The organism is Corynebacterium sp. HMSC056E09 (assembly GCF_001813425.1).
Taxonomy (GTDB): domain Bacteria; phylum Actinomycetota; class Actinomycetes; order Mycobacteriales; family Mycobacteriaceae; genus Corynebacterium; species Corynebacterium hesseae.
The window spans coordinates 676-57387 of sequence record NZ_KV812525.1 but is presented as its reverse complement, the minus strand read 5'-3'; the positions used below and the strand labels follow the sequence as shown (position 1 = coordinate 57387).

Genomic DNA, 56712 nt, shown 5'->3' with positions numbered 1-56712 from the left:
TGAAAAACTCATGGCAGTCCAACGGTGCGCGCGGCAATGAGAGGGTAGAGATACGCTCGCAGTCGCCTTCTTAAAATATCTCCCCGCGATTGACCCGCGGCCGCTTCCTTGAGTTCTTTTCGGAGTTCTGCAAGGAGTTCTTCACGTTCTGCTCCGCAGGGCCGGAGAGGGGGGAGAGCCAAAGAAAACCACCGCCCACGGGGATCGCGGTTGCGTGAACTCGCTGGTGGCGGCGGACCATCTCAATTACACACTGGCTTCCAACGCCCACGTGGAGCGGCACCACGCACAGTGCGGGTGCGGCTGAATAGACGGCGCGCGTTGGTGAAGCGACGAAAGGATATCCGTGAGCGATACGGACAAGACCGCAGCACAGGATCTCGCGTCCCTGAAGCTGCCGGAATTGCGCAAGCTGGCTGCGGAGCGCGGACTTCGCGGCGTCTCCGGACTGCGCAAGGGGGATCTCATCACCGCACTGACCACCGGCCAGGTGCCAGCACGCGGCGCGAAGGCCGCTGCCCAAGCGGAGCCCAAGAAGGACGAACAGCCGCGCCGCGCTACCCGCAAGGCTTCTCGCCCTGCCGGCGCCGCTGACCAGGAGTCCGAGCAGCCGGAGCAGGATAAGAAGCGCAAGCAGGACCAGCCGAAGCAGCAGAATGATGAAGCTGCCAAATCTGACAAGGCTGATAAGTCCGAGCACAACGACGGTAACGACGAGCACCGTTACGAGTCCCGCTCCCAGGCTCGCCGCGCCCGCCGCAACCGCGCCCGCCGCCAGGAGCGCGAGGCCCGCGAAGAGGCCAAGGGTAACGGCAATGGGAACAACAACGGTGCCGAGGACAATAACGGCAAATCCGAGGACAACCAGTCCCGCGGTGGAAACAACTCCGATAACGGCGATCGCGGCAATGGCGGCAACGGTGGCGGCCACAACAATAACCGCCGCGACAACCACCGCAACGACGATGACAACAATGGTGGCGGCCGCCGCAACCGCCGCAACCGCCGTAACCGCCGCGGGCGTGACCGTGATGGTGGCGGCAATGGCGGCAACGATCTGCAGATCCGCGAGGGCGATGAAGTACAGGTAGTCGGCGGCATCCTGGAGGTCGTGGACAACAACGTGGCCTTCCTGCGCACCACCGGCTACCGCGCGGCCAGCTCCGATGTCTTTGTTAACAACAACCTTGTGCGCCGCCTGGGGCTGCGCTCCGGCGACGCGCTGACCGGCAAGGTCAAGGTTTCTGGCCCGACCCACACCCACGGCAACGGCCGCAACCGCCGCAAGTACAACCAGCTGGTGGAGGTCGACACCGTCAACGGACTGGATCCGTCGACTGCGAAGGACCGCCCGGACTTCTCCAAGCTCACCCCGCTTTACCCGAACCAGCGCCTGCGCTTGGAGACGGACCCGAAGATCCTCACCACCCGCGTCATCGACCTCATCATGCCGATTGGTAAGGGCCAGCGCGCGCTGATCGTCTCCCCGCCGAAGGCCGGTAAGACGACGATCCTGCAAAACATCGCCAACGCCATCGCCACGAACAACCCGGAGTGCTACCTCATGGTGGTCCTCGTGGACGAGCGCCCCGAAGAGGTCACGGACATGCAGCGCAGCGTCAACGGTGAGGTCATCGCCTCCACCTTTGACCGCCCGCCGTCAGAGCACACCTCCGTGGCGGAGCTGGCCATCGAGCGCGCCAAGCGCTTGGTGGAGCAGGGCAAGGACGTCGTCGTCCTCCTTGATTCCATCACCCGCCTGGGCCGCGCCTACAACAACTCCTCCCCGGCTTCCGGTCGCATCCTGTCCGGTGGTGTCGACTCCAACGCCCTGTACCCGCCGAAGCGCTTCTTGGGTGCTGCCCGCAACATCGAAAACGGTGGCTCGCTGACCATCATCGCCACCGCGATGGTGGAAACCGGCTCCACCGGTGACACGGTCATCTTCGAGGAATTCAAGGGCACCGGCAACGCCGAGCTCAAGCTCGACCGCGCCATCTCCGAGCGCCGCATCTTCCCGGCCGTGGACGTCAACCCGTCCGGCACCCGCAAGGACGAACTCCTCCTGGTTCCGGAGGAGGCGCGCATCATGACCAAGCTGCGCCGCATCCTTTCCGGCCTGGATTCCTTTGCTGCCATCGATTTGCTGATCAAGCAGCTCAAGAAGACCCGCTCCAACGGCGAATTCCTCATGCAGGTGGCCTCGTCTGCGCCCATGGCGGCAGATATGGATGAGGAGGACTACAAATAATGTCGAACCAGGTTTCCCTCGTTGATGACATCGTCTCCGAGTACCAGGGCATCGAGATGCAGATGGCTGACCCGGACGTAGCCGGAGATCAGAAGCAGTTCCGCAAGCTGTCCAAGCGCTACGCTGAACTGCGCCCCATCGTTGCTGTCAACGATGAACTTGTCCAGGCCCGCCAAGACCTGGCCGACGCCAAAGAGATGGCCTATGAGGACCACGAGTTCCAGCCCGAGGTTGAGCGCCTCGAACCGCTCGTCGTGGAACTGGAGGAGAAGCTCGCGGATCTGCTTGCTCCGCGCGATGAGCAGGACTCTGAGGACATCATCATGGAGATCAAGGCCGGTGCCGGCGGCGAAGAGGCAGCACTTTTCGCTGGCGACCTAGCCCGCATGTACGAGCGCTTCGCCGACAAGGCCGGCTTCCAGTGGGAGGTCCTGGGCCTCAACGAGTCCGACCTCGGTGGCGTCAAAGACATGTCCATCTCCTTCAAATCCAAGACCCCGTCTCGTGATGGCGCGTGGAGCGTGTTCAAGTTTGAGGGCGGCGTCCACCGCGTGCAGCGCGTTCCGGTGACCGAGTCCCAGGGCCGCATCCAGACCTCCGCAGCCGGTGTGCTGGTCTACCCGGAGCCGGAAGAAGTCGAAGCAGTCAACATCGATGACAAGGACATCCGCGTTGACGTCTACCGTTCCTCCGGTAAGGGCGGCCAGGGCGTGAACACCACCGACTCCGCCGTGCGCATTACCCACCTGCCCACGGGCCTGGTGGTGACCTGTCAGAAGGAGCGCTCCCAGATCCAGAACAAGGCGCGCGCCCTGCAGGTGCTGCAAGCCCGCCTGGATCAAATGGAGCGCGAGGCACGCGAGGCCGAGGCCGGCGAGCAGCGTGCATCCCAGGTGCGCACCATGGACCGCTCTGAGCGCATCCGCACCTATAACTGGCCGGAGAACCGCATTACCGATCACCGCATCGGCTACAAGGCAAATAACCTCGACTCCGTTCTCAACGGCGACATGCACGACCTCATCGAGGCCCTGCAGGCCCAGGAGCGCGCCGAGCGCCTCGAGGCCGAGGGATAGAAGGCCAAGGCACGGTTATTAGCGGTGACTTTTCACACCTATAAGGAGGCGCTTCGTGATGCCACGGAGCGCCTTCGCGCTGCCGGGGTACCTTCACCCGAGTGGGATGCGCGGCTGTTGGCGGCCCACCTCATTCACTGCGGGCACATGGATATCCCGCTTAACGAGGCTCCGGTCCCCGGCTTTGACGTGGCATACGGGGCGTTGGTGGGGCGTCGTGAAGCGCGCGAGCCCCTTCAACACATCCTGGGAGTGGCGTGGTTTGGACCCCTCGAACTCGAGGTGGGCCCCGGCGTGTTCATCCCGCGCCCGGAGACGGAGGTGCTTGCCGACTGGGGAGTTAAGTTTCTTAGGAAACTTAACTCGTTGGAGTCGAAGGAATTTAACTCGCAGCCTCCCCGCGTCGTGGACTTGTGCGCTGGGTCCGGTGCGCTCGGGCTCTACGTCGCACACTACGTGCCACAGGCTGAGGTGTGGGCAGTAGAGCTTGCCGACGCCTCCCTGGCCTACACCCGCCGCAACGCCGCGACCGCAGTGCACGGCGGGGCGGGAACCGTACACGTGGTCCAAGGGGATGTCACCGAGGCGGACCTCTTGTCGGAGCTGCACGGCACCGTTGACCTCGTGCTGACGAATCCGCCATACGTACCGGAGACCCCGGACCTGGAACCGGAGGTCTACCAGGATCCTCACGAGGCAGTGTTCGGGGGAGTAGATGGCATGGAAACCATCACCGCGATGATCCCGACCATCGCTGCGCTGCTTCGCCCCGGTGGCCGCGTGGGCATCGAGCACGACGACGACACCTCCCAACAGGTGCAGGAAGCCCTGCGCGCGCATGGAGGGTTTAGCCGCATCGAGGTGCTCAAGGATCTCACTGGCACCGCCCGCTTTGTCACGGCACAGCGGGGAGTACAGTAGATTGGTCGAAGATTGGTCGACAAGCCGACAGGAACGGGATTAAAGGAGAGACCAATGCAGGGACAGATTTATAACTGTGCGGATGCCGCCGAGCGCGAAGAAGGAATGGCTTTTGCCGTCAAGGCAGCCAAGTCGGGGCGGCTTGTGGTGATGCCCACCGATACGCTCTACGGGCTGGGCTGCGATGCCTTTGATAACGATGCCGTGGCTAGCCTGCTGGCCACCAAGCACCGCGGCCCAGACATGCCGGTACCGGTGCTCGTGGGCTCCTGGGATACCGTCAAAGGTCTCGTAGCGTCGTTGGATGATACCGCGCAAACGCTGATCGAGGCCTTCTGGCCGGGCGGACTATCCATCGTCGTCCCGCAGGCGCCTTCGCTTCCCTGGAACTTGGGCGATACCCGCGGCACGGTGATGCTGCGCATGCCGCTGCATCCCATCGCCATCGAGCTTTTGCGTGAGGTCGGTCCCATGGCGGTGTCCTCCGCGAATATCTCGGGCCAAACCCCACCCACCACGGCGATTGCCGCCAAGCAGCAGCTGGGTAAGGCCGTCACCGTCTACCTCGACGGGGGAGAGGCCGAGGTAGGCAAGCCTTCCACCATTATCGATCTGTCTGGCTCCCGCCCTTATCTTTTGCGCGAAGGCGCATTGAGCGCTGAGCAGATCGGAGAGGTCATCGGAGTATCCGCAGAGTCCTTGCGCACCCGCCCGAGCGCCCAATCCTCTTAAGGAGACATCAGTGGCTGGAACCGGAGTGCCGCTGCGCGAGCTAGCGTTGGTGATCTTTGTCGCGGCGGCGTTTACCTACCTCACCACCGGACTGGTGCGTACCTTCTTAGTGCGCAGCGGACAGGTGGCGGAGATTCGCCTGCGCGATAGTCACTCCCAGCCAACACCGCAGCTCGGCGGGGTGGCGATGTTCACGGGTTTTGCGGCCGCCGTCTATCTCGCAGGCCAGCTTCCAGCCTTGACTCGCGGCTTTATGCCCGTCACGCCTGAGATGAATGCTGTGCTGTGGTCAGCCGCAGCCATCGTCCTCGTGGGTGTGGTGGATGACTTGGTGGAGCTGAGCGCTCTGGTCAAGCTCATCGGTCAGCTCGTGGCCGCGGCCATCATGAGCGGATTGGGGCTGACATGGACGCTTCTCTTCTTGCCTTTTGGTGATGGAACTACGGTCATCTTGGACCAGGTCCAGGGGACACTCTTGACTACGTTCTTTACGGTCCTGCTTATCAATGCCATCAACTTCGTCGACGGTCTCGACGGTTTGGCGGCCGGGCTGGGCATGATCGCCGGCGGCGCCATCTTGGTTTTCTCGCTGACAGTGCTGCACGACCAGGGCGGTGCGGTGTCCGCGTATCCGCCGGCGATTATCGCTGCCGCTCTTGTTGGCGTGTGTGCCGGGTTCCTCCCTCACAACTTTGAGCCCTCCCGCATCTTCATGGGGGATAGCGGTGCGATGCTGATTGGTTTGCTCCTTGCGGCTGCGTCGACTTCCGCCTCCGGCAAGATCAACATGTCTTTGTACGGCACCGTGGATATTGTGGCGTTGATGTCACCCGTCATCGTCGTGGTCGCCGCGGTCTTTATTCCAGTCCTGGACCTTGTCTGGGCTGTTATTCGCCGCGTATCGCAGGGGCGCTCACCTTTCGCTGCCGATAAGGCACACATTCACCACCGGCTGCTGTCGCTGGGGCATACACACCGCCGCACCGTGCTGGTGCTCTACCTGTGGGTCTCCGCGGTGGCGTTTGGGGCCGTCTCCTTTTCAATCGTTCCGGCCCCTGCGGCCGTGGCGTTGGCGGTTCTCGCGCTTGGCGTGGCCTTCGGCGTGACCCTGATTCCGCTGCGCCAGGGCAAGATTGGGCGTCGGCCGCGGGCTACCAGTGTGGTGCTGGAAACTGATCCTTCCTGAGGTAGGGTATGGGGCTGTGACTGATTCAACGACCTCCGAAGAGCTTTCGCCCTACGACGATCATCGTCGCCCCCTGAAGCGCGCCCTGCGCCTCGGGGTCATCGGCCTTATCGTCGTAACCATCGCGTCCCTGTCCATCTGGGGTGGCGTTCGCGGAGTGCCCGGAATTTGGGGAGTACTCGTCGGCGCGGCCATCGGCGGCGGCTTCGTGCTCTTTACCGCGGCCTCGGTGCTTATTACCGCACGCACGACACCCTCGACGACGATGGCTGTGGTCCTAGGTGGCTGGTTGCTTAAGGTCGTCATCCTCATCATGGTGTTGTTGCTGATCAAGGACCTAGAGTTCTACGACACGATGGCTCTCTTCGTCACCGTCCTCCTGGCGCTGGCGGTGACGTTGGGAACTGAGGTATGGGGTGTGGTCACCTCCAACGTGACCTACGTGTCTTAGCCTTTCTCGACCTTTTTCAGTGAGCCACTGCTCCCGGTGACCCCGGGAGGGTGGCTTTTTGTGTAGCGAAATGACGCCGCTTCGGGCGCTCATTACCCCCGTCAAGGTGGGAAAACGCGGGTGTGTGACCAAATACACTTAGTAGGGTTTTGGCAGAATGTGGGCGTTTTATGCGGCCGCACGGCGCTGGGCTGTGCCTTTAGGTTCACAACGCTGCCCCCACGTGCGAAAACTTGAGGGCGAACTGATAGCATTCTCTTCGGGTTACCGCGGGTTAGCGTCATGCTATCCCGAAAAAGTACGGTTTATCCTTGCCCTGTTTACGCTGATGTGCGACGGAGTCCGTGAGCAGGGCAAAGAGCTTGAGACGTCCATCGCACCACATAGCCTTCGACAAGCTGTGTGGCCCGAACACGGGAGAGAACGCTGAGCGTTACGACATTGGCCATGAAGGGTGAGTTTCACGCACCCGAACTGGATCCAGAATTTTTCCCGGGGCACGTAACCGAAGATGGTGGAGTTGTCGATCTTCTTTTCGCCGATTTCGCCAACGGTTGGTTCGCTTTGGATCGCATCATGCTGGTCCGCCTGTTTATGGCGGCTATCTTGGTGCTCCTTTTTGTTGTCGCCTTCAGGAACCCGAAGCTGGTTCCTAAAGGATTGCAGAACGTAGCGGAGCATGCGATTGACTTCGTACGAATTCACATCGCAGAAGACATTTTGGGCCGTAAGGAAGGACGTCGTTTCCTTCCGATCCTGGCCACGATCTTCTTCGGTGTTTTGTTCTGGAACGTAGCAACTATTGTTCCAGCCCTAAACATCTCTCCGAATGCTCGTATTGGTATGCCAATCGTGCTGGCAGTCGTTGCGTACATCGCCATGATTTACGCCGGCGCAAAGCGCTTTGGCTTCGGCAAGTTCGTCAAGTCCTCGGTGGTTATCCCTAACCTTCCGCCGTTGCTGCACGTGCTTGTTGTACCGATTGAGGCTTTCTCTACGTTTGTCATGCGTCCAGTCACGCTGGCTCTTCGTCTTATGGCGAACTTCCTGGCTGGCCACCTCATTTTGGTCCTGTTGTACTCGGCAACGAACTTCTTCTTCTTCCAGTTCAACGGTTGGACCGCACTGAGTGGCCTCACTCTGGTCGCAGCGGTTCTGTTCACGCTGTACGAAATTATCGTCATCTTCCTGCAGGCATACATTTTCGCCCTGCTGACGGCGGTATACATCGAACTGTCGCTGCATGCAGATTCGCACTAACAACAACGCGAACCTCGCGGTTAACTAAATACCCCAGAAATCACCACTTCCCCCGCGGAACAATTCGCGGGAAAACATTGAAAGGGAACGACTTTCATCATGAACGAAATCATTCTTGCTCAGGCTGCTGACGAGTCCACCCTCAAGGGCCTCGGCGCTATCGGCTACGGCATCGCAACCATCGGCCCGGGTCTGGGCATCGGTATCCTCGTCGGCAAGACCGTCGAGGGCATGGCTCGCCAGCCGGAGATGGCCGGCCAGCTGCGTACCACCATGTTCCTGGGTATCGCCTTCGTTGAGGCCCTGGCACTTATCGGCCTCGTTGCAGGCTTCCTGTTCTAAAGAGCGCTTTACACAAAGTAAATCGAACTTTAAGAACGGAGCCCCATGAACAACGTCATTTACTGCCTTGCAGCAGAGGGAAGTGAGCACCTGCCGCTGGAGAGCGGCAACTCCATCCTTCTGCCCAAGATGTACGACTTGGTCTGGTCGATCATTCCGTTCGCCATCATCCTGATTGTGTTCTGGAAGCTTGTTCTTCCGGCATACAACAAGATGCTGCAGGAGCGTGAAGACCGGATCGAAGGTGGCCTTAAGCGTGCGGAGGCTCAGCAGGCCGAAGCAAAGGCCGCTCTAGAAAAGTACAATGCTCAGCTCGCTGACGCTCGAGCAGAGGCTGCGGAGATCCGCGAGCAGGCGCGCGAGCGCGGCAAGCTGATCGAGGCAGAGGCTAAGGAAGCTGCAGAGGAAGAGTCTCGTCGCATCCTGACCGCCGGCGAGAAGCAGCTTGAAGCTTCTCGTGCACAGGTCGTGTCTGAGCTGCGTTCCGACATCGGACAGAACTCCATCAACCTGGCAGAGAAGCTGCTCGGCGGCGAACTTTCGGACGCCACCAAGCAGTCCTCCACGATTGATAACTTCCTGTCCGAGCTCGACACTGTGGCACCGGCCGGAAAGTAGGCAACGATGAAGGCAGCTAGCCGCGAAGCACTCGCTACCGTTGAGTCCAAGCTGGATGAGTTCCTCTCCGGCGACCGCTCGGTGGCGACTGCTACCCAGGCAGGCCAGGACCTCTTCGAGGTTGTCCGCGTCCTCGACGGTGACCGCGAACTGCGTGTCGCGCTGACCGACGACGCCGCTACCTCCGAGGAGCGCAAGTCCCTGGCCCAGACCCTTTTCGGCGGAAAGGTCACCCCGGTTGCACTCCAAGTGCTGCAGGAGGCCGCCGCCGCACAGTGGTCGACGCCGCGTGATATCGCCCGTGGCCTCATCATCCTCGGCCGCCGCGCACTGCTGCGTGGCGCTGAGTTTGAGGGCAAGCTGGGCCAGGTGGAAGACGAGCTCTTCTCCCTGTCGCGCGTGCTTGACCGCGAAGGCGAACTGACCCAGCTGCTTTCAGACCGTACTGCTACGTCCGATCGTAAGGTCGGGCTGCTGGCAAGCGTGCTCTACGGCAAGGTCACGATGGTTACTGAGGCGCTCGCGCTGCAGGCCATTGGCCGCCCGGAGCAGAACCCGATTGATGATCTCGCCGGTTTGGCGGACACCGCAGCCAAGCTGCAGGGCCGTACCATCGCGCGAGTGACCACCGCGGGTGAGCTGAACGATAGCCAGCGGGCAGCACTCGCTGAAAAGCTGGGCAAAATTTATGGTCGTGCGATGTCCATCCACTCTGAGGTTGACACCAGCCTCCTCGGTGGTATGACCATCCGCGTCGGCGACGAAGTCATCGATGGCTCGACGGCAGGCAAGATTGCTCGCCTTCGTGCGCAGATGGCATAAGCCGAAACGACAGAAACGATTAAGTAATTGCTGGAAGATACTACCGAGAGCAGGAAGAACATGGCGGAGCTGACGATCTCCTCCGACGAGATCCGTAGCGCGATTGCGAACTACACCTCGAGCTACTCCGCGGAGGCCTCCCGTGAGGAGGTCGGCGTGGTCATTTCGGCAGCTGACGGTATTGCGCAGGTTTCGGGCCTGCCGTCCGTCATGGCGAATGAGCTGCTCGAGTTCCCCGGCGGCGTGATTGGCGTCGCACAGAACCTTGACACCAACTCCATCGGTGTCGTGGTCTTGGGCAACTTCGAGTCGCTTAAAGAAGGCGACGAGGTCAAGAGGACCGGCGAGGTTCTCTCCATCCCTGTGGGCGAGGAATTCCTCGGCCGCGTAATTAACCCCCTGGGCCAGCCGATCGACGGCATGGGCCCGATCACCGCTGAAGAGGACCGCGTCCTCGAGCTGCAGGCACCGTCCGTGCTGCAGCGTCAGCCGGTGGAAGAGCCGATGCAGACCGGCATCAAGGCTATTGACGCGATGACCCCGATTGGTCGCGGTCAGCGTCAGTTGATCATTGGTGACCGTAAGACGGGTAAGACCGCTGTCTGTATCGACACCATCCTGAACCAGAAGGCTAACTGGGAATCTGGCGACAAGAACAAGCAGGTCCGCTGCATCTACGTCGCCATCGGCCAGAAGGGCTCCACCATCGCTGGTGTGCGCCACACCCTGGAGCAGCACGGCGCTCTGGAGTACACCACCATCGTGGCTGCTCCGGCATCCGACGCCGCCGGCTTCAAGTGGCTGGCACCGTTCTCCGGTGCAGCTCTGGGTCAGCACTGGATGTACCAGGGCAACCACGTCCTGATCATTTACGATGATCTGACCAAGCAGGCTGAGGCCTACCGTGCGATTTCCCTTCTTCTGCGCCGTCCGCCGGGCCGCGAGGCTTACCCGGGCGACGTCTTCTACCTCCACTCCCGTCTGCTGGAGCGCGCTGCGAAGCTCTCCGACGACATGGGTGCAGGTTCCATGACCGCACTGCCGATCATTGAGACCAAGGCGAACGACGTCTCCGCCTTCATTCCGACCAACGTTATTTCTATTACCGACGGCCAGGTCTTCCTGGAGTCCGACCTGTTCAACCAGGGCGTCCGTCCGGCAATTAACGTCGGTGTGTCCGTCTCCCGTGTTGGTGGTGCTGCACAGACCAAGGGTATGAAGAAGGTTGCCGGTAACCTGCGTCTTGAGCTGGCTGCCTACCGTGACCTGCAGGCCTTCGCGGCCTTCGCATCCGACCTGGATCCGGCCTCCAAGGCTCAGCTGGAGCGCGGTGAGCGCCTCGTCGAGCTGCTCAAGCAGGCCGAGTCCTCCCCGCAGCCTGTCGAGTACCAGATGGTATCCATCTTCCTCGCAGACCAGGGCATCTTCGACGTCGTTCCCGTCGAGGACGTACGCCGCTTCGAGAAGGAGCTGCACGATCACCTCAACTCTGCAACCCCGCAGGTGTTCGAGCAGATCCAGGGCGGCACCGCTCTGACCGACGAGTCCAAGGATGCACTTGTTGCAGCAGCTAAGGACTTCACTCCGTCCTTCCGCACGACCGAGGGCCACAACCTCGGCACCGAGGCGCCGGTTGACCCGCTCGCCGCGGATGACGTGAATAAGACCGAGCTCAACGTCTCCCGCAAGACGGCCAAATAGAGTTTCGCACGCTCTAAGAATTAACCGTCTAGAAAAAGAAGGGAGGAGCGAACACCATGGCTAATCTTCGTGAACTGCGTGACCGTATCCGGTCCGTCAATTCCACCAAGAAGATCACCAAGGCACAGGAGCTCATTGCTACCTCGCGCATTACCAAGGCTCAGGCCAGGGTAGAGGCGTCCCAGCCTTATGCACGTGAACTGTCCAACGTGCTCAACAAGCTGGCGGCGCACACGTCCCTGGATCACCCGATGCTCCGGGAACGCGAAGATGCAAAGGTGGCCGCCATTCTCGTGGTCTCTTCGGACCGCGGTATGTGCGGTGGCTACAACAACAACATCTTCAAGAAGGCGGCCGAGCTGGAAGCCCTGCTCAAGAGTGAGGGTTTCGAGACCGTCCGCTACGTGACCGGCAACAAGGGCGTTGGCTTCTACAAGTTCCGTGAGGCCGAGGTCGCAGGCAGCTGGACTGGATTCTCGCAGGATCCGACCTGGGAGAAGACGCACGACGTGCGTCGCCACATTATCGACGGCTTCGTTGCCGGTTCGAATGGCCAGGCCAAGACCCGCGAGGGTATTCACGTGGAGGGCGAGACCGTTCGCGGTTTCGACCAGGTCCACGTTGTGTACACCGAGTTCGAGTCCATGCTGACCCAGACCGCGCGTGTGCAGCAGCTGCTGCCGGTGGTACCGGTTATCGAGGAAGAGGACTACAACATGGGTGAGTCCGCGCTTTCCGACGCCGAGCCGAACAATCAGATCACTCCTGATTACGACTTCGAGCCGGATGCGGACACCCTCATGGACGCACTGCTTCCGCAGTACGTGTCCCGCCTCCTGTTTGCGATGTTCTTGGAGTCCTCGGCCTCCGAGTCCGCCGCACGCCGTACCGCAATGAAGTCTGCAACTGACAACGCAACCGAGCTGGTCAAGGACCTCTCGCGCGTGGCCAACCAGGCCCGTCAGGCGCAGATTACCCAAGAAATCACAGAGATCGTCGGTGGCGCTGGGGCGCTCGCCGAAAGCGCAGAAAGTGACTAGATTATGACTACAGCTCTGCAAGAGCAGAACACACAGTCGTCGGCTACCGCCGGCCGTGTGGTGCGTGTCATCGGTCCGGTCGTCGACGTGGAGTTTCCGCGTGGCGGGCTGCCGGCACTGTACAACGCACTGACCGTCGAGGTTTCCCTCGAGGCTGTTGCAAAGACCGTCACCCTTGAGGTCGCTCAGCACCTCGGTGACAACCTCGTCCGTGCCGTGTCCATGGCTCCGACCGACGGCCTCGTCCGCGGTGCAGCCGTGACCGACACCGGCAAGCCGATTTCCGTCCCGGTGGGCGATGTGGTCAAGGGCCACGTCTTCAACGCCCTCGGTGACTGCCTTGACCAGCCGGGTCTGGGCCGCGACGGCGAGCAGTGGGGCATCCACCGCGAGCCGCCGGCATTCGACCAGCTGGAGGGTAAGACCGAGATCCTGGAGACCGGTATTAAGGTCATCGACCTGCTGACCCCGTACGTGAAGGGCGGCAAGATCGGCCTCTTCGGTGGTGCAGGTGTGGGTAAGACCGTTCTTATCCAGGAGATGATTACTCGTATCGCACGCGAGTTCTCCGGTACCTCCGTCTTCGCCGGCGTCGGCGAGCGCACCCGTGAGGGCACCGACCTCTTCCTCGAGATGGAGGAGATGGGCGTTCTTCAAGACACCGCACTTGTCTTCGGCCAGATGGATGAGCCGCCAGGAGTCCGTATGCGCGTGGCTCTGTCCGGCCTGACCATGGCGGAGTACTTCCGCGATGTTCAGAACCAGGACGTGCTGCTGTTCATCGACAACATCTTCCGTTTCACCCAGGCCGGTTCTGAGGTTTCGACCCTGCTGGGCCGTATGCCTTCCGCCGTGGGTTACCAGCCGACTCTGGCTGATGAGATGGGTGTGCTGCAGGAGCGTATTACCTCCACCAAGGGTAAGTCCATTACCTCCCTGCAGGCCGTGTACGTGCCGGCCGATGACTACACCGACCCGGCTCCGGCGACCACCTTCGCCCACCTCGATGCCACCACCGAGTTGGACCGCGGTATTGCTTCGAAGGGTATTTACCCGGCAGTGAACCCGCTGACCTCTACCTCTCGTATTCTGGAGCCGTCCATCGTGGGCGAGCGCCACTACGAGGTGGCACAGCGTGTCATCGGTATCCTGCAGAAGAACAAGGAGCTCCAGGACATCATCGCCATCCTTGGTATGGACGAGCTGTCTGAGGAAGACAAGATCACCGTTCAGCGTGCTCGCCGCATCGAGCGCTTCCTTGGCCAGAACTTCTTCGTCGCAGAAAAGTTCACCGGCCTGCCGGGCTCCTACGTGCCGCTGGCCGATACCATCGATGCTTTCGAGCGCATCTGCAACGGCGAATTCGACCACTACCCGGAGCAGGCCTTCAACGGCCTGGGTGGCTTGGACGACGTCGAGGCTGCGTACAAGAAGCTGACCGAGAAGAAGTAGGGAGAGGCACATGGCTGACATCACCGCCGAATTGGTTTCCGTCGAGCGCCTGCTGTGGACCGGAAAGGCCACCATGGTGACGGCTGAAACCACCGAGGGTGAGATCGGCGTGCTTCCTGGCCATGAGCCCATGGTTGGTCAGTTGATCGACAATGGCGTAGTGACCATCCACCCGGCCGACGGCGAGCGTCGCGTCGCCGCTGTCCAGGGTGGCTTCCTCTCCGTGTCCGAGAACAAGATCACCGTCCTCGCCGATTGGGCCATCTGGGCCTCGGAGGTCGATGAAGCACAGGCACAGGAAGACCTGAAGTCTGAGCGCGAGCTGACGAGGTCCCGTGGCGATGCCGCATTGCGCGCCGCCCGCCGCTTCAACAGCTAACGGATGAGCGGAGAGGGAAACGACGGGCAGCAATGACCGCCCTTCCCACTCTCACCTAGGAACCCCACCCCCTCGCTAAGAGGGGGTGGGGTTCCTTCGTGATCTGCGCCAAAGGTCAAGCAAGGACTAGCATTGTTTCCTCCGCGAGCGGTAGAATCAACGCAACGTTTCTTACTCGCGGTGAAGGAAATCAACCCATGAACTCTCAGGTGCTCCAAGGGCTATCTATTCTTTTAGGTCTGTGCGCACTGATTCTTCTGGTTGTCGTCATTCTGGCCGCAGTACGGTTTTTTACGGTGCGTTCCCGCGGAACGGGCATCCTTCTGCGCCGGCTTCCTTCGAAGGACTCCCATACGTGGCGTCATGGCCTCGTGCGCTATGACGGTGAATATATGGAGTACTTCAAGCTTCGCTCCGTATTGCCGCGCGCCAACAAACGCTTTAATCGCCTCGACATCGAACTGGGCAGCACCCGCCCAATGGATGATAACGAGGCTTCTTTTATGCCCTCTGGCCACCAGATCATCCGGATTAGCATCGATGGGCGGGACTATGAGATTGCCTCCGATACGCACGGGATCATGGCCTTGAACGCGTGGGTGGAATCGGCGCCGTCCAAGCGCCAAGAGAAGATGGATTATCACCAGATGCGCCAGCGAGCTACCCGCTTACCAAAGAAGTAGCGCCCAACGATAGGGTAGAGGGCATGCGTGTTGTCATCGCCCAATGCTCCGTAGATTACGTAGGCCGCCTCGACGCCCACCTTCCCATGGCGGACCGTCTCATCCTCATCAAAGCCGATGGTTCGGTGTCCATCCATGCGGATGACCGTGCCTATAAGCCGCTGAACTGGATGACTCCGCCGTGCACCTTTGAGGAGTCGGCGATCGAGGATATCGACGGCGAGGACACAGGAGAGAAGCTGTGGCTGGTAGAAAACCCGAAAGGTGAGCAGCTGCGCATCACTATCGCCCAGATTCACCAGGAGATTGACATGGATCTGGGAGAAGACCCCGGCTTGGTCAAGGATGGCGTGGAAGCCCACTTGCAGGAGCTGTTGGCGGAACACATAGAAACGTTGGGGGAGAAGTACTCGCTGGTGCGCCGCGAGTACCCCACCGCGATTGGTCCGGTAGACATCATGGCCAAGAACTCGAAGAATGAATTCGTGGCGGTCGAGGTCAAGCGCCGCGGCGGAATTGATGGCGTTGAGCAGCTCACGCGCTACCTTGAGTTGCTCAACCGCGACGACTTGCTAGCACCAGTCCACGGTGTGTTCGCAGCGCAGGAAATCAAGCCCCAAGCGCGGACCTTGGCGGAAGACCGTGGTATCCGTTGCGTCGTCCTGGACTACCAAGAGCTGCGCGGCATCGAGTCCAACGAGCTGCGGTTGTTCTAGTGCCGCGCCGCAATCGTAGGATCCGCGAAGAGCCACGGTCACTGCCGCGCGACGGCAGTGCCTTCCTCGGCTCGCAGACGGTACCAGGGCCGAGCTGGACCCATGGCGAGCCTTTCGTTATGAGACACGTCGGCAGCGCGGCCGCTCAGAAGTACTACGTGTGCCCGGGATGCAACCAGAACATACCTCCCGGGGTGGCGCACATCGTGGCGTGGCCGCGGGATACCGGCGGGCGCGCAGATGATCGCCGACACTGGCACCGGCACTGCTGGGAGCGGCGGTAGGATAGCGGGCATGATTGTTGCCTTTTCCGTAGCCCCCTCCGTCGTGGGCGATGAACGCGCTGAGATGTCCGAGGCCGTCGCCGAAGCCGTGCGTGTTGTCCGTGCTTCCGGCTTACCTAATGAGACCAATGCCATGTTTACCCTTGTGGAAGGCGAGTGGGATGAGGTCTTCGCGGTTATCAAGGAAGCCACCAATGCCGTGCGCGCGGTTTCGCCGCGCACGAGCCTGGTGATTAAAGCCGATATCCGCGAAGGCGTGACCGGGCAGATAACCCAAAAAGTAGATTCCGTTAATCGTTACCTGGAGGAGAATAAGTGACCGGACCGTACGTAGGAGGAGCCCTCGACCTGGGTGCTATCAAGCAGCAGGCAGAGGCCAAGGCGAAAGCACAGGAACAGGGTACTACTGGTGCCTCGGCAGGTGTACAGCCCTTCTTTGAGGTCACCGAGCAGAACTTCGAGAATGACTTGGTGCGCCGCTCTGCGGAAGTACCCGTCATCGCCTTGATTGGCTCGCCGCGCTCCCCGGCCTCCGAGCAGCTCAAGAAGGACTTCGAGGAGATGGCGACCGCAGGTGGGCTGAAGTTCATCGTGGGCTATATCAACGCTGATGTTGTGCCCCAGGTGGCGCAGGTCTTCGGCGTACAGAATCTGCCGACCACCGTTGCCATCGCCGCCGGCCAGCCCGTCACCAACTTTGAGGGCGGGCAGCCGCGCGAGAACCTGGAGCAGTGGGTAGCGGCGATCGTCGACAAGCTCGGCCCCCAGCTCAAGGGTTTGCCAGACCAAGATGTAGCGGGGGAGAGCCCAGAGGAAGAAGCAGCAGATCCGCGCCTGGGCCTGGCTGAGGACGCGCTCAACCGTGGCGATTTCGACGCTGCCATCGCTACCTATGAGGAGATTCTGGCCGCTGAGCCGGATAATGCGGAGATTAAGCAGGCGCGTGACACCACTGTGCTGCTCAAGCGCTTGGATCCGGCTAACCGTAGCGAGGACCCCATCGCCGCCGCCGATGCCGCCCCAGAGGACGTGGCAAAGCAGCTCGACGCCGCCGACGCGGAGGTCGTCGCCGGTGCCCCTGACCGAGCTTTCGAGCGCCTCATTGAGGCCATGAAGCGCACCGCTGGGGATGAGAAGGAACAGCTCAAGACCCGCCTCTTGGAGCTCTTTGGTCTCTTTGATTCCGGTGACCCGCGCGTACTGGCCGCACGCACGAAGCTGGCCAGCGCGTTGTATTAAAGACGGCGTAGAAATAGTGCCCAGCTTGTGCCGGGCCCGAGAGCGACCTTCCCGGACTGTCGCGGGCTGGACCCTCAGGATGACTCAGTTGAGTCTTCTCCTGAGGGTCTTTTTTGCGTTCAAGCAATGAGGTGACGTATGGCATGTTAAATTGCTTTTTGTGCGATACAGCACAATGGTTGTTTGACTCTTTCTGGAGGACTCTCATGCGCAAGCTCCTCGGCGTTGTTGGCGCCGCCTCTCTTGCTCTTAGCCTTACCGCCTGCGGAAGCGATAGCTCCGATAGTGCCGGCGGATCCAACTATGTTCGCGTGCTCGGTACTGAACCACAGCAGGGGCTCATTCCCGCGATGACGAATGAGAACGGCGGCGGACGCATCGTCGACATGCTGTTTTCCGGATTGGTGTACTACGACGCCGACGGCAACGTGCACAACGAGATGGCGGAGTCCATCGACAAGAAAGGAGAGAAGACCTACAAGGTCACGCTCAAGCCTGACCTGAAGTTCTCTGATGGCTCAGCCGTGACGGCTGATTCTTTCGTCGATACGTGGAACTACGCGGTGGCCAATGAACAACTTAATGAGAGCTTCTTCTCCTCCATCAAGGGCTACGGGGAAGGCGTCAAAGAAATGGAAGGCCTCAAGGTCATCGATGAGCGCACCTTCACCATCGAACTCACCCAACCGGAGAGCGACTTTCCGAGCCGCTTAGGCTACAACGCCTACTTCCCAGTCCCCGCGGCCGCGCTGGAGGACCCACAGGGCTTTGGCGAATCCCCGGTGTCGAACGGCCCCTACAAGATCAAGGAATGGAACCACAACCAGAACCTGATCATCGAGCCGAACCCGGAGTACAAGGGCGACCGCGCAGCGCAGAACGACGGCATCGAATTCGCCTTCTACGCCGATTCCAGCGCGGCCTACATGGACCTGTTGGCGAATAACCTCGACGTGCTCGAAGCGATCCCGTCGTCCGCTTTCGGCAGCTATGAGCAGGACCTGGCCGGCCGTCAGGAGACCAAGCCGGCCGCTACCTATCTGGAGATGTCCATCCACATGGAGACCCCGCACTTTAGTGGGGAAGAAGGCACGCTGCGCCGCAAGGCAATCTCGATGGCTATCAACCGTGAGGAGATCGCGGAGACCATCTTCCATGGCACCCGCACACCGGCCCGCGAGTTCACGTCACCGGTGCTGAACGGATACAACGACAGCCTGCCCGGTTCGGAAAACCTGGACTATAACCCGGAGGAGGCGAAGAAGCTGTGGGCGGAGGCCGATAAGATGTACGGTGCTTTTGAAGGCTCGTTCCCGATCAACTACAACACCGATGGTGATAACAAGGACTGGGCCGATGCCGTGGCTAACAACATCAGCAACACGCTGGGAATCCAGGCCGTGGGCAACCCTTACCCGGACTTCAAGTCCTTCCGCGATGCCTACCGCACCGAGCGGATGGATGGCGCCTACCGCACGGCGTGGTTCGCCGACTATCCCTCGATGGGTAACTTCCTTGGGCCAAACTTCACCACGGGTGTAGCTTCCAATGACTCGAAGTACTCCAACCCGGAGTTCGATGAACTGATTGTGAAGGCCAACGGCGCCGCAAATGAGGAGGAAGCCGCGAAGCTCTACAACCAGGCACAGGAGCTGCTGCTGCGTGACCTTCCTTCAATCCCGCTGTTCTACCCAAACGTGGTCGGCGGCTGGTCCGAGAACGTCCAGGACGTGACGTTCAACTGGAAGTCCCTGCCGGTGTACTACGCGGTGAAGAAGAACTAGGGATCTGGCCCTACAGGCACACCGAAATATGACTAAAGTGCGGAGGCATGACCTCCGTACTTTTCCTTTGCAATACCAACCGCGGTAAGTCTCAGATGGCGGCTGCCTTAGCTAAGAAGCATGCGCCCGATTGGGAAGTTCACTCCGCAGGCGTAAAGACCACTGAACAGCATCGTGCGCAGGGCGTGAACGCCGAGGCGCAGGCCTCTCTTGCAAAGGTCGGCGCCGACATGTCAGGAACGCCAACGTTGCTTGATGCCGGCCTCGCGTCTTCGGTGGATCACGTCATCATCGTCGGTGATGCCGACTATGACGGAGTGGCTGAGCGTTGGGAGATTGAGGACCCGTCCGTGCGTGGTCTAGAGGGAGGGGAGCGAATGGATGCGTTGCGCGATGACATTGATGCTCGCGTAAGAGCTTTCCTCGATACTCACGCACAAGACTGAAAACTGCAACTGCCCGAGTTGCCAAAACTAGCGGCTGGAATTCGATCTCAGCGGTGATCTTTGGCAGGTCGGGCAGTTGTGTTCTTAGAAACTAGCCACGGAAGGCATACCACTGCACCGAGTTGGCCGGCAGGTGTAGCTGTACGTGGTTGCCTTCGGAGCGCACGCGGTGGGCAAGGTCGTTGCCAGCACCTTGGTAGACGGCGTCGTCTGTGTTGATGACTAGCTCCCACTCGCCATCGCGCGGTACCCAGAGGTCGTAGTTCGGCACCGAGCTGCCGGAGAAGTTGCACACTGCCAACACGGCGGAGCCGTCCTTGCCATAGCGGACGTAGCCGAGCATGTTGTTATTGGCGTCGTCAGCCTTGACCCACTGGAAGCCATCCTGCGTAAAGTCCTGTGTCCACAAGGCCGGCTGTTGCTTGTACACCGCGTTGAGGTCGCACACTAGGCGCTTAATGCCGTGGTGCCACTCGTTGCCCCAGCCCTCCAAGTTGGACCAGTCCACGGAGTGGCCCTCTGCCCATTCGGTGGTCTGGCCAAACTCCTGGCCCATGAACATTAGCTGCTTGCCCGGGTGGGAGAACATGTAGCCGTACAGCGCGCGCAGGCCCGCGGCCTTGTTCCAGTCATCGCCCGGCATACGCTCCCACAAGGAGCCCTTGCCGTGGACCACTTCGTCGTGGCTAAACGGCAGTACGTAGCGCTCCGAGTAGGCGTAGACCATGGAGAAGGTGAGCTCGCCATGGTGGTAGCGGCGGTGAATCGGTTCGTGCTTGAAGTACTCCAGGGTGTCGTTCATCCAGCCCATGTTCCACTTCAGGCTAAAGCCTAGGCCGCCCTCATGCGTTGGGGCGGTCACGCCGGGCCAGGAGGTGGATTCCTCGGCGATGGTCAGCACGCCCGGGTGGTTACGGTTTAGCGTGGCGTTGGTCTCCTGGAGGAATTGGACTGCCTCAAGGTTCTCGCGCCCGCCGTAGATATTGGGCAGCCATTCCTCGCGGGAGTAGTCCAGGTAGAGCATGGAAGCAACGGCGTCGACACGCAAGCCGTCGACGTGGAACTCCTCGGTCCAGTACAGGGCGTTAGCCACAAGGAAGTTGCGCACCTCGTTGCGGCCGAAGTCGAAGACGTAGGTGCCCCAATCGGCCTGCTCACCGCGGCGCGGGTCCGGGTGCTCGTAGAGTGCCTGCCCGTCGAAGCGGCCCAGCGCCCATTCGTCCTTGGGGAAGTGCGCGGGCACCCAGTCGATAAAGACGCCGATGCCAGCGTTATGCAAATCGTCGATAAGCGCGCGCAGCTCATCCGGGGAGCCCCAGCGCGCGGAGGGAGCGTAGTAGCCGGAGACCTGGTAACCCCAGGAACCGCCGAAGGGGTGCTCGGCCACGGGCAGCAGCTCCACGTGGGTAAAGCCGTGCTCAACCAGGTAAGGGATGAGCTCCTCACGCAAGCTGTTGTAGTTGGCGCCTACCTTCCAGGAGCCGACGTGGAGTTCATAGACACTCATCGGGACGTCGAGGTCCCCGGTGCGCTTGCTCATCCACTCCTCATCGCTCCACTTGAAACTGGAGCGGGCCACCACGGAGGCAGTTTCCGGCGGGGCAATGGTGCGCTTGGCCAGGGGATCTGCCTTATCAATGCGCGGGGAGTTCTTGCCGTGGACCGCAAACTTATAGCGCTCGCCTTCGCCCACACCGGGGATGAAGACCTCCCAAATGCCCGTGGAGCCGAGGCTGCGCATGGGGTACTGGGTAGGGTTCCAGCCGCAGAAGTCACCGACCACGGCCACGCCCTCCGCGTTGGGCGCCCACACAGCAAAGGCCGTGCCCTCGACTACTCCCAGGTCGGTGGTGTAGCTCTTGAGATTTGCGCCCAGTACTTCCCAGAGGCGCTCGTGGCGGCCTTCACCGATGAGGTGCTGATCCAGGGTGCCCAGGGTGGGCAGGAAGTGATAACCGTCCGCTACCTCGATGGCGGGCTGGCCCGGGTAGGTGATGCGCAGACGGTAGTCTGCTTCTTCGGTAAGCGGGGCCTCCCAGATATCATCCCCAACCGCGCGCATCGCGGTGGTGCCGGAAGCGGTGACGAGCTCGACGGCTTCGGCACCGGGGCGGCGAGTGCGGACGGTTCCGTCGTGCCAGCCATAAAAATCATGGGGCGCGTGGTGGCGGCAGTGGTTAAGGCGTTCGAGGTCTGAGGCCGGGATGTTCATAAAGACCAAATTACCGAACAACACCCGCTCGCGGGGCAGAAAAGAAACCCCGCGCTACCCATGAAGGGGGTACTGGTTCAGCGTGGGGTTTCAGGGGCTTAAGAACCTAGGCGCGGTAGTCGTTCACTCGGCGCCAGGCAATGCGCTCCTGCAGGTCATGGTGTGCCGGCGGGAGGACGAAGATGTGGGCGACGTCACGCAGCGGCTCCAGGCGCACGAAGTTGCGGTCGGACCACTCGTAGGCGGCACCACTGATGGTGTCCTGCACCGTGAAGTGTTCACCCGGGTGGCGGCCCACAGCGGCCAGATCCACAAAGACCGTGGCCTCCTGCGCGTTGCGTGGATCCAAGTTGACCACCACGAGCACCACGTTGCCGGTACCGGGATCGGCCTTGGAGTAGGCGATGATGGCCTCGTTGTCAGTGTTGTGGAAGCGCAGCGTGCGCAGTTGTTGGAGGGCCGGGTTCTCGCGGCGGATGAGGTTGAGCAGCCGGATATAGGATTCCAGGGAATCACCGGACTTGACGGCGGCCTGGAAGTCGCGCGGGCGCAGCTCGTACTTCTCCGAGTCGAGGTACTCCTCGCTGCCCGGCTTGACGGCCTGGTGCTCGTAGAGCTCGAAGCCCGAGTACACGCCCCACAGCGGGGAAAGCGTGGCCGCCAGGGTGGCGCGGATGGCAAACATGGCGCGCCCGCCGGTCTGCAGGGATTCGTGGAGAATATCCGGGGTATTGACAAAGAGGTTGGGGCGGCAGATATCGGCCTGCTCCACGTGCATCTGCGCGAATTCGGTGAGCTCGTGCTTGGAGGTCTGCCACGTGAAGTAGGTATAGGACTGCGTAAATCCAGCCTTGGCCAGGCCGAACAGGCGCGGGGCGCGGGTAAAGGCCTCAGCGAGGAAGATGACCTCTGGGTGAGTCACATGCACCTTGGAAATCAGCCAGTTCCAGAAGTTAGCCGGTTTGGTGTGTGGGTTGTCCACGCGGAAAGTGGTCACGCCGGCCTCGATCCAGATCATGACGATGCGATAGATTTCCGCGTAGATGGCGTCCGGGTCGTTATCGAAGTTGAGAGGGTAGATGTCCTGGTACTTCTTCGGCGGGTTCTCCGCGTAGGCAATGGTGCCATCGGCCAGGACGGTGAAAAATTCCGGGTTGGTCTTGGCCCACGGGTGGTCCGGGGAGGCCTGCAGAGCCAGGTCCAGGGCCACCTCCAGGCCCAAGTCGGCGGCCTTCTTGACCAGCTCCTTGAAGTCCTCCATGGTGCCCAGGTCCGGGTGCGTGGTGGAGTGATCTTGGATGGCCCACGGCGAGCCCACATCATCGGGCTCAGCCACCACCGAATTGTTGCGGCCCTTGCGGTGCACCTTGCCAATGGGGTGGATGGGTGGGAAGTAAACGGTATCGAAACCCATGGCTGCAACGCGCTCGAGTGCCTGTGCCGTGGTCTTAAACGTGCCGTGCACGGGGTTGCCCTCAGCATCCCAGCCACCGGTGGAGCGTGGGAAGAGCTCGTACCAGGAGCTGTAGAGGGCCTCGCGGCGTTCCACGAGGACCTCGTGAATGTCACCCTCCACCAGCAGGTGGCGCAGGGGGTGGTGGTGGAGGACGTCCGCGACCTCGTCGGACAGCGCGGTGCGCACGCGCTTGTCGACGTCCCCCGTTTCATCCTTCAGCTCCTTCGCCGCCTTAAAGAGCAGATCCGCCTTGTCGCTCGGGCACTGAATTGCCGCCTCCTCGAAAAGTTCGGCGCCGTGCAAGAGATCGTTGCTGAGCTCCTGTGCGGATTGACCGGCCTCCATCTTCTTGACCACCGCGTTGCGCCAGGTGGACATCGGATCCGACCAGGCGTCGACGCGGAAGAACCAGCGGCCGGCAGTGGCCGGGCTAAACACGCCGTGGACCCGATCCGGGTTCTCCGGGTCCACCGTCATGGTCACGGCAGAAGTGGACGGGGAGTCAGTGTTCCACACCGACAGCGTCGCGGCGACGGCATCGTGGCCCTCACGCCACACCAGCGCGGTAACAGGAACGACCTCTCCGACAACGGCCTTCGAGGCTGCATTACCGGAGAGGGAGGGGCGGACATCGTCGATACCAAGGCGTTGAGTCATGCCCATAGAATAATGCAGCTGTGGCAGTTTCACCGGGGAAGGCTGTGTCAGTTTCACCGGGGGCGGAAGGTTTCGGCCACAATGGTGCGTGTGAACATTCCAGAGCAACAAAGCCAGCAAGACCCTGAACTTATGGACACCGACGAGGATTGGTTGATTGACTTCCGCGGCGTCGAACTGCGACGGGGTGGGCGCACGCTGGTGGGGCCCATCGACTGGCAGGTGGAGCTCGACGAACGCTGGGTCATCATCGGCCCCAACGGTGCGGGCAAGACCTCGCTGGTGCGGATGGCCGCCGCCGAAGAGTTTCCCTCCGCCGGCGTGGCATACCTGATGGGGGAGCGCCTGGGTAAGACCGATATGCGCGATTTGCGCGCCGCCATCGGCATTTCCTCCGCCGCTGTCCAGCACCGCATCCCGGACAACGAGCGTGTGGATGACCTCGTGGTCTCCGCCGGCTATGCCGTGCTCGGCCGCTGGCGTGAGGACTACCAAGACATGGATTTCTCCCGCGCCGATGACATCCTGGATCAGGTCGGCGCATCCCACTTGGCCAAGCGCACCTGGGGCACCCTCTCCGAAGGTGAGAAGAAACGCGTCATCCTCGCCCGCGCGCTCATGGCCAACCCGGAGCTGCTCATCCTGGATGAGCCCTCCGCCGGCATGGACTTGGGTGGACGCGAGGACCTGGTGGGCTACCTCGGGGACCTAGCGCTCGATGCGGATGCCCCGGCGATTGTCATGATCACCCACCACGTGGAGGAAATACCTTACGGGTTTACGCATGCGATGCTCTTGGATGAGGGTAAGGTCGTGGCCAAAGGACTCATTAATTCTGTCCTGACGTCGGAAAACCTCTCCAAGGCCTTCCACCAGCCCATCCAGGTGGACCGCATTGGGGAGCGGTACTTCGCCCGACGCACCCGCTAATCTCTAGTTCACCCCGAGAATTCTGCTCCTTCGCGGACACGGAAAGTTGCATGAGCCAGTCCATCCACGACAGCCTTGACGCCATCGACCCTGGCGAAACCACCGGCTTCAATGGGGCACGCTTGGCCGCTACCGTCCTCCTGTTGCGCGATACCGCAGAGGGGCTGCGCGTGTGGATCCAGGAACGCGTGCGCACCATGCGCAATTACCCCGGCCACGTCGTGTTTCCCGGCGGCGGGGTAGACCCGCGTGACTTCCCACCCCGCACCTGGGACTCCGGCGAACTGTGGGCAGGCCGCTCAGTGGTTTCCATGGCACGCCGCATGGGCGTCACCAAGTACAAGGCCCACGCCCTTGTCTTCGCCGCGGCCCGGGAACTCTTCGAAGAGGCCGGCACGCTGCTGGCCATCCGCGAAGACGGCCTAGTCTCCGATGCCTCGCGCTATCACCGCGAGCGCGAGCTACTGGAATCCCACGAGATTTCTTTTACCGAATTCCTTGAACACAACGGCATGCGTGTCGACGCCGACATGTTCCTTCCCTGGTCCCGCTGGGCAGGTGAGGACAATAACCACTGGTTCGACACCTTCTTTTTCATCGGTGTGCTTCCCGAGGGCCAAGAACCGGATGGCGAAACAGGGGAGGCCGATGACGCCGGTTGGTTCGACCCACAACTGGTTCTCGACGGCTGGCGCGCCGGGCTGGTACGCCTAGCCATCCCCACCTGGGCGCAGCTCAAGCGCCTCACGTCCTATTCCAGCGTCAAGGAAGTCTTGGACGATGCCTCCTTCTCCGATCTGCGCCCCATCATCGGGGATCCCCGGGACGATGAACGCTACCGCGAGTACTTCACCACATTCCCCGTCAACCGCATCTAGAAAAGCACACCATGAGCTACACCCTGGACGAAGTCGCCTTCCTGCGCGAGAATGCAGCCGTCATCGCCGCCGCCGCGGCGGACCTGGAGGGCACAAAGAAGGCACACCTGAGGGACGTCGCCAAGCTGCAGGCACAGTTCGGTGATTATGGGCGTGCCGTGGCCGAACTCATCCAAGCACGCAGCTCCGGAAAGCTGCCGCAGGATTGGCTCATGGACCACGACTCTGCACAACAGGCCACGCCACCCGCGGTGGCCACCTACCGCGCGCAATTCCTCCAGGAGCGCAACGTGGACCTCGTCCACGACCTCACGTGTTCCATCGGCACCGAGGGGCAGGCTTATCGTCCCGGCGCTTATGTGGGCAGCGACCTTGACGCCTCGCGCGTAGCCATGGCGCGGCACAACATTGAGCACCCGGTCTTTCGTGCAGATGCGCTGACAACAACGACGACCGCCCAGGTCTGCATCGCCGATCCCGCCCGGCGCCAAGGCGGCAACCGCATTACCCGGCTTGACCAACTGCTACCACCACCAGCGGACCTCCTGGATACCCACGGCGAGATGGCCATCAAATGCGCGCCGGGAATCGACCACTCCGAATGGGAGGGGCTGGCCTGCGTGGTCAGCCTCGATGGCGGGGTGAAAGAAACGTGTCTGTATACCACGGGTCTTGGAACGGGGAAGAGGGCAGTGGTCCTCAACACCACGCCCGAAGGAATACATACGGACGTCATTGATGACGGCGTCGCAGAGCACGAGCTTCCCGCCGCCGGCCCCATCGGCCGCTTTCTCATCGACCCCGACGGCGCCATCGTGCGCGCCGGGCTGGTGCGCCACTACGCCGCGCGGGAAGGCCTGCACCAACTGGACCCGCGCATTGCCTACCTCACCGGTGACCGCCTGCCTCACGGCACGTCCGGATTTGAATTCATCGAGATGGTCCCCATGAAAAAGCTCAAGGCAGCCATGGCGGCCCATGATGTTGGCTCGCTGGAAATCCTGGTACGCGGGCAAGATGTAAACCCGGATCAGTTGCGCAAGAAGCTCAAACTGAAAGGTTCCACCTCCAAGACCCTCGTGGTCACGCGCATCGGGGCGAAGGGAGTCGCGGTGTTGTGTGGACCGCGAGTAGTATCGTCCGAAGGTAATTACGCACCCTAATAGTTTCAAAATTTACGGAAGGGGAAGTGCCCACATGCCAGTCATTGTGGCTCTGGTCAAGCACGTACCGGATACGTGGTCAACGAAGACCCTCGAGGCGGACCACACCTTGGACCGCACCTCGGTGGATAACGTCATCGACGAGGTCAACGAGTACTCCGTCGAACAGGCCCTGCGCCTGCGCGACGATAACGCTGATGCCGGCTATGAGGTCGTGGCGCTTACCATGGGCCCGGCCGCTGCCGATGAGGCCCTGCGCAAGGCCCTGGCCATGGGCGCGGATCACGCCGTGCACGTGACGGACGACGCCCTCGCCGGCGCCGACGCCCTGGCCACCGCCTGGGTTCTTAACGCCGCCATCAATAAGGTGGCGGAGAAAATCGGCGAAGTCCAGGTCATTACCTTGGGCAATAATTCCTCGGATGCCTCAACCGGGCTTATCGCAGGGCTCTTGGCCGAGTACCGCCAGCTGCCCGCGCTTACGGAGCTCAAGGCAGCCTCCCTGGCCGGTGCCACTGCCACCGGCACCCGCGAGGACGCCCACGGCCACTGGGAGCTTAGCGCTAACCTTCCGGCCATCCTGTCCTTTACCGACAAGGCCGACAAGCCGCGCTTCCCCAACTTCAAGGGCCTGATGGCCGCCAAGAAGGCTGAGGTCACCACGCTCGCCGTTTCGGACCTGGGCATCGACGGCGTGCCGTCCACCACCACGGTTACCGCCTCCGCGCAGCGCCCGGCCCGCACCGCCGGTGAGGTCATCACCGATCCTGATCCGGCCGTGGCTGCCGCCAAGGTCGCGGACTTCCTGGCCGCCAAGAATCTCATCGAGGGTTAAGGAGAAAACACATGTCTCACGTTTATGTCCTGGTTGAGCACGAAGCAGAGCAGCTCAGCCCCGTTACCGGCGAGCTGATTACCGCCGCCCGCGCACTCGGTACCGTCTCCGCCGTCGTCGTGGCCAAGGATGCCGCCACCGCCGCCTCCTTCGATGCCGAGTTGGGCAACCTCGGTGCAGCCCAGGTAGTTCAGGCCACCGCCGCGGACTATGAGCAGCGCATCGTCACCCCGGAAGTTGACGCCCTCCACGCCCTGGCCGCCAATAACCCGGCGCCCATCGTGCTGGCTGCCACCCCGACTAACAACGAGATCGCCGGCCGCCTCGCCGCCCGCCTGGGCTCGGGCGCCCTGGTCAACGTCGACGGCATCAACGCTGATGGCTCCGCACACCACACCATCTTCGGCGGCTCCTACGAGACCTCCTCCACGGCCACCGGCTCTGTGGTCTACACTCTGCGCCCGGGAACCGTCACCGCGGAACCGCAGCCGGTCACCGCAGCTCCTGCTCCTTTTGAGCTGCCGGCTGCCACGGCTAAGGACGTCACCGTCACCTCCTTCACCCCGGCGGAGAAGACCGCCCGTCCGGAGCTAACCTCCGCGAAGGTCGTTGTGGCCGGTGGCCGCGGTGTGGGCGACAAGTTCGCCGACGTGGTGGAGCCGCTTGCCGACGTCCTCGGTGCCGCCGTCGGCGCCACCCGCGACGCTGTGGACGAAGGTTTCTACGACCCTGCTTTCCAGATTGGCCAGACCGGCGTGACCGTCTCCCCGAAGCTCTACATCGGCCTGGGTATTTCCGGTGCAATCCAGCACACCTCCGGTATGCAGACCTCGGAGACCATCGTTGTGGTCAACCAGGATCAGGACGAGCCCTTCTTCCAGATCGCCGACCTCGGCGTGGTGGGCGACCTCCACGAGATCGCTCCGGCGCTGGTCACCGAGCTTGAGTCCCGCAAGGGGGCCGGCAACTAATGCCTCGCTACCTCGATTACGCAGCTACCCAACCCATGCGCCAGTGCGCCATCGACGCCTGGGTCGACGCCGCCGGGTCCCTCAACCCCGGCTCTGCCTATGGCTCTGGGCGCAAGGCACGCTCCGTGTTGGATGACGCCCGCGAGACCGTCGCCGAGCTGCTCGGCTGCGAACCCATCGAGGTAGTCTTTACCTCCTCCGGCACGGAGGCGGATAACATTGCAATCCAGGGCCTTTTCCGTGCGGGGTCGGATACGACACCGCACATCATCTCGACCCCCATCGAGCACCCCGCCGTCCTCGAGACCGTAGAGAAGCTGCGCGCTGAGCACGGCGCCACCGTGGACCTGCTTCCGGTTGATTCCACCGGCCACGTCAATGACCTCGCTGCCCTGGATACCCCGGCCGCTGTGGCCACCTGCATGTGGGCCAACAACGAGACCGGCGCCATCCAGCCGGTCGCCGACATTGTTCAGCGCGCCGCCGCGCAGAACACCCCTGTGCATATCGACGCCGTGCAGGTCACCGGCAAGCTGCCCATCAATTTCCATGAGCTGGGTGCCACCACACTGGCGGCCAGCGCTCACAAGTTCGGCGGGCCCCGCGGCATCGGCCTGCTGCTCGCGCGCCGCACCCCGGCGCCTCAACCCATTGCCTTCGGCGGCGGCCAGGAGCGCGGCATCCGCCCCGGCACCGTGGACGTGGCCAGCGCGAGCGCACTCGCCGCGGCCCTGCGTGAATCTGTCGCGGACATGGAGCAGGAGACCGCTCGCCTGAGCGCACTCCGTGACAAGCTCAAGGCCGGCATCGAGTCCAGCATCGACAACGTCATCATCAACTCCGTCGAGCCCACCTTGGCCTCCCACCTCCACGTGTCCTTCCCGGGCACGGATGGTGACAGCCTCATCATGCTTCTCGACGCCTCCGGCATCGAAGCCTCCGCCGGCTCCGCCTGCCACGCGGGCGTTAACCGCATGTCCCACGTGCTCGAAGCCATGGGCATCGATGAGGAACACGGACGCGGCTCCCTGCGCTTTAGCCTGGGACGCCTCACCACCGACGAGGACATTGACGTGGTTCTGGCGGAGCTTCCGGAGATCATTCGTCGCGCTCGTTCGGTTTAGCGCAAGTATTCAATCAAGATCACAGCTATTCGGGCATATTCACAGGGAGACTACAGCGCTTTCGCCACGGCGTGGGTCTATGTTTAATCCGTGAATAACTTCATCCAGTCTGTGCTAGGCCTACCGCTGACGGACCCCGTGAACGGTGGGATCTACATTGCTATCTTGGTCATCAGTGCGCTGCTCATTGCGTGGCGCCTGCGCAAACGCGATGTCGTGTCCTTCCTTCTCGCCGCAGTCATTGCCACCGTAGCATTCTTCGTGCTCAAGCACTGGGACGTCCCGTTCTACCTCTTTGTTGCCGGGCTTGTCCCCATTGCAGCGCTCATCTCCCTCATTCACCATGCGGGCCGACGAGTCCTCATGGCCGTGATTGCGGCATTCTCGGCACTTGCGGTAGCCGGTCTGGCCAATATGGAGTACCAGTCCTATCCGGACATCGCCTCGCTCGATCCCACGCCGGTGGCCCAAGAGATGGACTACAGCCAATTCAAGGCCATGAAATCCTCGGATTCCGCTGCGATTGTGCACGTGGATCTTCCGGGTGCCATCTCAGGGTTCAGCGCGCGCCAGGCCATTGCCTACATCCCGCCGGCCTATTGGAGCAAAAAGGATATAAACCTTCCCGTTCTAGTCCTGCTCCACGGCAACCCGGGTGGTCCGGAGCAGTGGTTCGGCTCCGGCGAGGCGGCCGAAACCGCCGATGCCTTCCAACGCGCCAATGGGGGACTAAGCCCCATCGTCGTGGCGGTCGATGCCACCGGCAGTGAGACCGCCAACCCCATCTGCGCGGACACCTCCGTGGCCAAGGTCATGACCTACCTAACGACCGACGTGCCGACAGGAATCAAGACCGCTTTCCGTGTCGACGAGAATCAACAACATTGGACCGTCGCTGGTTTGTCATACGGAGGGACGTGTTCACTACAGATCCTCACCAATCATCCCGAAGCCTATGGCCAGGCAGTGGACATCTCCGGCGAGGCCGAACCCACTATTGGAAACCACGCCGCCACCGTGTCCAAGTTCTATGGTGGCGATGAAGCCGCCTACCAAGCCGCTAATCCTGCACACCTGCTGGCGACGAAAAAGTACCCCGATCACCAGGCCATCTTCATCGCCGGTAACCGGGATACTGCTGCGGTGAAAGCGCTCGGCCAACTGAACGACGCCGCACGAGGCGCCGGCATGGCCACCTACTACACTTCCCGCCCGGGCGGCCATTCCTTCGAGGTGTGGCGTCCCGCCCTGCGCGAAGTATTTGCCTGGGTTGCCCGCCGGGGCGGGCTGGCAGACCTCACCGATTCTTTCGATGGAGTACAAGATGCAGATCTTCAGCGCTAACAACCTCCGACACCTCGCGCGGCGCATTCCGGTGACGTGGGTGTTGATCCTTCTGATGTGGGTATTGATCATCGTGACCTACGCGGTTCCAGGGCTGGCGGGCATTACGCAAACGATCGGCCTGACCGGCCGTACTTTCGGCGCAGTTGTGGCACTCACCCTCATGGCCCTAGCTTTCGTTCTTCCTTCGGAATACCGGTTGGGCTCCGTGCGGACACTTGCCGTTGGTATTGCCGCGCAGCTTATCTCCGTTCCCGTGGCCTATGTGGCCGCCCACGGGATCGAAGAAATCGGCCTCAACCGCTGGGGTGATGATCTTCTGAGCTCCACTGATTTATCACCCATCGGTTTCATAGTGGGCACAGCCGGCTTCGCTTCTGCGTGGATGCCGCGCCTCTGGCAGCGCCGCGTACGCCTCAGCATCCTCGCCCTGACGCTCACCATGGCCCTGTATGGCGGTACTTTGAGCGATGTCCTCGGCGTGAGCGCCTCGGTGCTGTCCATCGCGGCCGGTATCGCATGGAGTGTCTTTGTGCCCCGCACGAGCGCGGAGCGCCCAGCCGCTTTCCATCGTGCCTCGGTGCCGGAGCGCCGAGTTCTCACCGCGCTCATCGTGGGAGTGGTAGCCATCGGCCCAGCCTTCGTGGCGCTCGACCCACTGGCGGAAGGGCCCTTCAGCCCAGTCACCCGGCTGATGTGGTCCTTCAACTCTGCTGCTTATCACGCCACTGAGATCTGCCAGGCTGACCCCACAAGCCAGGCCTGCCAAGCTGCCCTTGATTTCGCCCGCGTCCACGGCGTGGGTCCGGCCATCGCCAGCGTCATGCCGCTCATCATCCAACTCGTACTGTGCTTCGGCCTCATCCGCGGACGCCGTCTTGCGTGGTTGCTATCCGTCCTTACCCAGGTACTCGTCATCGCTGTGCTTCTAGCTCAGCTGTGGGACTTTAGCCAAGAAGGCCTTGTGCTCTACGGCGTGAATCTCGCCGCTGTGGTCCTGCCCTGGGCCACCTGCTTCGTCGTGCTCATCTGGAACCGCCGCGTGTTCCACATCCACGAAAGTGTGCGCGCGCTGGGCCGAGCCGCAGGAAAGATCGCAGCTGCCTTTGTCATCACGGCCGCTCTTTGGGGCGTTGGCGCACTACTTTTCAAGGACGGCTTCGTCGAGACAGCCACTGCCGGATCGATCCTGGCCGAACTCCCTCTGCGCTATGTCCCGCCAGTCGTGGCTACGCTACTTCCGCTCAAGCTCGCGCCGACCACCTGGTTGACGTGGGCTTTCTACGAGTGGGTCGGCACTCTGTTCTGGATGTACACCTCCTGGGTGGTCTATCGCATGTTCGCTACTCCTGCGAACCCCGAGGCCGCTGAGGTTCGTGACCACGCTCGCGCCATCCTGGAGCAGGGCAGTGGTGACCACCTCTCCGCTATGACCCTGTGGAAGGGGAACCGCTACTTCTTTAACGACAGCAACTACGTGGCCTACCGCGTCCACAACGGCATTGCACTCAGCCTCGGCGAGCCGGCGGGCAATGACCCGCAGGCCACCGCAGCGGCCTTCGAAGAATTCGCCCGCGAACAAGGCTGGCGCCCGGCCTGGTACTCGGTACGGGAAAGCTTTACCCGTCCCGGCTTCCGCCGCCTCGAAGTAGCTGAGGAGGCCGTCCTGGACACCTCTAACACGGAGTTCAAAGGCAAGAAATTCCAGAACATTCGCACCGCCCGCAACAAGGCCGGCAAAGAGGGCGTCACCACGCTGTGGACGGAGTGGAAGGACCTCGATCTTGCCACCCGCAACAAAATTGCCGAGCTCTCCGAAGAATGGGTCTCTGACAAAGCTCTCCCAGAGATGGGCTTTACTTTGGGCGGTGTTAACGAGCTGCGGGAGGAAGGCACCAAGCTACTGCTCGCGCTGGGGGAGGACGGCACGCTGCACGGCGTGACATCTTGGCTCCCTGTTCGTGAGAACGGAAGCGTGGTGGGCTACACCCTCGACGTCATGCGCCGCGCCGACCACGGCTTCAAGGGGGCAATCGAGCTACTCATCTCTGAGGCTATGATCATCGCCGCCGGCGAAGGCTGCGCCTGGATTTCGCTCTCCGGCGCGCCCCTGTCAGGTACACCAGAGGAACCCGGGCTTCTCGACGCCCTCCTCACCCGCCTCGGCGAAGAAATGGAACCCCTCTACGGCTTCCGCAGCTTGGCTGCCTCCAAACGCAAGTTCCAGCCGGAAGAGCACAAGTGGTACCTGGCCTACAACGATGAGCTGGCACTGCCCGCCATTGGACTCGCCGTCGTTCACGCCTATGTGCCCGACATGCGCGCAGCCGACGCCGCCCGAGCTGTGAAGACCTGGCTGGCTGAGCGTAAACAAGCCAAAGCGGAGCAAAGCGCAACGGAACCCAGCAAAGCAGATCCACGCTAAGACCAGTGTGTTGACAGAACCTCGTGCACACCTTCGGGCACAATGTTCTCATGTCGAAGTTCTCTGAGGTCCTAGACCAGCTGCGCGAAAACCAACCGAAGGCAAAGTACGGCATTGCCTTTGAGAAGCTGATGGTCAACTATTTCAAGACCGACCCGACCTTAAAGAACCAGTTCGATGAGGTCTGCCGCTGGACGGATTGGCGCTACAACGGCGGCAAGGCTGACACCGGCATCGACTTGGTGGCCCGCCGCGTGGATGACGGCACGTGGACCGCCATCCAGTGCAAGTTCTATGACTCTAAGGCGCGCATTCAGAAGTCCCACCTGGATTCCTTCTTCGAAGCCTCTGGTCATTCCTTCCAAACGGAAGAAGGCCGCCAGCACTTCGGCAGCCGCCTGATTATTTCCACCACGGACCACTGGTCCTCCCATGCAGAAGATGCGCTGGCCAACCAGATCATTCCAACCAGCCGCATTGGCATCTCCGCCATCGCGGAATCACCCATCAACTGGGACGTGGCCTTCCCTGGCTCGGAAGTGCGCGATAAAACCATCCAGATCAACCTCTCCCAGCGCGAGACCTTTGAACCCCGCCCACACCAGCAGGCGGCCATCGACAAAGCCATCGAAGGATTCAAGACCCATGACCGCGGCAAGCTCATCATGGCCTGCGGCACCGGAAAAACCTTCACCGCCCTGCGCCTGGCGGAACGCGTCGCTGAGGACAACGGCGGCAAGGCCCGGATTCTCTTCCTCGTGCCGTCCATCTCCTTGCTCTCCCAAACCTTGAAGGAGTGGACCGCCCAGGGCCGCCTCGACATGCGCGCCTTCGCGGTGTGCTCCGACAGCAAGGTCTCCAAGAAGGCCGAGGACATCGCCGTCTATGACCTTGAGGTCCCAGTTTCCACCGAAGGCAAGGACATCACCACGCGCTTTGAATCCGGCAAGCGCGCCAAGGGCCTCAATATCGTCTTCTCCACCTACCAGTCCATCCAGGCAGTACAAGATGCCCAGCAGGTAGGCCTCGATGATTTCGACCTCGTCATCTGCGATGAAGCCCACCGCACCACCGGCATCACCTTGGCCGGTGAGGACGCCAGCAACTTTGTCCGCGTCCACGATGCCGACTACATCAAGGCAGCCAAGCGCCTCTACATGACAGCCACCCCGCGCCTTTATGACGAAGCCGTCAAGGGCAAGGCCGAAGAGCACTCCGCGGAGCTGGCCTCTATGGATGATGAAGCCATCTACGGACCAGAGTTCTTCCGCCTCGGCTTTGGCGAAGCCGTGGACAAGGGGCTGCTTACTGACTACAAGGTGCTTGTCATGACCGTGGATGAATCCGTGGCCGCCCAAGCCATGGCCCACAGTGAGAACAACCAGGTCAACCTTTCACTCGCCTCCGCCATGATTGGTGCCTGGAACGGCTTGGCCAAGCGCTCCGGTGAATTGCAGGGCAAGAAGGGCGGCTTTGAGGAAGACGCCCAGCCCATGCAGCGCGCCGTGGCCTTTGCCAAGGACATCAAGACCTCCCAGCTCATTGCGGAGACCTACCCATCACTCATCGGTACCCACCAGGAACTGCTCAAAGAAAAAGCAGTGCTTAACGACGTCTCCCTGACCAACGTCGACCTCCACGTTGCCGCCCAGCACGTGGACGGTGGCATGAACGCCATGGAACGAGGCACCAAGCTTTCCTGGCTTGAGGCTCCTTCAGGGGGGGGGGGGCAACAGTCGCGCATGCTCACCAATGCGCGCTGTCTTTCTGAGGGCGTAGACGTCCCGGCGCTGGACGCCGTTATCTTCTTCAACCCCCGCAACTCCATGGTGGACGTGGTCCAGTCCGTCGGCCGTGTCATGCGCAAGTCCGAAGGCAAGGATTACGGCTACATCATCCTGCCCGTGGCCGTTGCCAGCAATGTCTCCCCGGCAAAAGCGCTCGACGATAACCAGCGCTTCAAGGTGGTCTGGCAGATCCTCAACGCGCTGCGCGCCCACGATGACCGCTTCAATGCGAAGATTAATTCCATCGCTCTGAACGGCACGGCGGGTCAAGAAGACCTACCCATCGACGTCGTCCACGTGCCAGGGGATGACGAGAAGAGCGACACTGAGAAGCTCAAGGAAGCGGATGAAACAAAGTCCCCTGAGCCGCTGGCTGATAATTCGACGGTGACCCAGCAGATCGCCCTGTTCTCTCTGGAACAGTGGCAAGAAGCCATCTACACCAAACTGGTGGATAAGGTCGGCACCCGCACCTATTGGGAGGACTGGGCCGACGATGTCGCCACCATCGCGGAGAACCAAATCACCCGCATCAAGGCGCTTCTCAACGGCGCCGATGGCTCCCTCCGCACCGAATTCGACAGCTTCGTGGAAGGCCTGCGCAACAACCTCAACGATGGCATCAGCGAAGAAGACGCCATCTCGATGCTCTCGCAGCATCTCATTACAGCACCGGTCTTCAACGCGCTGTTTGAGAATCATGACTTCATCACCCACAACCCCGTGGCCCAAGTGATGGAGAAGATGGTCAAGGCCGTGTCTAAGGCGAACCTCGATACCGAAACCGAGTCCCTAGAGAAGTTCTACGAGTCCGTCCGCATCCGTGCTTCCGAGGTGAACTCTGCCTCCGGCAAGCAGCAGGTCATCAAGGAGCTTTACGAGCGCTTCTTCCGCAAAGCCTTCAAGAAGCAATCCGAGGCTCTCGGCATCGTTTACACCCCAGTCGAGATTGTCGATTTCATCCTGCGTGCTGCCGACGATGTATCCAAGAAGCACTTTGGCAAGGGATTGACCGATGAGGGAGTGTGCATCCTCGACCCCTTCGCGGGCACCTCTACTTTCACTGTTCGCCTCCTGCAGTCCGGACTCATCAAACCGGAAGACCTCGCCCGCAAGTACGCCAATGAGCTCTTCGCAACCGAGACCATGTTGCTGGCCTATTACGTCTCAGCGGTGAACATTGAGACCACCTACAACGCCCTGCGCGAAGAGGCAGCCCTGCGCAACGGCGAACCTGCACCCGAGTACGTTCCCTTCACCAACATTGCGTTGGCCGATACCTTCCAAATCCACGAGGAAGGCGACATCCCAGACCTCAACATCTTCCGTGAGAACAACGAGACCATTGAGCGCCAGAAGCAAGCACCCATCAACGTTGTGATTGGTAACCCGCCGTACTCCGCAGGGCAGAAGTCCGCGAACGACCTCAACGCAAACCTGAAGTACCCGAGCCTAGATAAGCGGATTGCGGAGACCTACGCTGCAAAGTCCACCGCGACCAATAAGAACTCGCTCTACGACTCCTACCTACGTGCCTTCCGCTGGGCCACCGACCGCATTGGTGCCCAAGGCATCGTTGCGTTCGTTTCTAATGGTGGATGGATTGATGGCAACACCGGCGATGGAGTTCGCTTGTCGATGGCGGAGGATTTCACGGATCTCTATGTGTTTAATCTTCGTGGCAATATGCGTAACTCCAATTGGCGAGCAGAGGGAGGCCAGATTTTTGGGGCGGGATCGCAGACCACGATCGCTGTATTTGTCGGAGTAAAGGACCCGAACAAGACTGGCTTCAACCTGCACTATGTACAGACCCCCGATGGCGCTACCCGTGATGAGAAGCTTGAGATTGTCGAAAACTCGAATGTTGAGTACTTGGATTGGCAGGAGATCGTGCCAAATAAGGAAGGCGACTGGCTGAACCAACGATCAGAGGAGTTTGAAAACTGGCCAGCTATTAGCGTGAAGAATGGTGCCGCGACAAGGATTTTTGAAGTGTACTCTCGTGGTCTTTCTACCGCTCGCGACGCATGGGCTTATGCGCACACCGACGGCCAACTGCTCTCGAAGTTGGGAGTCTTGACTGGTACATACACTGAGGCAACAGCTTTGCTTCATAAATGGTTAGCTGACCAGGGGAACACGAAGCCTAAGGAACAGGACGTAACGGCTTTCCTGCGAGTGCATCCACAATACGCAGATACAACGAAAGCGTCATGGAATCGAACGCTTAAAAATCTCGCAGCCAAAGATACCGAAATTCTCGTGCAGCCTGATCGTGTCTTTGGATCGCTTTATCGTCCGTTTACCAAGCAACGGGCGTATTTCGAACAGTCGCTCAATGACATGACCTACAAGCTTCCAGTCATGTTTCCAACTCCAGAGCACCGAAACATTGGCTTTGTATTGACTGGGTCTGCATCGCATTATGATTTCGGTCTTATCGCAACTGACCTGCTACCAAACTTGCACACCCTGGACACCGGCCAATTCTTCCCCCGCTTCACCTGGGCCGCCGTCGAGGCCGACGACGGTGGGCTGTTCGGTGAGGGAGGCGTCGTTAAGCAAGGCGAAGCCAGCGTCTACGGTTCGATTGGTGAGGTCATCGACGGCTACGTGCGAGTGGACAACATCACTGATGAGATCAAGGCTCTCTATCGTGACGCGCTGGGTGCAGACATTACGGGTGATGACATCTTCCATTTTGTCTACGGCAAGCTGCACGACCCTGACTACCGCACGAAGTACGCGGCTGACCTGAAGAAGATGCTGCCGCATATCGAGACACCGAGTTCGCGTGCGGAGTTCGACAAGTTTGCTGCTGCCGGGCAGGAGCTGATGTCCCTTCACGTCAACTACGAGACCGTGGATCCGTGGCCGTTAGACATTCAGGTCACGGGTGATGAGGCTGACCGGGAGACGTGGCGCGTGCTCAAGATGAAGTGGGCCAAGCGCAAGGATCCGGAGACGGGCAAGAACGTCAATGACGTGACGAAGCTGATCTACAACAAACGCGTGACCATCGCCGGCATTCCGGAAGAAGCCGACGAGTACATGTTGGGCTCGCGCTCAGCAGTCGCCTGGCTGATTGACCGCTACCAGGTCAAGAAGGACAAGGCTTCGGGCATCGTCAACGACCCCAATGACTGGGCCGACGAGGTAGGCAATCCGCGCTACATCGTGGACCTGATTGGGAAAGTCGTGCGCGTGGCCATGGAGACGGTACGGATTGTGGATGGATTGAATTCCAAGTAGTCGGGAGCCAAATTTGTCCGCCAGATGTATGGTTATAAGGAGTCAAGTGGTGTTTGTAAAGCGAGTAGGCTCTTTGCCTATGCCACACTGATGGGGGGACGCACACGAGACTTCTCGTGTATCTGTTGGTGCACGCGCAGTCTGGTGGATAATAGAAAGTGAAGGGTAGAAACATGCACCAGGACAAGGGCGAAAGGAGCTGGATATGGCGCGCGTCAACGATGTAGCTCGTTACATTCTGGAAAACGTTGATTCTAGTGTAAGCACTATGAAGCTCCAGAAGCTCGTTTACTACGCCCAAGCATGGAGTCTCGTGTGGGATGAAAAGCCCTTGTTCAATTCCCGCATAGAGGCATGGGCTAACGGTCCTGTTTGCCGTGACCTTTATAGGTGCCACCGCGGAGAATTCACCGCGAGCACTGACATGTTTCCCGGTGACTCTACTCAGTTAACTGCAGATGAGAAAGACACCATTGATGCAGTCTTAGCTGCTTATGGTCACTTGAACGGTCAGCAGCTGAGCGATTTGTCTCATAATGAACGTCCGTGGCGCGAGGCGCGCGTGGGCGTTGCAGATGGCGCTCCCTCCACGAACGAAGTCAGCCTAGAGGTCATGCAAGACTTTTACAGTGCCATGCAATCCGCGGCTAGCGCATAACGATGGGCAGCGGAAAGCGTAAGAAAAAGAAGCTTGCGCGCCAAAGGAATAACGCTGGTGGAAAGTACGTGCCCCCGCTGGTTGCCACGGCTGACGATAAAAAGGTTCCGGTGAGCGCAACACAAGATGCCTCATATAAGAACGAATTAGTTCGTTGGACGGCTAGGGAGATAGATGAGGTTCCTGGCGATGGTGACGGACGCCGATGGGATTTGAGTGCCAACGAGACAGTGGAACTACTTAAGTTCCTTGATGATCTAACTAAGAAGACTTGGGCAGAGTGTGAAAACGAAGGAGCCCAGGGGCACCGGCGCAACCATGATCACGCAATCAACGAATTGAGTAAAGCTGCGCAGAATCGACTACGACAGCTAGACCAAAATGAAGAACGAGTCTTCCGTTTTAGACTGAGTGGTGCCTGCCGGTTGTGGGGGTTCCGCTCAGGAAGCCTGTTTCGTGTGCTCTGGTATGACCCGGAGCACAAGGTTTATCCGGTCGAAAAGCGACACACATAACTGGAGCGGCTCCAGCCTTCCGATTGCTGACAGCTTTGTTGAAGCCCTTAGTTCTGATGACCGGACCTTTTGGAGGGGCGTCGCCAAGCATTGCCCGTTCCTTTGCTGCACCGGTTTATCGGGACGGCGTTGGTGGCGGTGTTAAAACTGTGGCAAACGAGTTTAAAGTTTCGCGTGTTGCATCTGTTACTCATGTTGTTAAAGCGGTAGTGTGGCGCGCATGAGCCATGCACGTCGCCTTGTTACCGCCGCCGTTACTGCCGTAGCGGCCGTGGCACTGTCCGTATCCACCGCCGTTGCCATCCCGTCCACCGCACCTTCCGGTGTGGATGTCTCCGGCAATAACCACGCGTCCCTTCGCGGAATCGATTGGGACGCAGTGAAGTCTGATGGGCAGTCCTATGCCTTCGTGAAGGCCACTGAAGGCGTTGGGTTTGTTAACAACCACTTCGTACGCGATGCCAATGCCGCTGCGGCTGCTGGTCTGAAGGTCGGCGCTTACCACTACGCGCGCCCGGCTGGTGATGCCAAGCAGCAGGCGGCCAGCTTCGCCTCCCAGATTGCACTGGTGCCGACGCAAACCCTGCCGCCAGTGCTGGACATTGAGGTCGATGAGGGTCTGAGCACAGCTCAGCTGGAGGAGTGGATCGACACCTTCATGACTGAGGTAAAGACCTTAACCGGCCGCACGCCGATGCTGTACACCTACAAGTACTTCTGGATGGGCCAGATGGGCAATTCCACGCGCTTCTCCGAGTATCCGCTGTGGTTGGCGGCCTACCAGGACACCGCGCCGGACCCGGTCGGTGGCTGGGACAAGCTGGCCTTCTGGCAGCGCTCCGGTAGCGGCCGCGTTGCTGGCATCGAAACCGATGTTGACATGAACCTCTTTAACGGTACTGAGGCACAGCTGCAGTCCTTCTCCGGTGGCAATTACATCGACTTCGGCGGCATCTTGGATGACATGGTCATCCCGGGTATTGACCTAGGCGACGACGCCGGCGTGCTGATCGCTGGAATCCTGGCTCTGGCAGCGGGTGCTGTGGCCGTGCCGGCCGTCGCCGATGCCGCCAAGAACGCGGGGCTCGATGTCGATGCGACCGGTCTTATCAAGCAAGCGGAAAAGCTGCTTAACGACGGCGCCATCAGCACTGATGACCTCAAGGACATGGCCAACAATGACGCCAGCATCGGCGATCTAGCCATCTTCCTTGATAACGCGCAGCACCTCCAGGACGTTGACGCCGATAACGTCAGCCAGCAGGACGTGGAGAACGCCGACCGTGCCGCACGCAGCGCTGGTCACGCCGCAGGCGTTGCGGTGCCGAATCTCGACGCCAAGCAGGTGGCGGACCTGCTCAATAACCTGCGCTAATCGCTACCGGGTGACGGGGCGTCGTGGCGCGGATTAGCCCCCTTAAAGAAGCAGCGGGTCCAGGATTCGTCGCGAAAGTGCGCGGGCACCGCACCGGACAGCAGTGGTTTAGAAAGCGCGGCGGCTTGCAGGGAGCCGTCGACAGGCAGCTCGGTGTCTGAGCCGATGAGGATGATGTTGCCGTAGCGCCGGCCTTTGAGCATGGGAGGGTCGGCAATAACGGCGACGTGTGCAAAGACTTCTGCCATTCCGGCGAGTTCTGCCTTCGCCCCTTGCAGGTCGGAGTGGTCACCGCAGTTGGCAACGTAAAGCCCGCCCGGAGTGAGCGTGGCGTGGGCGTGCTGGAAGAACTCTTGGGTGGTGAGAGGCTCCGGCGTGACGGCGCCGGCGAAGACGTCGCGGATGATGACGTCGAAGCGATTCGGAGGGAAGCCTTCCGTCACCGCGCGTGCCTCACCGGCGCGGATTTTCACGCGGGGAGCGGCAGGGATATCGGCCAGCTCGCGGATGAGCTCGGCCAGTTTCGAGTCGAGCTCCACCACCGTGTTATGGGAATCCGGCCACAGGTCTGCGAAGTAGCGGGGGAGAGAACATCCACCGCCGCCCAGGTGGAGCAGGCGCTTGCCAGGCGCTAGGTTTTCTACCGCTGCAGCAATCCAACGCATGTACTCGAATTCGAGGGTACGTGGGTCTTCGGGGATGAGGTGTGAGGAGGGCACGCCGTTGATGTTGAGGATGAAGGCGCCATCGCGGAATGGGTCGGCTTCGATGACGAGCTCGCCGGTGGAAATCTCGTAGGTGCCCGCGATTGAATCTGTCTTGTTGCGCTTCCTGCCCATAATGCCCTTTAGCTTAGGGAATAGAGTGTGAGTTCAGTGTGTTGGGGTATGGGGTACACCACGACTAGCCTAAGTGGACGAAAGAAGGAAGAAGGGGAAAGCATGCGAGTATTGGTAGCCATGTCCGGCGGCGTTGATTCCTCGGTCGCCGCTGCACGCGCGGTGGAGGCGGGCCACGAGGTCATTGGCGTGCACTTGGCCCTGCACAAGGATGCGCAGCAGACCCGTGAGAAGGCGCGCGGTTGCTGCTCCTTGGAGGATTCCGCCGATGCCCGTCGCATCTGCGACAAGCTCGGCATTCCTTTCTACGTGTGGGACTTCTCCGAGGAGTTCAAGGAAGCCGTCATCGGTGATTTCGTGGACTCCTATGCCCGCGGCGAGACCCCGAATCCGTGCCTGCGCTGCAACGAGAAGATCAAGTTCGCAGCCCTGCTCCGTAAGGGCATGGCGCTGGGCTTCGATGCGGTGGCTACGGGCCACTATGCCACTATCGACGCCGACGGCTACATGCGCCGCTCCCTGGATGAGAACAAGGACCAGTCTTATGTGCTGGGTGTTATTACCAAGGAGGAGCTGGACCACTGCTTCTTCCCGATTGGTGATACCCCGAAGCCGCAAATCCGCGAGGAGGCCAAGCGCCATGGTTTCTCCACGGCGGCCAAGCCGGACTCCTATGACATCTGCTTCATCCCGGACGGCAATACCCAGGCCTTCCTGGGGCGTTCCATCGGCCTGCGCCCAGGCATGATCGTGGACACCGAGGGCAACGAACTCAAGGAACACGATGGCGCGTGGAACTACACCATCGGCCAGCGCAAGGGCCTGGACATCAAGACGCCGACTGCCGACGGCTCCCCGCGCTACGTCACCGACATCGACGCGGCCACCGGCACCGTCACCGTCGGGTCGCGCGCAGACCTGGCCGTGACCCGCATCGAGGCCGACCGCCTAAAGTACCTGCACCCAGCGATGGAAGGTGACTTCGACTGCGAGGTGCAGGTGCGAGCCCACGGTTCCGTCGTTCACTGCTACGCTCACGTGGACCGTGAAGCCGACCGCATGACGCTGGACCTGAAGGAGCCTCTTTCCGGTGTGGCTCGTGGCCAGGCTGCCGTGCTCTACCTGCCGAGCCCGGACGAGCTAGGCGATATTGTCCTGGGCTCCGGCACCATCTGCGGGACCGAGTAGTTTAGCGAAGCACACAGTCAGCGATGAGTCGATCGAGTGCCCGAATATCGACTTTGGGCCCGATGTTGATTTTGAAGTGGCCAGCTCGTGTCCAGAGCTCCAGTTCAGCATTTACGTCTAGGAGCTTTCCAGCATTCTCCGTCGACCACATATTAATGGAGGAGTAAGGGAGAGAATAGATTTCGACTTTCTTTCCAGTGAGACCTTGAGAATCTCGGATAATCAATCGGTGGCTAGTGAAGACGGCTGCGTCTCGGACAGTTTTAAATGCGCAAATGGGCTTTTCGTTGGCTGCGAGAACTGACGGAATGTCGCTCGGAATCTCGCAAGGAGAATAGAAGGTCCAGCCAGAAAACTGTTCAAGTGCCACAGGAGTATCCTTTACCTCTTCGACTTAGTGGTTTGTGAATTGCATTATAAATGTCGCCGTAGTCTTTGATTCGGTATTAAAAGAAAAAATTCGGAAGGAGATGAGATGACGGGATTCGCCCTTGGCCCCATGCCCGGTACCTCCATCGCGGAGGCCGCGGACATCATCATGGGGGAGACCGAACTTCCTGCCATCCCGCAGCTGCCCGAGCGTGGGCTGGGCTCCGATGCGGTGGGCCGCACCGCCGGCATGCTGGAGGCCATCTCCATCGACCGAGGCCCGCGCTCGTGGCGCATGACGGCGCGCCCGCAGCTGCTGACCCGCCGCACGTGGGACCGCTTGGAGCGCGACCTCGACGAGGTCCAGGAAGTCTGGGGCGAAACCGTGCCCCGCGTCAAGGTGCAAGCACTCGGCCCGTGGTCGCTTGCGGCCAGCATTGAGCTTTCCGACGGCCACCGCGTTCTCACCGACCGCGGCGCCTTTAACGAGCTCGCGGAGTCACTTCTCTACGGAGTCCGTGTCCACGCCGCGGATGTCGCGCGCCGCTTCCACAGGGAGGTCGCTATCCAGCTCGACGAGCCCCTGCTTGCCGATATCATCGCCGGCCGCGTCCCTGGCACCACAGATTTCGATACCATCCCGGCGGTCCCGGATGAGGTCGCGCTCGACCTCCTACAATCCTTCGAAGCAGACTACCTACACGCCCCACCGCTGTGGTCGCTAGCGCCTGCTGCCACGACCTTCCTCACGGATTTCCGCGGTCTGGAGACCCCGCGTCACCTTGATGGCTTGGGCGAACACCTTAACGCGGGCCACCGGATTGGTCTGGGCATTGAAGGTTCCGATGCCCGCGCGGAGGCTATCGCGTTGGCCCGGCACCTCGACCGCATCGGCATGCCACGCGACCTGCTCGTCGACCGTTTCGACGTCTATCCCGTCAAGGCCTCCGCCAGATCCCTGCGCTCGGCAACCGAGACCGCCGGCATCCTCACTCGCGATGCCGGTGACCTTTAGTCAACTCGCCCCAAGCTATCCGTCGTGGTGAAGTAGGCCTCCATATACGGGATAACGAACTGGAGTTGGCCATGGGCGGTGGGTTCGATGAGGTCGGCGTCGATAAGCCTTTGGCGTGTGGCCGACAAGGAGCGCACCGTCCGGTCCTGGTGCGCGGCGATGTTCTTGATTTCTGCCGTGCCGTCCTCCATGACCGCGCTCATCGCCTCGAGGAAGAGGCGCTGGGCCGGTGGAAGCGAAAGGGTAGCGGGCTGGTGTACCTGGGCGCCCAAAACCGAGATAGCCTCGGCTGACACCGCTGCGACGTCACTCTCCTCGATACTGCTCCCACCCTCGCGCTGCGCCTTTCCCCAAGCCAGTGAGCCCACCAGCTGCACCATGTAGGGGTAGCCGCGCGACAGGCGCACCGCCGCTGCAACCGCATCATCGGTGAACTCGAGCCCGGACTGTGCGGCGGTCTCGGTGAAGGCCACCTCGGCGTTCGCGGGGGAGAGCGGGCCCAGAACGAACTTCTGCGCGCGGCGTAGGAAGGTTACACCCGGCAGGTCCAGCAGGCGGTTGACGCCTTGTGGAAGGCCCGCGGCGACAATAGCGACGTCGAGCTCATCGCGCACCAAGTCTTGGTAGGTCACGGCCAGGGAAGTTAGGTTCTCGGCGTCTGCGTCCTGCACTTCGTCGATGGTGAGCAGCACGCCAGTGCCTTTGAGCATGCCTAAAAGCTCGCGCAGGCGGGTGTTGAGCGTGGGTTTATAGGCTTCCTCGGTGTTGTGCTGGATGCCGATGGTTGCCACACCACCAATGCCGACACGGTTGACCTTGTGCTTGTCCGCCGGGGCCAGCTTGTCCATGATGCGCGGGATGGTGGTGTCAACGAGCTCGTCAACCATGGAGCTGCGTCCCGAGGCTCGCAATGTGATCCACCCGCGACTAGAAGCGATATCTTCTATCTCGTTGAGCAAGACCGTCTTGCCGATACCGCGGGCACCGCTGATGATGAGCGAGCGGCCCGGGCTGCCTGGTTGGGAGTCAAGCGCTGCGCGGAAGGTGTCGAGCACTGCCGTGCGGCCGACCCAGAATAGTGGTGGAACGCCGAAGGTGGGGCGGAAGGGATTCTCGTGCGGGGACATAGCCTCATCCTAGAGCATTGGGAGATTTGGGAGACTTTTTAAACTCGGGAGATTTGGGAGACTTTTCTGAGGGCGGCGACTAGGGAGACCAACGATCTCCTTAGTCTTCTATGTGTCTCGTCCGGCGCGGATTGCGGCGATGACGTCGAAGTCTCCCTTCACATCGATAGGTGCACGCTGGGAGAGTTCGGCCGCCTTTTCTTCGATGGATTTTCTGTTTGCGGTAAATGGGGACGACGCGACCCTGGTGAGGATGTTGCGCACGTAGTCTTCGAGGGAAACACCAGCGGTAGCGGCGCGGTGCTGAAGGGTTGCGATGGTTGTACTGTCTACGTCCTGGATTTCAACGGTGCAGGTAGGGGAGGAGCTCATAGTCCTATCGTACGGGAGCTTCTTGACCAGCGTCTGTGCCGCTAGATGGTTGCACGGCCTGCCAAGCTACCGCGCCGATGTGTAGCGAGCAGGCTGCGACAAGGGCGTACCACCAGCCAAAACTGACCGAGGTATGCCAGGGCATGGCGTAGCCGATGAAGAGTATGGTGAGGATCGTAATCGTCGTGGTGCCAATGCTTTGAGCAATGGAATGGGGCTTTCTCAGGGCCTTCCATGCGGCCCAAAGCTCCGAAGCGGTGATGACTGCGAGCGCTACGGTGAGGAACATGGTTACTCCTTAAGATGCGAGCTCGTCGAATAGAGCTTGGGCAAGGTCTTCGGTGCCGGCAAGGGAATCGTTGTTGGCGAAGGCGGCGCGCTTGGTCTCTGGTTCGATGATGAGCATGGTCGAGTAACCGTAGGTGCCGCCGTTGTGCCAGTACCCAGCATTGTCCTTGCTGGGAGGCTGCCAGCCGTAGTCGATATCGCCGTTCTTCATAAACCACTCAGCGAATTTGGCCATGTCACTCGCCGTGGAGCGGATCGCCCCCGCGGGTGCGGAGCCTTCCATCTCCCAGGGTTCAGCATGGCGGCCGGTGGCGGTAAGTCCCCGTGGAGCGTCGGCAGGCACAGAGCCCGGCGTCATGAGGTAGGTCTCTGTCATGCCAGCTGGCTCGAAGATGCGCTCCTTGAGCATCTGCTCATAAGGCTGCCCGGCGGCGGTCTCTAAAATATGACCCAAGAGCCCGTAGCCAAGGTTGGAATAGGATTCTTCGCCGCGGTCCTTTAGCTCGGCCTTCGTGGCAGCGTCCACGATGTCCTCTACGGTCTCACCTTCATAGGGATTCGAACCGGTGATCGTTGAGGCGAAAAAGCTGAGGACGTTCGCTTTGGCGACGGCGGGTAGTCCAGAGGTGTGGTCGAGCAGCTCCCTTACGGTGACGTCAGCGACGGGTGCATCGCCGACGTCAAGGACCTCGCCCACAGTGGTGTCAGTTCTCAGCTTTCCCTCTTCGACGAGCTGGTGGGCCAGCTCGCCGGTAAACATCTTGGTGACGGAACCAATTTCGACCTCCGTGTGCTCGTCGCTGCCCAGTCCTGCGAAGGTGGCCTTGCCGTCCTGGAGGGTAAAGGCGGTGAGGTTGTGGAAGCCGGACTCTGAGTGCTGTTCCAGCTGGGTGGCTAGGTTTTCGTCGCCAGTCTTGTCTTGTGCCAGCGTAATTCTCTGTGGGCCTGCGACAAGCAGGACGGCGGCAACGGCAGTAGCAGTGATGACGGCTAAGACAATTTTGCGCATTAATGGTCCTCGCTTGCGGTGATAATGGTGAGCAGGGGAATAACGCGGGGCGGGCGGATGGAGTATTCGCCGCCAGACTTCGTGGTCCAGCCCGCATGAGTTAGAGCGCTCAAGTGGTGGTAAGCGGTGCCGGTGGAGGAGACGATGTTTTCTTCGACAAGCTCGGCGGCGGTGGCGGGTGCGGCGAGGAGGCGGCGGAGGATTTCGCCGCGGACGGGATGAGCCAGCGCGGAGAGACGCTCGAGGTTCTCCGCCCAGCTCTCATCGGTAACGAACGTGGTGGGGCGCTGCCATTGGTAGGCGTACGAGCGCTTGCCGACGTTTATGTTGCCGCCAAAGATGACGGAACCGTCGGGAAGCTGCTCGTTGGGTGCGAGGGCGTCGACCAGCCAGTAGGTCGAGTCTTCTTCAGTGGTGGTGGGTGTAGGTCTGGCGTCGGCAGTGTTCGTGCGCCCCTCGAGCGCGGCGACGCGCGCTTCAAGCTCGGCGAGGCGTGCTTCGACTGTTGTGTCCATGGAATCTAGAATTCCAGAAATCTAGAAACCTGGCAAGGCTTAGTTGAGGATTGGGTACTGGAGTTAAGAAATCATCGGCCACGCGGTGGAGACATCCGAGGCATCCCGACCGCGTCCTTCCAGGTACTTCTTGAAGGACTCGCGGTCCTTGTACCACTCGACGGCCTGGTATTCCATGAGCTCGTTGGTGTCCATCTGTGCTAGCTCGGGGAAGTGCTGGCGCACCTGCTTCCAAGCGACGCGGGCGGCCGCGAGGGCGTCGGCAGTAGCCTCATGCGCGTTGCTCAGCTCCACGCCGTAGTGGGCAGAGACCTCCTCCAGGGTGCGCTTGCCCTTGCGCCACTTGTCCTTCACCCGGTCGATGACGAAAGGATCGAATACTGGGCCGTTCACCGTGAAGTCCCCGGTCAGCGCGCGCAGTACAGAGAGATCGTAGGCGGCGTTGTAGACAATGAGCGTAAGACCTTCCTCCCAGGCCTGGTAGATGGCATCGACCGTCTCCTTGAGGACTTCGTCGTGCGGGCGACCCTCCGCGCGGGCCTTCTCAGTAGTGATGCCGTGGATCTTGGCGGCCTCCTCGGGGATCTCCACTCCGGGGTCAGCGAGCATTTCCCGCTTATCTACCTCGCGCCCGTCGATACGAACCAGGGCAGAGGTGACGATGCGGGCTTCTTTGGGCTTTACGGAGGTGGTCTCGAGGTCGAAGGAGAGCATACGGGTGGCGTCGAAGTTCATGGACAACACTCTAGCGCCCGGCTCGGACATGCACTGTGGAAGTCCTGCAGAATGACGGATATAGAACTGCAGAATGACGATCAATATCTTGCAGAATGACGGACAAAGCCTTGCAGAATGACCAACTGCAGGTAGAGTGCTATTTATGGAACGGTATATTAGACGCGGTATGGAAGGTTTTGCCCGAGAAGCATTGACCTTCTCACCCGTTGTCCACGTCACGGGCGCACGGCAGGTTGGCAAGTCGACGTTGACAAGGCATCTCGGCCTTGAACGTGCTGTGTATGTAACGCTGGATGATCCCGCTGCTCTCTCACTAGCGGAAGAGGATCCGATGACCTTTGTGCAGCAAGGTGGTGACGCAACGCTGATTATTGATGAAATTCAGCGGCTTCCCGAGCTCACACTGCCGTTAAAAGCCGAGGTGGATAGGAACCGCCGGCCAGGTCGATTTATCATTACTGGTTCATCAGATTTTGCTCGGGGAGTGGGTAAGAAGGATTCCCTTGCAGGAAGAATTATTGATCTCCATTTGCACCCACTGAGCCAACAAGAAATTTGTGAAACCGTCAGTGACGGCGCCTTTGTAGATAGGCTCGATGAGCTCGTCGAATTGCCTGTGCGTTCTGTTCCTACGGAACAAGTAGATCGAGCTGGCTTGGTGGACAAAGTGCTGAAGGGCGGCTATCCGGTTGCATTAGAGCTGCAAGATCGGATGCGCCGAGCTTGGTTCGAGTCTTATGTTTCACATGTGACGGTGATTGAAGAAACCCTATCCCGGGAAAGCGCACAGCCGGGAAGGTTGCAATCGTTGTTGCGACTACTCGCAGCACATCAGGCGGGGGAGTTAGTTCCGGCGAAGCTCGCACGTGAAGCGGAAATCCCAGCGTCCACTGTCCGCTCCTACCTCGATACATTGTCAAGGCTGTTTCTTTCCTCACAGGTGAAAGCGTGGAAATCAAATCTGACGTCGCGAGAAATATCCAAGCCCAAAAGTTGGGTCACTGATTCCGGTCTGGCTTCCTGGTTAGCGGGGCAAACTCGAGACATGCTCATGAATCCGCTGGTGCAGTCGCATCTAGGGCATTTAGTGGAAGGGTTTGTCCTTCAGGAACTTTCTGCCCAGCAGGGTTGGGCTGAAAGTCAGCATCAGCTGCTCCACTGGCGTGATAGTGCCGGGATGGAAGCGGATGTTGTCATCGAATTCGCGGACAATAGCATCGCTGCGCTTGAGGTTAAATCCGGTGCGACAGTCAAGGCAGGACAGGTTCGGCATTTGCGTGCACTGAGCGAGAAACTAGGGCCCCGTTTCCGTGGAGGATTTGTCTTGGCTCCGATTCCCTATGTGCAGCCCTTGGGAGACAAACTTTGTGCGCTACCGATGTCATATTTGTGGCGTGGATAGGACGTTTGGCCAGGAACATGCTGTGTCCGGCAGCCCCGCTACACTAGTGACTCGTGAGTGATGCAGTAGATATCCAACGCGAATGGTCCGAGCTTGCCCAGGAAGTGCGCAAGCACCGCGAGCTGTACTACAACGGCGAGCCGGCGATCCCGGATGCGGACTTTGACGCCCTTTTCCAGCGCTTGCTGGCGCTGGAAGCGGAACACCCGGAGCTTCAAACTCCGGATTCGCCTACCCAGCAGGTGGGCGCTGCCCCGGAGGGCGCCGTTGACATCGAGCACCTGGAACGCCTGTACAGTTTGGACAACGTTTTTAGCGCTGACGAGTTGCAGGACTGGCTGGACCGCACCCCGGCAAAGGCCTATCTCACCGAGCTCAAGATTGACGGTTTGTCCATCGATTTGGTCTATCGTGACGGCAAGCTTGCCACGGCCGCCACGCGTGGTGATGGTCGCGTGGGTGAGGACATCACTGCTAATGCGCGTGTTATTCCCGATATCCCACGTGAGCTGACGGGCAGCGAAGAATACCCGGTTCCCTCCCTGGTAGAGGTCCGCGGCGAGGTGTACATGCGCCCGGATGAATTTGAGGAAATTAACTCCGCACGCCGCGAGGATGGTAAGCCCACCTTTGCCAACCCCCGCAACGCGGCCGCGGGCGGACTGCGCATGAAGGACCCGGAGGACGTCAAGAAGCGCCGGCTCCACATGGTCTGCCACGGCATCGGCGCGCGCGAAGGATTCCAACCAGCCTCGCAACACGACGCCTACCAGGCCTTGGAGGCATGGGGATTCCCGGTGTCGCCTTATACCCAGCGGGTCACCACCACCAAGGAGGTTCAAGAGCGCGTGACCTACTGGGAGGAACACCGCCACGATGCTTACTTCGAGATGGACGGTCTCGTCATCAAGGTCGACGACCTGGCCAGCCAGCGCTCCTTAGGAGCGACTTCACGTGCGCCACGTTGGGCCATCGCGTATAAGTACCCACCGGAGGAGGTCACCACCAAGCTTCTTAACATTGAGGTCGGTGTCGGTCGAACGGGGCGCGTGACGCCTTTCGCCATCATGGAACCAGTCTTTGTCTCCGGCTCGACGGTTTCCATGGCCACCCTGCACAACCAGTTCGAGGTCAAGAACAAGAACGTCCTCATCGGGGACACCATTGTCATCCGCAAGGCCGGAGAGATCATCCCTGAGGTTCTCGGCCCCGTCCTAGACAAGCGCGATGGCAGTGAGACCGATTGGGTCTTCCCGGAGAACTGCCCTGCATGCGGCACGAAGCTGGCACCGCAGAAGGAAGGCGACCAGGACTGGCGCTGCCCGAATACCCGCAGCTGCCCAGCGCAGCTGGCGGCGCGTCTGGAGTATTTGGCCTCCCGCAAGGCGCTTGACATTGGTGAGCTGGGGGAGAAGGCGGCGGCGGACTTGATTTCTTCCGGAGTGCTCGTGGACGAGGCAGAACTCTTTGATCTCGATGAAGAAGCACTCCTTAAATCCTCGGTCTACACCACCCAGAAGGGCGCGCTCAACGCCTCGGGCAAGAAGCTGCTGGAGAACCTCAAGACCGCCCGTCAGGCTGAGTTCTGGCGAGTGCTCGTAGCGCTGTCCATCCGCCACGTTGGCCCCATTGCCGCGCGTGCGTTAGCCACGCGGTTCGGCTCCATGGAGGCGCTGCGCGCGGCATCGGTGGAGGAGCTGGCGGATACTCATGGCGTGGGTGGCATCATCGCGGAATCCTTTAAGCAATGGTTCGAGGTGGACTGGCACGACAACATCGTGCAGAAGTGGACCGCCGCCGGGGTGACCATGGAGGAAGAATCCAGCGATAAGCCCGCGCAAACGCTGGAGGGAATCACCGTGGTGGTGACCGGAACCCTAGAGAACTACAGTCGCGATTCCGCTAAGGAGGCCATCATCTCCCGTGGCGGCAAGGCCTCCGGGTCGGTGTCGAAGAAGACCAACTATGTCGTCGTCGGAGAAAACGCCGGTTCAAAGGAACAGAAGGCCCGCGACCTTGGCTTGACCATCTTGGATGAGGAAGGCTTCAACCGCCTCCTTGAAACGGGCGAGGCATGAAGTTAGCCGCCTTCGACCTGGACGGCACTATCTACTTTGATGGCCACATGCCCGAAGACGTGCCGGAGGCGATTGCCGGTTGGCGCGCTGCGGGCAACCTTGCTGTCGTGGCCACGGGCAAGTCTCCTCATTCTGCTCGGCGTGCACTAGAGCCTTTTGGCGTTGACTTTGACTACTACCTGCTCTGCAACGGCACCGTCATCATGGATGGCTCTTATGAGTTGCTCTACGAAAACCATGTACCGCCCGAGGTGGTTCGTGCCGTGTATGAGCGGGTGCATGACACACCAAAGCTCGACCTCTATTGCACACGTTTGACAGGCCCGGACGGCTACCTCGTGCGCAACGTGGCGGGCGTGCACAACCCCATCATCAGTGAGCCCGTGCCGGTCCCGCCGTCACGCATTGAGGAAGAGGTCTTCCCGCTTGTTGCCGCCTGGACCCCGGGCAACCCAGACCTGCAGAGGAAGATCGCGCAGTGGGTCACGGACCGCTTTCCGGTAGGTACCGCGATGAACCGCAACTTCTTCGACATCATGCCGCCCGGTCACGACAAGGGCTTTGCCTTGACTTGGCTGCTTCGTCACCTGGAAGTTGAGCGCTCTGACATTGAGCTCATCACCTTCGGGGACGGGCACAATGACCTGCCCATGCATGCGCTTGCCGACGTCTCCCGCACCTTCCCCTGGGCACAACCCGACATCCACAAGGCGTGCACCGCGGTGGTGGACTCAGCCGTTGAAGGTCTAATACACTACGGTTCATGAAGATTGCGGCTTTAGACATGGATGGCACTGTTTACGTCAACGAAGACATAACAGAGGCCACACAAAAAGCCATCGCTGAGTGGCGTGCCGCAGGCAACTTGGCCGTCTCCGCGACGGGCAAGTCCATCGCCAATGCGCGCAACACACTCGAACCCTTCGGCGTGGAGCTGGACTACCACGTGCTCTACAACGGGACAGTCATCACCGGCGGCGACTATTCCATCCTGCACGAGGAGCATCTGCCGAGTGAGGTTGTGCAGTCCATTGTCGCTCGTTTCACCGGCCTGCCGTTGAATATCTACCTCACAGGCTTGTCTGGAGCCGACCAGGTAGCGTGGGATGGCCTCGCAGGACGCGAGTCCTCCATGGTGGCGAATACGGAAGTGGTGGATCCGGGGGACGTCGCCAAGCGCAGCACTGTGTTGTTGTCCCTGTGGATCCCTGGCAACCCTGAGCTGCGCCGCGAGGTGGACGAGTGGGTCCGCGAGAATTGTGCCGTCGAATCATCCTTTAACTGCGATTTCTACGACATCATGCCACCTGGCCATAACAAGGGTGAGGGCTTGACGCGGTTGCTTGATCATCTCGGCCACGAAAAAGCTGAACTCTACACCTTCGGCGATAGCTTCAATGATCTCTCGATGCACTCCATCGCCACCGAGTCCTTCACGTTCCCGGGAACGCAGATCACCGAAGAGGTGGACCACGTGGTCCCCGATGTCGCCGCGGGACTCAACTCGTTGCTTGCCCGCTAAGTAAGAAACGCACCCAAGATGGCACCCAAGTCACCCAAGTGCTCAACTTCGGAGGCGAGGTAATCGGGTCCACCAACGCGGCCCATCACCACCACGTAGTTCGTTCCCACGAGGGGAGCAGCGGCCAGCGCGGATTCGATGAGCGTCCAGGATTCCGGGATCCATGTGTCCTTCTCGGGATTGAGCACGCGAGCCGTTGTGATGTTGAGGTCGGTGGGGATCGAGCCGTCGTCGGCAGGCGCGGCGTCTGAGGCGGCGATGCGGCTGATCTTCTCGTCGTTCGCAATAACAACGGCCCAATTGGACGTCAGCGCCTTGGGGATGGCGGCGCAGACTTCGCTCATTGCGGCCGTCACGTTGCGTTGTGCGGCAACCTTGGCCAGCACGTGGATTTGCCCGCGGCGGTCGACGCGACCGCTGAAGGGGCGAATGGAGTCGACCTCGACTCCTTCCACTGTCTGTGCTGCCGTGATGATCTCATCCGCCATGGTGGACTGGGGGAGATCCAAGACGATGTCATCCATGACCGTACCGTCTGGGAAATTCTCCACAATGTCGACGGAGCGGATATTTGCCTCGATGCTGCCCATCGCGTTGGCAAGGAGGCCAAGGCTGCCGGGGGTGTCAGGGAGAAGGACACGGACGAGGTACGACATATCGTTCTTTCTGGGGAAGGTGAATAAGTAGGGAGGGGATATTTGGCTTTCTAACTCGATCGATGTTACCCAACCTGTCGAATACTATTCAATAGTATGAGCTTCACTTAGGGGAGGAGTGGTGGTGGCGCGGCAACAGCTGTGCAGTACCATGGGTGCTTAGCTATCAACCGTCTCAATGAATAAAAGGATGGAGTTCGCGTGTCTGATATTTCGCGTGACGAGGTCGCGCACTTGGCAAAGCTGTCGCGATTGGCCCTGAGCGAGGAAGAACTGAAGCAGTTCGCCGCGCAGATCGACGAAATCGTGGACTCGGTGTCCGCGGTGGGCAAGGTCGAGGCTGAAGGTGTGGAGCCAATGTCGCACCCGCACTCCGTACATGCTCCAATGCGTGAGGACGTTATTGTGCGCACCCTCACCGCCGAGCAGGCCCTGGACCAAGCGCCGGCAGCTGAAGATGACCGCTTCATGGTTCCGCAGATTCTGGGTGGAGGAGACGAATAAGAATGGCACAATTCATTGCGCCCACCGAGGGCATTACCGCACTGACCGCCGCCGAGCTGGCTGAGAAGATTCACTCCCGTGAGCTCACCTCCCGCGAAGTTACTCAGGCATTCTTGGATCGCATCGCGGAGACCGATGGCGAGCTCAACGCCTTCCTCCATGTTGGCGCGGAGGAAGCACTGGCGGCTGCCGACGCCGTCGATAAGTCCCTCGACGCCGGCGAAGAACCCGCCTCTGCCTTGGCTGGCGTGCCGCTGGCGCTCAAGGATCTGCTCGTTACTACCGACGCCCCCACGACCGCCGCCTCCAAAATGCTGGAGGGCTGGGTGTCACCTTATGACGCCACGCTGGTGACCAAGCTGCGCGAGGCAGGTATCCCGATTCTGGGTAAGACGAACCTCGATGAGTTCGCAATGGGTTCCTCCAATGAGAACTCCGCCTACGGTCCAGCCCACAACCCCTACGACACAGAGCGCACTCCGGGCGGCTCCGGCGGCGGCACTGCTGCGGCTCTTGCCTCGGGCCAGGCCCCGCTGGGTATCGGTACTGACACTGGTGGCTCGATCCGCCAGCCTGCTGCACTGACCAACACCGTTGGTGTCAAGCCGACGTACGGCACGGTGTCGCGTTACGGCCTCATCGCAGCTGCAAGCTCTCTGGACCAGGCAGGTCCGACTGCCCGCACGGTTCTGGATACCGCACTGCTGCACGAAATCATTGCTGGACACGATTCTTTTGATGCCACCTCCGTGGATAAGCCGGTTGCCCCGGTAGTCGCCGCCGCTAAGGAAGGCGCCAATGGCGACCTTTCCGGCGTCAAGGTTGGCCTGATCAAGCAATTCGAGCGCGACGGCTGGCAGCCGGGCGTGATGGAGGCCTACCACGCTGCGGTTGAGCAGTTGAAGAACCAGGGCGCGGAGATCGTCGAGGTTGACTGCCCGCACTTCGACGATGCACTAGCTGCGTACTACCTCATCATGCCGTGTGAGGTCTCCTCCAACCTGGCCCGCTTCGACGGCATGCGCTACGGCCTGCGTGTGGGCGATGACGGAACCCACTCCGCGGAAGAGGTTATGTCTCTGTCCCGCGCTGCTGGCTTTGGTCCTGAGGTTAAGCGCCGCATCATGCTGGGTACCTACGCGCTATCCGTCGGATATTACGACGCCTACTACCTTCAAGCACAGCGTGTGCGCACCCTCATTGCACAGGACTTTGAGCGCGCTTTCGAACAGGTCGATGTCCTTGTTTCCCCGACCACGCCGACCACGGCCTTCAAGCTGGGGGAGAAGGTTGAGGATCCGATGGAGATGTACAACTTCGACCTCTGCACCCTGCCGCTGAACCTTGCCGGCGTGTGCGGCATGTCTGTACCCTCCGGCTTGGCGTCTGACACCAATCTGCCGACCGGCCTGCAGATCATGGCTCCGGCGTTCAAGGATGACCGCCTGTACAAGGTTGGTGCCGCCTACGAAGCAGGGCGCAAGTAGCGCACAGAACTGCACCTTGTAGTGCTCCTCAGCCGGTGACCTTTCACGGAAACGTGGGAGGCCGCCGGTCTTCGTCGTTTTATTCGACGGTGGATGTGTTCTTGGCTTCTTGTCCTTTCGGTTGTTTGGAGTGGTGTCGTCGTTTGATTCGACGAGGGCTAGGCCCCTGTTCTTCGTCATCGTCGTCGTTTGAATCGACGGGGTTTAGAAGGGGATGTCCTCGCCGTTGTCAGTGTCGGTGTTGGTCTGGGTTTCGGCTTTAGCTTTGGCTTGTTGTTGTGCGTAGTCGTCGAGTTCTTGTTTGAGGTGTTGGGCTTCTTCGCGCACACGTTTCCTGGTGGCGGTGATGTGTTGGGCGACTGTTTGCGCCCACCGTTTTTGTTTTGGTGCCAGGGGTCCTTCTGCTTCGTTGATGGTCCAGGTACCGTCAGCGAAAAGCCAGATAACATCCCCACTGTAGGGGTCCAGCAGGTATTTTAAGGTGCCATCGGTTTTCATATTGTGGTGTCCTTGGCATAAGCATGCCAGGTTCTTCGGATGGGTTGGCCCGCCTTCAGCCCAGTTGTGCCGGTGGTCAAGCTGGGTAAGAAAGGCTGGCTCTTCACACCCGCCGACCCGGCAGGTCCCGTCGCGGC

At 60.6% G+C, this 56712-nt stretch carries 53 protein-coding genes; 41 read left to right on the top strand and 12 right to left on the bottom strand.

The window, feature by feature from the left end; genetic code table 11:
* The first annotated feature begins 346 nt into the window (after window positions 1–346).
* The 21 genes from rho to HMPREF2912_RS11815 all read left to right on the top strand — a co-directional run bounded on the left by rho (window position 347) and on the right by HMPREF2912_RS11815 (window position 19383).
* Window positions 347–2251 carry a transcription termination factor Rho gene (gene rho, locus HMPREF2912_RS11910; RefSeq protein ID WP_070525168.1) on the top strand — a complete coding sequence of 635 codons (1905 nt, stop codon included), beginning with the start codon at window positions 347–349 and terminating at the stop codon, window positions 2249–2251.
* On the top strand, window positions 2251–3327 hold the full coding sequence (gene prfA, locus HMPREF2912_RS11905) for a peptide chain release factor 1 (protein WP_046648926.1): 1077 nt from the start codon (window positions 2251–2253) through the stop codon (window positions 3325–3327). The genes rho and prfA overlap by 1 nt, the downstream gene beginning before the upstream one ends.
* Before the next feature lie 24 nt (window positions 3328–3351).
* Window positions 3352–4248, top strand: a complete 897-nt coding sequence (prmC, locus tag HMPREF2912_RS11900) for a peptide chain release factor N(5)-glutamine methyltransferase (protein ID WP_070684304.1) — start codon at window positions 3352–3354, stop codon at window positions 4246–4248.
* A 54-nt stretch (window positions 4249–4302) separates the two neighbouring features.
* On the top strand, window positions 4303–4980 hold the full coding sequence (locus HMPREF2912_RS11895; protein WP_070624892.1) for an L-threonylcarbamoyladenylate synthase: 678 nt from the start codon (window positions 4303–4305) through the stop codon (window positions 4978–4980).
* Between the two features lie 10 nt (window positions 4981–4990).
* The gene (locus HMPREF2912_RS11890; protein ID WP_070525174.1) at window positions 4991–6166 is read left to right on the top strand and encodes an MraY family glycosyltransferase; all 1176 of its coding nucleotides are present in this window, start codon (window positions 4991–4993) and stop codon (window positions 6164–6166) included.
* Between the two features lie 16 nt (window positions 6167–6182).
* Window positions 6183–6617 carry a Cg1360 family ATP-synthase-associated protein gene (locus HMPREF2912_RS11885; protein WP_070525176.1) on the top strand — a complete coding sequence of 145 codons (435 nt, stop codon included), beginning with the start codon at window positions 6183–6185 and terminating at the stop codon, window positions 6615–6617.
* A gap of 447 nt (window positions 6618–7064) precedes the next feature.
* Complete coding sequence (gene atpB, locus HMPREF2912_RS11880) at window positions 7065–7877, top strand: F0F1 ATP synthase subunit A (protein ID WP_070525178.1); 813 nt, start codon at window positions 7065–7067, stop codon at window positions 7875–7877.
* A 99-nt stretch (window positions 7878–7976) separates the two neighbouring features.
* The gene (locus HMPREF2912_RS11875; RefSeq protein WP_010187073.1) at window positions 7977–8219 is read left to right on the top strand and encodes an ATP synthase F0 subunit C; all 243 of its coding nucleotides are present in this window, start codon (window positions 7977–7979) and stop codon (window positions 8217–8219) included.
* 45 nt (window positions 8220–8264) lie between these two features.
* Complete coding sequence (locus HMPREF2912_RS11870; protein ID WP_070597072.1) at window positions 8265–8837, top strand: F0F1 ATP synthase subunit B; 573 nt, start codon at window positions 8265–8267, stop codon at window positions 8835–8837.
* A gap of 6 nt (window positions 8838–8843) precedes the next feature.
* On the top strand, window positions 8844–9659 hold the full coding sequence (locus HMPREF2912_RS11865) for a F0F1 ATP synthase subunit delta (RefSeq protein WP_070563259.1): 816 nt from the start codon (window positions 8844–8846) through the stop codon (window positions 9657–9659).
* Between the two features lie 60 nt (window positions 9660–9719).
* Window positions 9720–11360 carry a F0F1 ATP synthase subunit alpha gene (gene atpA, locus HMPREF2912_RS11860; protein ID WP_070443812.1) on the top strand — a complete coding sequence of 547 codons (1641 nt, stop codon included), beginning with the start codon at window positions 9720–9722 and terminating at the stop codon, window positions 11358–11360.
* A 56-nt stretch (window positions 11361–11416) separates the two neighbouring features.
* Entirely contained in the window at window positions 11417–12400 is a 984-nt protein-coding gene (locus HMPREF2912_RS11855; protein WP_070531166.1) for a F0F1 ATP synthase subunit gamma, read from the top strand.
* 3 nt (window positions 12401–12403) lie between these two features.
* A complete protein-coding gene (atpD, locus tag HMPREF2912_RS11850) occupies window positions 12404–13852 on the top strand; it encodes a F0F1 ATP synthase subunit beta (protein ID WP_070528745.1) in 1449 nt (482 codons plus the stop codon).
* A 10-nt stretch (window positions 13853–13862) separates the two neighbouring features.
* Window positions 13863–14231, top strand: coding sequence for a F0F1 ATP synthase subunit epsilon (locus tag HMPREF2912_RS11845; protein WP_046648936.1), 369 nt, complete (start codon window positions 13863–13865; stop codon window positions 14229–14231).
* Between the two features lie 197 nt (window positions 14232–14428).
* On the top strand, window positions 14429–14914 hold the full coding sequence (locus tag HMPREF2912_RS11840) for a DUF2550 domain-containing protein (protein ID WP_070597071.1): 486 nt from the start codon (window positions 14429–14431) through the stop codon (window positions 14912–14914).
* Window positions 14915–14937: 23 nt separating this feature from the next.
* On the top strand, window positions 14938–15630 hold the full coding sequence (gene nucS, locus HMPREF2912_RS11835) for an endonuclease NucS (RefSeq protein ID WP_010187052.1): 693 nt from the start codon (window positions 14938–14940) through the stop codon (window positions 15628–15630).
* Window positions 15630–15914: a hypothetical protein gene (locus HMPREF2912_RS13290; RefSeq protein ID WP_083312509.1), complete on the top strand. Its 285-nt coding sequence runs from the start codon at window positions 15630–15632 to the stop codon at window positions 15912–15914. Before nucS ends, HMPREF2912_RS13290 begins: the two co-directional genes overlap by 1 nt.
* 10 nt (window positions 15915–15924) lie before the next feature.
* The gene (locus HMPREF2912_RS11830) at window positions 15925–16233 is read left to right on the top strand and encodes a thiamine-binding protein (RefSeq protein ID WP_070597070.1); all 309 of its coding nucleotides are present in this window, start codon (window positions 15925–15927) and stop codon (window positions 16231–16233) included.
* Complete coding sequence (locus tag HMPREF2912_RS11825) at window positions 16230–17153, top strand: tetratricopeptide repeat protein (protein ID WP_070597069.1); 924 nt, start codon at window positions 16230–16232, stop codon at window positions 17151–17153. Before HMPREF2912_RS11830 ends, HMPREF2912_RS11825 begins: the two co-directional genes overlap by 4 nt.
* Before the next feature lie 206 nt (window positions 17154–17359).
* Window positions 17360–18937, top strand: a complete 1578-nt coding sequence (locus tag HMPREF2912_RS11820) for a peptide ABC transporter substrate-binding protein (RefSeq protein WP_070597068.1) — start codon at window positions 17360–17362, stop codon at window positions 18935–18937.
* Between the two features lie 47 nt (window positions 18938–18984).
* Window positions 18985–19383: an arsenate reductase/protein-tyrosine-phosphatase family protein gene (locus HMPREF2912_RS11815; protein WP_070531156.1), complete on the top strand. Its 399-nt coding sequence runs from the start codon at window positions 18985–18987 to the stop codon at window positions 19381–19383.
* Window positions 19384–19474: 91 nt separating this feature from the next.
* Here HMPREF2912_RS11815 and glgB read toward each other — a convergent pair whose 3' ends face one another.
* Entirely contained in the window at window positions 19475–21595 is a 2121-nt protein-coding gene (glgB, locus tag HMPREF2912_RS11810) for a 1,4-alpha-glucan branching protein GlgB (RefSeq protein ID WP_070684354.1), read from the bottom strand.
* A 106-nt stretch (window positions 21596–21701) separates the two neighbouring features.
* Window positions 21702–23708, bottom strand: coding sequence for a maltotransferase domain-containing protein (locus HMPREF2912_RS11805; RefSeq protein WP_070684302.1), 2007 nt, complete (start codon window positions 23706–23708; stop codon window positions 21702–21704).
* 132 nt (window positions 23709–23840) lie between these two features.
* Between HMPREF2912_RS11805 and HMPREF2912_RS11800 the strand changes: the two genes are divergently transcribed.
* The 12 genes from HMPREF2912_RS11800 (at window position 23841) to HMPREF2912_RS11745 (ending at window position 40968) form a co-directional block, all read left to right on the top strand.
* Complete coding sequence (locus HMPREF2912_RS11800; RefSeq protein ID WP_371440631.1) at window positions 23841–24638, top strand: ABC transporter ATP-binding protein; 798 nt, start codon at window positions 23841–23843, stop codon at window positions 24636–24638.
* A 50-nt stretch (window positions 24639–24688) separates the two neighbouring features.
* On the top strand, window positions 24689–25516 hold the full coding sequence (locus tag HMPREF2912_RS11795) for an NUDIX hydrolase (RefSeq protein WP_070531149.1): 828 nt from the start codon (window positions 24689–24691) through the stop codon (window positions 25514–25516).
* Between the two features lie 11 nt (window positions 25517–25527).
* On the top strand, window positions 25528–26679 hold the full coding sequence (locus HMPREF2912_RS11790; protein ID WP_070684298.1) for a THUMP-like domain-containing protein: 1152 nt from the start codon (window positions 25528–25530) through the stop codon (window positions 26677–26679).
* Window positions 26680–26713: 34 nt separating this feature from the next.
* Window positions 26714–27514, top strand: coding sequence for an electron transfer flavoprotein subunit beta/FixA family protein (locus HMPREF2912_RS11785; protein WP_070684296.1), 801 nt, complete (start codon window positions 26714–26716; stop codon window positions 27512–27514).
* An 11-nt stretch (window positions 27515–27525) separates the two neighbouring features.
* A complete protein-coding gene (locus tag HMPREF2912_RS11780; protein ID WP_070525217.1) occupies window positions 27526–28485 on the top strand; it encodes an electron transfer flavoprotein subunit alpha/FixB family protein in 960 nt (319 codons plus the stop codon).
* Entirely contained in the window at window positions 28485–29609 is a 1125-nt protein-coding gene (locus HMPREF2912_RS11775; protein WP_070525219.1) for a cysteine desulfurase family protein, read from the top strand. The genes HMPREF2912_RS11780 and HMPREF2912_RS11775 overlap by 1 nt, the downstream gene beginning before the upstream one ends.
* Before the next feature lie 90 nt (window positions 29610–29699).
* A complete protein-coding gene (locus tag HMPREF2912_RS11770) occupies window positions 29700–30953 on the top strand; it encodes an alpha/beta hydrolase (RefSeq protein WP_070525221.1) in 1254 nt (417 codons plus the stop codon).
* Entirely contained in the window at window positions 30934–33378 is a 2445-nt protein-coding gene (locus HMPREF2912_RS11765; RefSeq protein WP_070525223.1) for a bifunctional lysylphosphatidylglycerol flippase/synthetase MprF, read from the top strand. The genes HMPREF2912_RS11770 and HMPREF2912_RS11765 overlap by 20 nt, the downstream gene beginning before the upstream one ends.
* A gap of 50 nt (window positions 33379–33428) precedes the next feature.
* Window positions 33429–38420 carry a DEAD/DEAH box helicase gene (locus HMPREF2912_RS11760; RefSeq protein ID WP_070684352.1) on the top strand — a complete coding sequence of 1664 codons (4992 nt, stop codon included), beginning with the start codon at window positions 33429–33431 and terminating at the stop codon, window positions 38418–38420.
* Between the two features lie 205 nt (window positions 38421–38625).
* Window positions 38626–39078, top strand: a complete 453-nt coding sequence (locus HMPREF2912_RS11755) for a Panacea domain-containing protein (protein WP_070525225.1) — start codon at window positions 38626–38628, stop codon at window positions 39076–39078.
* A gap of 2 nt (window positions 39079–39080) precedes the next feature.
* The gene (locus HMPREF2912_RS11750; RefSeq protein ID WP_070563051.1) at window positions 39081–39593 is read left to right on the top strand and encodes a hypothetical protein; all 513 of its coding nucleotides are present in this window, start codon (window positions 39081–39083) and stop codon (window positions 39591–39593) included.
* Between the two features lie 220 nt (window positions 39594–39813).
* A complete protein-coding gene (locus HMPREF2912_RS11745) occupies window positions 39814–40968 on the top strand; it encodes a glycoside hydrolase family 25 protein (protein ID WP_070563095.1) in 1155 nt (384 codons plus the stop codon).
* Here HMPREF2912_RS11745 and HMPREF2912_RS11740 read toward each other — a convergent pair.
* Complete coding sequence (locus HMPREF2912_RS11740; RefSeq protein ID WP_070684294.1) at window positions 40965–41807, bottom strand: spermidine synthase; 843 nt, start codon at window positions 41805–41807, stop codon at window positions 40965–40967. The two genes, HMPREF2912_RS11745 and HMPREF2912_RS11740, sit on opposite strands and share 4 nt — an antisense overlap.
* 102 nt (window positions 41808–41909) lie before the next feature.
* Here HMPREF2912_RS11740 and mnmA point away from each other — a divergent pair, with 102 nt between their 5' ends.
* Window positions 41910–42995, top strand: a complete 1086-nt coding sequence (mnmA, locus tag HMPREF2912_RS11735; RefSeq protein WP_070563057.1) for a tRNA 2-thiouridine(34) synthase MnmA — start codon at window positions 41910–41912, stop codon at window positions 42993–42995.
* 1 nt (window position 42996) lies between these two features.
* Here the strand turns inward: mnmA and HMPREF2912_RS11730 are convergent, their stop codons facing one another.
* Entirely contained in the window at window positions 42997–43365 is a 369-nt protein-coding gene (locus HMPREF2912_RS11730; protein WP_070525234.1) for a PH domain-containing protein, read from the bottom strand.
* A 105-nt stretch (window positions 43366–43470) separates the two neighbouring features.
* Here HMPREF2912_RS11730 and HMPREF2912_RS11725 point away from each other — a divergent pair, with 105 nt between their 5' ends.
* The gene (locus HMPREF2912_RS11725; RefSeq protein WP_070684292.1) at window positions 43471–44379 is read left to right on the top strand and encodes a uroporphyrinogen decarboxylase/cobalamine-independent methonine synthase family protein; all 909 of its coding nucleotides are present in this window, start codon (window positions 43471–43473) and stop codon (window positions 44377–44379) included.
* Here the strand turns inward: HMPREF2912_RS11725 and HMPREF2912_RS11720 are convergent.
* From HMPREF2912_RS11720 to HMPREF2912_RS11695, 6 genes are all read right to left on the bottom strand, one after another.
* On the bottom strand, window positions 44376–45506 hold the full coding sequence (locus HMPREF2912_RS11720) for an ATP-binding protein (protein ID WP_070525238.1): 1131 nt from the start codon (window positions 45504–45506) through the stop codon (window positions 44376–44378). The two genes, HMPREF2912_RS11725 and HMPREF2912_RS11720, sit on opposite strands and share 4 nt — an antisense overlap.
* Window positions 45507–45614: 108 nt before the next feature.
* Window positions 45615–45878: a FitA-like ribbon-helix-helix domain-containing protein gene (locus HMPREF2912_RS11715; RefSeq protein ID WP_070525241.1), complete on the bottom strand. Its 264-nt coding sequence runs from the start codon at window positions 45876–45878 to the stop codon at window positions 45615–45617.
* 4 nt (window positions 45879–45882) lie between these two features.
* Entirely contained in the window at window positions 45883–46167 is a 285-nt protein-coding gene (locus tag HMPREF2912_RS11710) for a hypothetical protein (RefSeq protein ID WP_070563058.1), read from the bottom strand.
* Window positions 46168–46176: 9 nt separating this feature from the next.
* Window positions 46177–47175, bottom strand: a complete 999-nt coding sequence (locus tag HMPREF2912_RS11705) for a serine hydrolase domain-containing protein (protein ID WP_070563061.1) — start codon at window positions 47173–47175, stop codon at window positions 46177–46179.
* Complete coding sequence (locus HMPREF2912_RS11700; RefSeq protein WP_070563064.1) at window positions 47175–47690, bottom strand: ArsR/SmtB family transcription factor; 516 nt, start codon at window positions 47688–47690, stop codon at window positions 47175–47177. The genes HMPREF2912_RS11705 and HMPREF2912_RS11700 overlap by 1 nt, the downstream gene beginning before the upstream one ends.
* Window positions 47691–47753: 63 nt before the next feature.
* Window positions 47754–48425 carry a 3'-5' exonuclease gene (locus tag HMPREF2912_RS11695; protein ID WP_070563067.1) on the bottom strand — a complete coding sequence of 224 codons (672 nt, stop codon included), beginning with the start codon at window positions 48423–48425 and terminating at the stop codon, window positions 47754–47756.
* A 145-nt stretch (window positions 48426–48570) separates the two neighbouring features.
* On the opposite strand from HMPREF2912_RS11695, the gene HMPREF2912_RS11690 reads away from it, so the two are divergent.
* Genes HMPREF2912_RS11690 through HMPREF2912_RS11675 form a run of 4 tightly spaced genes read left to right on the top strand, consistent with a single transcriptional unit; the run spans window position 48571 to window position 53430 of the window.
* Window positions 48571–49830 (top strand): ATP-binding protein, encoded by a 1260-nt coding sequence (locus tag HMPREF2912_RS11690; RefSeq protein WP_070525251.1) that lies wholly within the window; start codon window positions 48571–48573, stop codon window positions 49828–49830.
* Between the two features lie 53 nt (window positions 49831–49883).
* Window positions 49884–51908: an NAD-dependent DNA ligase LigA gene (gene ligA / locus HMPREF2912_RS11685; protein ID WP_070684290.1), complete on the top strand. Its 2025-nt coding sequence runs from the start codon at window positions 49884–49886 to the stop codon at window positions 51906–51908.
* Entirely contained in the window at window positions 51905–52675 is a 771-nt protein-coding gene (locus HMPREF2912_RS11680) for an HAD family hydrolase (protein WP_070684288.1), read from the top strand. The genes ligA and HMPREF2912_RS11680 overlap by 4 nt, the downstream gene beginning before the upstream one ends.
* Window positions 52672–53430 carry an HAD hydrolase family protein gene (locus HMPREF2912_RS11675; protein WP_070525254.1) on the top strand — a complete coding sequence of 253 codons (759 nt, stop codon included), beginning with the start codon at window positions 52672–52674 and terminating at the stop codon, window positions 53428–53430. The genes HMPREF2912_RS11680 and HMPREF2912_RS11675 overlap by 4 nt, the downstream gene beginning before the upstream one ends.
* Here the strand turns inward: HMPREF2912_RS11675 and HMPREF2912_RS11670 are convergent.
* Window positions 53427–54086: an ACT domain-containing protein gene (locus tag HMPREF2912_RS11670; RefSeq protein WP_070624924.1), complete on the bottom strand. Its 660-nt coding sequence runs from the start codon at window positions 54084–54086 to the stop codon at window positions 53427–53429. The two genes, HMPREF2912_RS11675 and HMPREF2912_RS11670, sit on opposite strands and share 4 nt — an antisense overlap.
* Window positions 54087–54287: 201 nt before the next feature.
* Here HMPREF2912_RS11670 and gatC point away from each other — a divergent pair, with 201 nt between their 5' ends.
* Window positions 54288–54590, top strand: coding sequence for an Asp-tRNA(Asn)/Glu-tRNA(Gln) amidotransferase subunit GatC (gene gatC / locus HMPREF2912_RS11665; protein ID WP_070525257.1), 303 nt, complete (start codon window positions 54288–54290; stop codon window positions 54588–54590).
* 2 nt (window positions 54591–54592) lie between these two features.
* Window positions 54593–56077 carry an Asp-tRNA(Asn)/Glu-tRNA(Gln) amidotransferase subunit GatA gene (gatA, locus tag HMPREF2912_RS11660; protein WP_070597056.1) on the top strand — a complete coding sequence of 495 codons (1485 nt, stop codon included), beginning with the start codon at window positions 54593–54595 and terminating at the stop codon, window positions 56075–56077.
* A 204-nt stretch (window positions 56078–56281) separates the two neighbouring features.
* On the opposite strand, the gene HMPREF2912_RS11655 is transcribed toward gatA, so the two are convergent.
* A partial coding sequence (locus HMPREF2912_RS11655; RefSeq protein ID WP_148139424.1) for an HNH endonuclease signature motif containing protein occupies window positions 56282–56712 on the bottom strand: 431 nt, incomplete at its 5' end.

What these genes read in the sequence shown, in the direction of transcription:
- prfA (WP_046648926.1), top strand. Translation starts at nt 2,251, where the DNA reads ATGTCGAACCAGGTTTCCCTCGTTGATGACATCGTCTCCGAGTACCAG.
- HMPREF2912_RS11895 (WP_070624892.1), top strand. Translation starts at nt 4,303, where the DNA reads ATGCAGGGACAGATTTATAACTGTGCGGATGCCGCCGAGCGCGAAGAA.
- atpB (WP_070525178.1), top strand. Translation starts at nt 7,065, where the DNA reads ATGAAGGGTGAGTTTCACGCACCCGAACTGGATCCAGAATTTTTCCCG.
- HMPREF2912_RS11875 (WP_010187073.1), top strand. Translation starts at nt 7,977, where the DNA reads ATGAACGAAATCATTCTTGCTCAGGCTGCTGACGAGTCCACCCTCAAG.
- HMPREF2912_RS11870 (WP_070597072.1), top strand. Translation starts at nt 8,265, where the DNA reads ATGAACAACGTCATTTACTGCCTTGCAGCAGAGGGAAGTGAGCACCTG.
- HMPREF2912_RS11865 (WP_070563259.1), top strand. Translation starts at nt 8,844, where the DNA reads ATGAAGGCAGCTAGCCGCGAAGCACTCGCTACCGTTGAGTCCAAGCTG.
- atpA (WP_070443812.1), top strand. Translation starts at nt 9,720, where the DNA reads ATGGCGGAGCTGACGATCTCCTCCGACGAGATCCGTAGCGCGATTGCG.
- HMPREF2912_RS11855 (WP_070531166.1), top strand. Translation starts at nt 11,417, where the DNA reads ATGGCTAATCTTCGTGAACTGCGTGACCGTATCCGGTCCGTCAATTCC.
- atpD (WP_070528745.1), top strand. Translation starts at nt 12,404, where the DNA reads ATGACTACAGCTCTGCAAGAGCAGAACACACAGTCGTCGGCTACCGCC.
- HMPREF2912_RS11845 (WP_046648936.1), top strand. Translation starts at nt 13,863, where the DNA reads ATGGCTGACATCACCGCCGAATTGGTTTCCGTCGAGCGCCTGCTGTGG.
- HMPREF2912_RS11840 (WP_070597071.1), top strand. Translation starts at nt 14,429, where the DNA reads ATGAACTCTCAGGTGCTCCAAGGGCTATCTATTCTTTTAGGTCTGTGC.
- nucS (WP_010187052.1), top strand. Translation starts at nt 14,938, where the DNA reads ATGCGTGTTGTCATCGCCCAATGCTCCGTAGATTACGTAGGCCGCCTC.
- HMPREF2912_RS11830 (WP_070597070.1), top strand. Translation starts at nt 15,925, where the DNA reads ATGATTGTTGCCTTTTCCGTAGCCCCCTCCGTCGTGGGCGATGAACGC.
- HMPREF2912_RS11820 (WP_070597068.1), top strand. Translation starts at nt 17,360, where the DNA reads ATGCGCAAGCTCCTCGGCGTTGTTGGCGCCGCCTCTCTTGCTCTTAGC.
- HMPREF2912_RS11815 (WP_070531156.1), top strand. Translation starts at nt 18,985, where the DNA reads ATGACCTCCGTACTTTTCCTTTGCAATACCAACCGCGGTAAGTCTCAG.
- glgB (WP_070684354.1), bottom strand. Translation starts at nt 21,595, where the DNA reads ATGAACATCCCGGCCTCAGACCTCGAACGCCTTAACCACTGCCGCCAC.
- HMPREF2912_RS11805 (WP_070684302.1), bottom strand. Translation starts at nt 23,708, where the DNA reads ATGACTCAACGCCTTGGTATCGACGATGTCCGCCCCTCCCTCTCCGGT.
- HMPREF2912_RS11800 (WP_371440631.1), top strand. Translation starts at nt 23,841, where the DNA reads ATGGACACCGACGAGGATTGGTTGATTGACTTCCGCGGCGTCGAACTG.
- HMPREF2912_RS11795 (WP_070531149.1), top strand. Translation starts at nt 24,689, where the DNA reads ATGAGCCAGTCCATCCACGACAGCCTTGACGCCATCGACCCTGGCGAA.
- HMPREF2912_RS11790 (WP_070684298.1), top strand. Translation starts at nt 25,528, where the DNA reads ATGAGCTACACCCTGGACGAAGTCGCCTTCCTGCGCGAGAATGCAGCC.
- HMPREF2912_RS11785 (WP_070684296.1), top strand. Translation starts at nt 26,714, where the DNA reads ATGCCAGTCATTGTGGCTCTGGTCAAGCACGTACCGGATACGTGGTCA.
- HMPREF2912_RS11780 (WP_070525217.1), top strand. Translation starts at nt 27,526, where the DNA reads ATGTCTCACGTTTATGTCCTGGTTGAGCACGAAGCAGAGCAGCTCAGC.
- HMPREF2912_RS11775 (WP_070525219.1), top strand. Translation starts at nt 28,485, where the DNA reads ATGCCTCGCTACCTCGATTACGCAGCTACCCAACCCATGCGCCAGTGC.
- HMPREF2912_RS11765 (WP_070525223.1), top strand. Translation starts at nt 30,934, where the DNA reads ATGCAGATCTTCAGCGCTAACAACCTCCGACACCTCGCGCGGCGCATT.
- HMPREF2912_RS11760 (WP_070684352.1), top strand. Translation starts at nt 33,429, where the DNA reads ATGTCGAAGTTCTCTGAGGTCCTAGACCAGCTGCGCGAAAACCAACCG.
- HMPREF2912_RS11755 (WP_070525225.1), top strand. Translation starts at nt 38,626, where the DNA reads ATGGCGCGCGTCAACGATGTAGCTCGTTACATTCTGGAAAACGTTGAT.
- HMPREF2912_RS11750 (WP_070563051.1), top strand. Translation starts at nt 39,081, where the DNA reads ATGGGCAGCGGAAAGCGTAAGAAAAAGAAGCTTGCGCGCCAAAGGAAT.
- HMPREF2912_RS11745 (WP_070563095.1), top strand. Translation starts at nt 39,814, where the DNA reads ATGAGCCATGCACGTCGCCTTGTTACCGCCGCCGTTACTGCCGTAGCG.
- HMPREF2912_RS11740 (WP_070684294.1), bottom strand. Translation starts at nt 41,807, where the DNA reads ATGGGCAGGAAGCGCAACAAGACAGATTCAATCGCGGGCACCTACGAG.
- mnmA (WP_070563057.1), top strand. Translation starts at nt 41,910, where the DNA reads ATGCGAGTATTGGTAGCCATGTCCGGCGGCGTTGATTCCTCGGTCGCC.
- HMPREF2912_RS11725 (WP_070684292.1), top strand. Translation starts at nt 43,471, where the DNA reads ATGACGGGATTCGCCCTTGGCCCCATGCCCGGTACCTCCATCGCGGAG.
- HMPREF2912_RS11720 (WP_070525238.1), bottom strand. Translation starts at nt 45,506, where the DNA reads ATGTCCCCGCACGAGAATCCCTTCCGCCCCACCTTCGGCGTTCCACCA.
- HMPREF2912_RS11715 (WP_070525241.1), bottom strand. Translation starts at nt 45,878, where the DNA reads ATGAGCTCCTCCCCTACCTGCACCGTTGAAATCCAGGACGTAGACAGT.
- HMPREF2912_RS11710 (WP_070563058.1), bottom strand. Translation starts at nt 46,167, where the DNA reads ATGTTCCTCACCGTAGCGCTCGCAGTCATCACCGCTTCGGAGCTTTGG.
- HMPREF2912_RS11705 (WP_070563061.1), bottom strand. Translation starts at nt 47,175, where the DNA reads ATGCGCAAAATTGTCTTAGCCGTCATCACTGCTACTGCCGTTGCCGCC.
- HMPREF2912_RS11700 (WP_070563064.1), bottom strand. Translation starts at nt 47,690, where the DNA reads ATGGACACAACAGTCGAAGCACGCCTCGCCGAGCTTGAAGCGCGCGTC.
- HMPREF2912_RS11695 (WP_070563067.1), bottom strand. Translation starts at nt 48,425, where the DNA reads ATGAACTTCGACGCCACCCGTATGCTCTCCTTCGACCTCGAGACCACC.
- HMPREF2912_RS11690 (WP_070525251.1), top strand. Translation starts at nt 48,571, where the DNA reads ATGGAACGGTATATTAGACGCGGTATGGAAGGTTTTGCCCGAGAAGCA.
- HMPREF2912_RS11680 (WP_070684288.1), top strand. Translation starts at nt 51,905, where the DNA reads ATGAAGTTAGCCGCCTTCGACCTGGACGGCACTATCTACTTTGATGGC.
- HMPREF2912_RS11675 (WP_070525254.1), top strand. Translation starts at nt 52,672, where the DNA reads ATGAAGATTGCGGCTTTAGACATGGATGGCACTGTTTACGTCAACGAA.
- HMPREF2912_RS11670 (WP_070624924.1), bottom strand. Translation starts at nt 54,086, where the DNA reads ATGTCGTACCTCGTCCGTGTCCTTCTCCCTGACACCCCCGGCAGCCTT.
- gatA (WP_070597056.1), top strand. Translation starts at nt 54,593, where the DNA reads ATGGCACAATTCATTGCGCCCACCGAGGGCATTACCGCACTGACCGCC.